Source organism: Streptomyces aurantiacus (genome assembly GCF_001418335.1).
Taxonomy (GTDB): Bacteria; Actinomycetota; Actinomycetes; order Streptomycetales; family Streptomycetaceae; genus Streptomyces; species Streptomyces aurantiacus.
In genome coordinates this window covers 1-56,697 of record NZ_LIPP01000071.1, presented here as the reverse complement: position 1 = coordinate 56,697, position 56,697 = coordinate 1, and the positions used below count along the sequence as shown (strand labels likewise).

General features: G+C 71.1%; 50 protein-coding genes and 1 pseudogene (1 of these 51 only partly in view). 22 read left to right on the top strand and 29 right to left on the bottom strand.

All coding sequences use genetic code 11. From position 1 onward, the window contains the following. The 3 genes from AOK01_RS10655 to AOK01_RS10645 form a co-directional block, all read left to right on the top strand. A protein-coding gene (locus tag AOK01_RS10655; protein WP_055510700.1) for an aspartate aminotransferase family protein crosses the window boundary here: on the top strand, window positions 1-128 show its 3' portion. Its footprint begins 1,144 nt before the window's first position; only the last 128 of its 1,272 coding nucleotides appear in the window; its start codon lies beyond the left edge, outside the window; it ends in the stop codon at window positions 126-128. Between the two features lie 78 nt (window positions 129-206). After that, the gene (locus AOK01_RS10650; protein ID WP_055510699.1) at window positions 207-1,646 is read left to right on the top strand and encodes an NAD-dependent succinate-semialdehyde dehydrogenase; all 1,440 of its coding nucleotides are present in this window, start codon (window positions 207-209) and stop codon (window positions 1,644-1,646) included. A 197-nt stretch (window positions 1,647-1,843) separates the two neighbouring features. After that, entirely contained in the window at window positions 1,844-2,305 is a 462-nt protein-coding gene (locus AOK01_RS10645; RefSeq protein WP_055510698.1) for a DUF5990 family protein, read from the top strand. 46 nt (window positions 2,306-2,351) lie between these two features. Here the strand turns inward: AOK01_RS10645 and AOK01_RS10640 are convergent, their stop codons facing one another. Together AOK01_RS10640 and AOK01_RS10635 are read right to left on the bottom strand one after the other, a co-directional pair. Then, window positions 2,352-3,857, bottom strand: coding sequence for a hypothetical protein (locus AOK01_RS10640; protein ID WP_055510697.1), 1,506 nt, complete (start codon window positions 3,855-3,857; stop codon window positions 2,352-2,354). 141 nt (window positions 3,858-3,998) lie between these two features. Next, complete coding sequence (locus tag AOK01_RS10635) at window positions 3,999-4,865, bottom strand: class I SAM-dependent methyltransferase (RefSeq protein ID WP_055510778.1); 867 nt, start codon at window positions 4,863-4,865, stop codon at window positions 3,999-4,001. A 96-nt stretch (window positions 4,866-4,961) separates the two neighbouring features. Here AOK01_RS10635 and AOK01_RS10630 point away from each other — a divergent pair, with 96 nt between their 5' ends. Then, the gene (locus AOK01_RS10630) at window positions 4,962-5,393 is read left to right on the top strand and encodes a helix-turn-helix domain-containing protein (RefSeq protein ID WP_055510696.1); all 432 of its coding nucleotides are present in this window, start codon (window positions 4,962-4,964) and stop codon (window positions 5,391-5,393) included. Between the two features lie 221 nt (window positions 5,394-5,614). Here AOK01_RS10630 and AOK01_RS10625 read toward each other — a convergent pair whose 3' ends face one another. Beyond that, window positions 5,615-7,084 (bottom strand): hypothetical protein, encoded by a 1,470-nt coding sequence (locus AOK01_RS10625; protein WP_425424731.1) that lies wholly within the window; start codon window positions 7,082-7,084, stop codon window positions 5,615-5,617. A gap of 112 nt (window positions 7,085-7,196) precedes the next feature. Here AOK01_RS10625 and AOK01_RS10620 point away from each other — a divergent pair, with 112 nt between their 5' ends. Beyond that, window positions 7,197-8,492 (top strand): molybdopterin-dependent oxidoreductase, encoded by a 1,296-nt coding sequence (locus AOK01_RS10620; protein ID WP_055510695.1) that lies wholly within the window; start codon window positions 7,197-7,199, stop codon window positions 8,490-8,492. 388 nt (window positions 8,493-8,880) lie between these two features. Here AOK01_RS10620 and AOK01_RS10615 read toward each other — a convergent pair whose 3' ends face one another. From AOK01_RS10615 to AOK01_RS10605, 3 genes are read right to left on the bottom strand one after another with little or no spacing between them, the layout of a single operon-like run. After that, window positions 8,881-9,690, bottom strand: a complete 810-nt coding sequence (locus AOK01_RS10615; protein ID WP_055510694.1) for a class I SAM-dependent methyltransferase — start codon at window positions 9,688-9,690, stop codon at window positions 8,881-8,883. An 8-nt stretch (window positions 9,691-9,698) separates the two neighbouring features. After that, entirely contained in the window at window positions 9,699-10,325 is a 627-nt protein-coding gene (locus AOK01_RS10610; protein ID WP_055510693.1) for a TIGR04282 family arsenosugar biosynthesis glycosyltransferase, read from the bottom strand. Beyond that, on the bottom strand, window positions 10,322-11,077 hold the full coding sequence (locus AOK01_RS10605; RefSeq protein WP_169800116.1) for a glycosyltransferase family 2 protein: 756 nt from the start codon (window positions 11,075-11,077) through the stop codon (window positions 10,322-10,324). The genes AOK01_RS10610 and AOK01_RS10605 overlap by 4 nt, the downstream gene beginning before the upstream one ends. 103 nt (window positions 11,078-11,180) lie before the next feature. Here AOK01_RS10605 and AOK01_RS10600 point away from each other — a divergent pair, with 103 nt between their 5' ends. After that, a complete protein-coding gene (locus tag AOK01_RS10600; RefSeq protein ID WP_245702198.1) occupies window positions 11,181-12,029 on the top strand; it encodes a response regulator transcription factor in 849 nt (282 codons plus the stop codon). Next, complete coding sequence (locus tag AOK01_RS10595) at window positions 12,022-13,134, top strand: sensor histidine kinase (RefSeq protein ID WP_055510692.1); 1,113 nt, start codon at window positions 12,022-12,024, stop codon at window positions 13,132-13,134. The genes AOK01_RS10600 and AOK01_RS10595 overlap by 8 nt, the downstream gene beginning before the upstream one ends. A 50-nt stretch (window positions 13,135-13,184) precedes the next feature. Here AOK01_RS10595 and AOK01_RS10590 read toward each other — a convergent pair whose 3' ends face one another. Further along, window positions 13,185-14,186, bottom strand: a complete 1,002-nt coding sequence (locus AOK01_RS10590) for an NAD-dependent epimerase/dehydratase family protein (RefSeq protein WP_055510691.1) — start codon at window positions 14,184-14,186, stop codon at window positions 13,185-13,187. 54 nt (window positions 14,187-14,240) lie between these two features. Then, window positions 14,241-15,323: a helix-turn-helix transcriptional regulator gene (locus AOK01_RS10585; RefSeq protein ID WP_055510690.1), complete on the bottom strand. Its 1,083-nt coding sequence runs from the start codon at window positions 15,321-15,323 to the stop codon at window positions 14,241-14,243. 201 nt (window positions 15,324-15,524) lie between these two features. On the opposite strand from AOK01_RS10585, the gene AOK01_RS10580 reads away from it, so the two are divergent. Next, window positions 15,525-16,625: a winged helix DNA-binding domain-containing protein gene (locus tag AOK01_RS10580; RefSeq protein ID WP_055510775.1), complete on the top strand. Its 1,101-nt coding sequence runs from the start codon at window positions 15,525-15,527 to the stop codon at window positions 16,623-16,625. A 117-nt stretch (window positions 16,626-16,742) separates the two neighbouring features. Here the strand turns inward: AOK01_RS10580 and argG are convergent, their stop codons facing one another. Together argG and AOK01_RS10570 are read right to left on the bottom strand one after the other, a co-directional pair. After that, window positions 16,743-18,197, bottom strand: coding sequence for an argininosuccinate synthase (argG, locus tag AOK01_RS10575; RefSeq protein WP_055510689.1), 1,455 nt, complete (start codon window positions 18,195-18,197; stop codon window positions 16,743-16,745). A 77-nt stretch (window positions 18,198-18,274) separates the two neighbouring features. Next, entirely contained in the window at window positions 18,275-18,682 is a 408-nt protein-coding gene (locus AOK01_RS10570) for a RidA family protein (RefSeq protein WP_055510688.1), read from the bottom strand. Window positions 18,683-18,824: 142 nt separating this feature from the next. On the opposite strand from AOK01_RS10570, the gene AOK01_RS10565 reads away from it, so the two are divergent. After that, window positions 18,825-19,250, top strand: coding sequence for a winged helix-turn-helix transcriptional regulator (locus AOK01_RS10565; protein WP_079103316.1), 426 nt, complete (start codon window positions 18,825-18,827; stop codon window positions 19,248-19,250). A gap of 10 nt (window positions 19,251-19,260) precedes the next feature. Here AOK01_RS10565 and AOK01_RS10560 read toward each other — a convergent pair whose 3' ends face one another. The 4 genes from AOK01_RS10560 to AOK01_RS10545 form a co-directional block, all read right to left on the bottom strand. Then, window positions 19,261-20,388 (bottom strand): M23 family metallopeptidase, encoded by a 1,128-nt coding sequence (locus AOK01_RS10560; protein ID WP_055510687.1) that lies wholly within the window; start codon window positions 20,386-20,388, stop codon window positions 19,261-19,263. Between the two features lie 294 nt (window positions 20,389-20,682). After that, the gene (locus AOK01_RS10555) at window positions 20,683-21,816 is read right to left on the bottom strand and encodes an AI-2E family transporter (RefSeq protein ID WP_055510686.1); all 1,134 of its coding nucleotides are present in this window, start codon (window positions 21,814-21,816) and stop codon (window positions 20,683-20,685) included. 128 nt (window positions 21,817-21,944) lie between these two features. After that, on the bottom strand, window positions 21,945-25,163 hold the full coding sequence (locus tag AOK01_RS10550) for an alpha-L-rhamnosidase (RefSeq protein WP_055510685.1): 3,219 nt from the start codon (window positions 25,161-25,163) through the stop codon (window positions 21,945-21,947). Between the two features lie 274 nt (window positions 25,164-25,437). After that, window positions 25,438-25,956 (bottom strand): AAA family ATPase, encoded by a 519-nt coding sequence (locus AOK01_RS10545; RefSeq protein WP_055510684.1) that lies wholly within the window; start codon window positions 25,954-25,956, stop codon window positions 25,438-25,440. 711 nt (window positions 25,957-26,667) lie between these two features. Here AOK01_RS10545 and AOK01_RS10540 point away from each other — a divergent pair. Continuing rightward, window positions 26,668-26,895, top strand: a complete 228-nt coding sequence (locus AOK01_RS10540) for a hypothetical protein (RefSeq protein WP_055510683.1) — start codon at window positions 26,668-26,670, stop codon at window positions 26,893-26,895. Window positions 26,896-26,996: 101 nt separating this feature from the next. Here AOK01_RS10540 and AOK01_RS40935 read toward each other — a convergent pair. The 6 genes and pseudogenes from AOK01_RS40935 to AOK01_RS10515 all read right to left on the bottom strand — a co-directional run. Beyond that, a pseudogene (locus AOK01_RS40935) lies at window positions 26,997-27,130 on the bottom strand (zinc-binding dehydrogenase); the annotation flags it as partial. Between the two features lie 70 nt (window positions 27,131-27,200). Further along, the gene (locus AOK01_RS10535; RefSeq protein ID WP_055510682.1) at window positions 27,201-28,307 is read right to left on the bottom strand and encodes an ABC transporter ATP-binding protein; all 1,107 of its coding nucleotides are present in this window, start codon (window positions 28,305-28,307) and stop codon (window positions 27,201-27,203) included. Beyond that, on the bottom strand, window positions 28,304-29,185 hold the full coding sequence (modB, locus tag AOK01_RS10530; RefSeq protein ID WP_055510681.1) for a molybdate ABC transporter permease subunit: 882 nt from the start codon (window positions 29,183-29,185) through the stop codon (window positions 28,304-28,306). The genes AOK01_RS10535 and modB overlap by 4 nt, the downstream gene beginning before the upstream one ends. Beyond that, a complete protein-coding gene (modA, locus tag AOK01_RS10525) occupies window positions 29,182-30,015 on the bottom strand; it encodes a molybdate ABC transporter substrate-binding protein (RefSeq protein ID WP_055510680.1) in 834 nt (277 codons plus the stop codon). Before modA ends, modB begins: the two co-directional genes overlap by 4 nt. A gap of 251 nt (window positions 30,016-30,266) precedes the next feature. After that, window positions 30,267-30,662: a TOBE domain-containing protein gene (locus tag AOK01_RS10520; RefSeq protein WP_055510679.1), complete on the bottom strand. Its 396-nt coding sequence runs from the start codon at window positions 30,660-30,662 to the stop codon at window positions 30,267-30,269. Between the two features lie 125 nt (window positions 30,663-30,787). After that, window positions 30,788-31,192 (bottom strand): Dabb family protein, encoded by a 405-nt coding sequence (locus tag AOK01_RS10515; RefSeq protein ID WP_055510678.1) that lies wholly within the window; start codon window positions 31,190-31,192, stop codon window positions 30,788-30,790. Window positions 31,193-31,315: 123 nt separating this feature from the next. Here AOK01_RS10515 and AOK01_RS10510 point away from each other — a divergent pair, with 123 nt between their 5' ends. The 3 genes from AOK01_RS10510 (at window position 31,316) to AOK01_RS10500 (ending at window position 34,202) form a co-directional block, all read left to right on the top strand. After that, complete coding sequence (locus tag AOK01_RS10510) at window positions 31,316-31,906, top strand: TetR/AcrR family transcriptional regulator (protein WP_055510677.1); 591 nt, start codon at window positions 31,316-31,318, stop codon at window positions 31,904-31,906. A gap of 120 nt (window positions 31,907-32,026) precedes the next feature. Further along, window positions 32,027-32,500 carry an SRPBCC family protein gene (locus AOK01_RS10505; protein WP_055510676.1) on the top strand — a complete coding sequence of 158 codons (474 nt, stop codon included), beginning with the start codon at window positions 32,027-32,029 and terminating at the stop codon, window positions 32,498-32,500. Window positions 32,501-32,579: 79 nt separating this feature from the next. After that, window positions 32,580-34,202, top strand: coding sequence for a phytoene desaturase family protein (locus AOK01_RS10500; RefSeq protein WP_055510675.1), 1,623 nt, complete (start codon window positions 32,580-32,582; stop codon window positions 34,200-34,202). Here AOK01_RS10500 and AOK01_RS10495 read toward each other — a convergent pair. Beyond that, window positions 34,191-35,384 (bottom strand): PucR family transcriptional regulator, encoded by a 1,194-nt coding sequence (locus tag AOK01_RS10495; protein WP_055510674.1) that lies wholly within the window; start codon window positions 35,382-35,384, stop codon window positions 34,191-34,193. The genes AOK01_RS10500 and AOK01_RS10495 overlap by 12 nt on opposite strands. Before the next feature lie 272 nt (window positions 35,385-35,656). Between AOK01_RS10495 and AOK01_RS10490 the strand changes: the two genes are divergently transcribed. Beyond that, window positions 35,657-37,450, top strand: coding sequence for an FAD-binding dehydrogenase (locus tag AOK01_RS10490; RefSeq protein WP_055510673.1), 1,794 nt, complete (start codon window positions 35,657-35,659; stop codon window positions 37,448-37,450). Between the two features lie 59 nt (window positions 37,451-37,509). On the opposite strand, the gene AOK01_RS10485 is transcribed toward AOK01_RS10490, so the two are convergent. Further along, complete coding sequence (locus AOK01_RS10485) at window positions 37,510-38,238, bottom strand: FadR/GntR family transcriptional regulator (RefSeq protein WP_055510672.1); 729 nt, start codon at window positions 38,236-38,238, stop codon at window positions 37,510-37,512. Window positions 38,239-38,478: 240 nt separating this feature from the next. Between AOK01_RS10485 and AOK01_RS10480 the strand changes: the two genes are divergently transcribed. From AOK01_RS10480 to AOK01_RS10465, 4 genes are all read left to right on the top strand, one after another. Further along, window positions 38,479-39,720: an aminotransferase class V-fold PLP-dependent enzyme gene (locus AOK01_RS10480; RefSeq protein WP_055510671.1), complete on the top strand. Its 1,242-nt coding sequence runs from the start codon at window positions 38,479-38,481 to the stop codon at window positions 39,718-39,720. Window positions 39,721-39,801: 81 nt separating this feature from the next. Next, the gene (locus tag AOK01_RS10475) at window positions 39,802-41,106 is read left to right on the top strand and encodes an ABC transporter substrate-binding protein (protein ID WP_055510670.1); all 1,305 of its coding nucleotides are present in this window, start codon (window positions 39,802-39,804) and stop codon (window positions 41,104-41,106) included. Window positions 41,107-41,108: 2 nt separating this feature from the next. Next, entirely contained in the window at window positions 41,109-42,158 is a 1,050-nt protein-coding gene (locus AOK01_RS10470) for a carbohydrate ABC transporter permease (RefSeq protein WP_079103313.1), read from the top strand. Further along, window positions 42,155-42,991: a carbohydrate ABC transporter permease gene (locus tag AOK01_RS10465; protein ID WP_055510669.1), complete on the top strand. Its 837-nt coding sequence runs from the start codon at window positions 42,155-42,157 to the stop codon at window positions 42,989-42,991. Before AOK01_RS10470 ends, AOK01_RS10465 begins: the two co-directional genes overlap by 4 nt. A 121-nt stretch (window positions 42,992-43,112) precedes the next feature. On the opposite strand, the gene AOK01_RS10460 is transcribed toward AOK01_RS10465, so the two are convergent. Continuing rightward, window positions 43,113-44,618: a SulP family inorganic anion transporter gene (locus tag AOK01_RS10460; RefSeq protein ID WP_055510772.1), complete on the bottom strand. Its 1,506-nt coding sequence runs from the start codon at window positions 44,616-44,618 to the stop codon at window positions 43,113-43,115. Window positions 44,619-44,903: 285 nt separating this feature from the next. Between AOK01_RS10460 and AOK01_RS10455 the strand changes: the two genes are divergently transcribed. Then, window positions 44,904-45,314, top strand: coding sequence for a MerR family transcriptional regulator (locus tag AOK01_RS10455; protein WP_055510668.1), 411 nt, complete (start codon window positions 44,904-44,906; stop codon window positions 45,312-45,314). Window positions 45,315-45,796: 482 nt separating this feature from the next. Here the strand turns inward: AOK01_RS10455 and AOK01_RS10450 are convergent, their stop codons facing one another. The 4 genes from AOK01_RS10450 to AOK01_RS44050 all read right to left on the bottom strand — a co-directional run. Beyond that, a complete protein-coding gene (locus AOK01_RS10450; RefSeq protein ID WP_055510667.1) occupies window positions 45,797-46,576 on the bottom strand; it encodes an SDR family NAD(P)-dependent oxidoreductase in 780 nt (259 codons plus the stop codon). Between the two features lie 76 nt (window positions 46,577-46,652). Further along, window positions 46,653-47,306 carry a maleylpyruvate isomerase N-terminal domain-containing protein gene (locus tag AOK01_RS10445; RefSeq protein WP_055510771.1) on the bottom strand — a complete coding sequence of 218 codons (654 nt, stop codon included), beginning with the start codon at window positions 47,304-47,306 and terminating at the stop codon, window positions 46,653-46,655. 82 nt (window positions 47,307-47,388) lie between these two features. Further along, window positions 47,389-49,557: an RNA polymerase recycling motor ATPase HelR gene (gene helR / locus AOK01_RS10440; protein ID WP_055510770.1), complete on the bottom strand. Its 2,169-nt coding sequence runs from the start codon at window positions 49,555-49,557 to the stop codon at window positions 47,389-47,391. Window positions 49,558-49,818: 261 nt separating this feature from the next. Next, window positions 49,819-50,610 (bottom strand): alpha/beta hydrolase (locus tag AOK01_RS44050; RefSeq protein ID WP_169800117.1); only part of this gene is annotated, 792 nt, incomplete at its 3' end. Window positions 50,611-50,712: 102 nt separating this feature from the next. Between AOK01_RS44050 and AOK01_RS10435 the strand changes: the two genes are divergently transcribed. After that, on the top strand, window positions 50,713-51,132 hold the full coding sequence (locus AOK01_RS10435; protein WP_055510666.1) for a winged helix-turn-helix transcriptional regulator: 420 nt from the start codon (window positions 50,713-50,715) through the stop codon (window positions 51,130-51,132). A 14-nt stretch (window positions 51,133-51,146) separates the two neighbouring features. Here the strand turns inward: AOK01_RS10435 and AOK01_RS10430 are convergent, their stop codons facing one another. Further along, complete coding sequence (locus AOK01_RS10430) at window positions 51,147-52,724, bottom strand: glycoside hydrolase family 43 protein (protein WP_055510665.1); 1,578 nt, start codon at window positions 52,722-52,724, stop codon at window positions 51,147-51,149. Between the two features lie 133 nt (window positions 52,725-52,857). Here AOK01_RS10430 and AOK01_RS10425 point away from each other — a divergent pair, with 133 nt between their 5' ends. Further along, window positions 52,858-53,781 carry an SMP-30/gluconolactonase/LRE family protein gene (locus AOK01_RS10425; RefSeq protein WP_055510664.1) on the top strand — a complete coding sequence of 308 codons (924 nt, stop codon included), beginning with the start codon at window positions 52,858-52,860 and terminating at the stop codon, window positions 53,779-53,781. A 21-nt stretch (window positions 53,782-53,802) separates the two neighbouring features. Here AOK01_RS10425 and AOK01_RS10420 read toward each other — a convergent pair whose 3' ends face one another. Continuing rightward, window positions 53,803-55,221: a glycoside hydrolase family 76 protein gene (locus tag AOK01_RS10420; RefSeq protein ID WP_055510769.1), complete on the bottom strand. Its 1,419-nt coding sequence runs from the start codon at window positions 55,219-55,221 to the stop codon at window positions 53,803-53,805. Between the two features lie 317 nt (window positions 55,222-55,538). Here AOK01_RS10420 and AOK01_RS10415 point away from each other — a divergent pair, with 317 nt between their 5' ends. Beyond that, complete coding sequence (locus tag AOK01_RS10415; protein WP_079103311.1) at window positions 55,539-56,639, top strand: LacI family DNA-binding transcriptional regulator; 1,101 nt, start codon at window positions 55,539-55,541, stop codon at window positions 56,637-56,639. Window positions 56,640-56,697: the final 58 nt, after the last annotated feature.

Genomic DNA, 56,697 nt, shown 5'->3' with positions numbered 1-56,697 from the left:
GGGCCTGGAACCAGGTCGTGCGCATGATTCCGGCGCTCGTGATCGACGAGCCGGCGGTGGACGAGGGCCTCCGGGCATGGGCGGCGGCGGTGGAGGCCGGCACATCGGCGGCCTCGGCGGACCGATGACGCACCCGCTCCCGCCGGCGCCCGTGCCCGCACGGTCGCCCGGTTCGACCCCGCCGCCGATCAACCAGGAGTGACACCATGACCGACACACCGACCCGGTTGTTCATCGGTGGCGCCTGGGTGGACGCCGCGGACGGCGCCACCATGCCCGTCGACGATCCGGCGACCGGGGAGATCCTCTGCCAGGTCGCCGACGCGGGCCTCAAGGAAGCCAAGCTCGCGGAGGACGCGGCCGTACGGGCACAGCAGGCGTGGGCCCGTACGGCGCCCCGGGCCCGCAGCGAGATCCTGCGCCGCGCCCATGAGATCGTCCTCGAACGGACCGACGAACTCGCCCGTCTGATGACCTCCGAGATGGGCAAGCCGCTCGCCGAGGCCAGGGGAGAGGTGGCGTACGCCGCCGAGTTCTTCCGGTGGTTCTCCGAGGAGGCCGTACGAATCGACGGGGGTTACGGCACGCTGCCCGACGGGCGCAACCGCATGCTGCTCTCCCGCCGCCCGGTCGGCCCGTGCCTGCTCATCACGCCGTGGAACTTCCCGCTCGCCATGGGCGCCCGCAAGATCGGCCCGGCGGTCGCGGCCGGCTGCACGATGGTGCTCAAGCCGGCCCCGCAGACACCACTGTCCAGCCTCGCCCTGGCGGCGATCCTCAAGGAGGCCGGGCTGCCGGACGGCGTCCTGAACGTCGTCACCACCTCGCGCGCCCAAGAGGTCTGCGAACCCCTGCTGCGCGGCGGGCGCATCCGCAAACTGTCCTTCACCGGCTCCACGCAGGTCGGGCGGCTGCTGCTCGCGCAGTGCGCCGACGCTGTGGTCCGCACCTCGATGGAGCTGGGCGGCAACGCGCCCTTCATCGTCTTCGACGACGCCGACCTGGAGACGGCCGTCGACGGCGCGATGACCGCCAAGATGCGCAACATGGGGGAGGCGTGCACCGCCGCCAACCGCTTCTTCGTGCACCGGTCGGTGGCGGAGGAGTTCGGGCAGCGGCTCGCCCGCCGGATGGGTTCGCTCGTCGTGGGTCCCGGCACCCGGGACGGAGTCGACGTGGGCCCGCTGATCGACGCCGAGGGCCGCGCCAAGGTCGAGGACCTCGTCGCCGACGCGGTAGGGCGCGGCGCCCGGGTACTCGTCGGCGGCCGTACGCCCGAGGGCCCGGGGTGCTTCTACCCGCCGACCGTGCTCGCCGATGTCGACGCGGGCAGCCGTCTGATGGACACGGAGATCTTCGGCCCGGTGGCCGCGATCCTCACCTTCGACGACGAGGACGAGGTCGTCCGCCGCGCCAACGACACCCCCTGGGGGCTCGTCGGCTACGTCTTCACCGAGGGCCTGAACCGCGCCCTCCGTGTCAGCGAACGCCTGGAGGTGGGCATGGTCGGCCTCAACACCGGCCTCGTCTCGAACCCGGCGGCCCCCTTCGGCGGCGTCAAACAGTCCGGCCTCGGCCGCGAGGGAGGCCGAGTGGGAATCGACGAGTTCCTGGACTACCAGTACCTGGCAATCCCAGCGACCTGACACAGAGCGCTCCAAGGGGGCCGCGCCCCGAAGCGGGCGCGCCCCCGAAGGGGCGCGGGGAACTGCGCGACAAGCCACGACGCTCCCGCAGCTCCCCACTCACCTTGCGCCCCCCGGCCCTCCGGGCCCCCGGGCCCCGGGCCCGGCCAAGCCGTACCGGGTCATCATGCCGCCGTGCCCGGCGGCATGATGACCCCATGCGCATCCGTATCGACGCCGTCGACCTGCCCGGTCCGACCCACACCGCAAGCAACGGTACGAAGGAGTACCGCAACCTCCACGTCGCCGTACAACGCCGCGACCGCCCGGGCGAGTTGCTCGAACCCCACCCGGGGGACGCCAAGTCCGCGACCTGGACCCTGGAGTGCACCGCGACGGTGACGCCGGCCGGCACCGACGTGCAGGGCCCCTACGTACAGGACCGGCTGGGCCGGCGGTTCGTCTATCTGTCCTGGGGCACGGTCGACGAGGCGGGTGTCTTCACGATGTTCCGCCGCGCCAAGCTCATGCTCGACATGGTCCCCGCCGAAGTGCTCGCAGAGGCCGCCCGCACGGGCCTTCTGGTGGCACGCCTCGGGCTGACCGACGCGCAGGGCGGCCCGCTGTGCGCACGGATCGTACCGCCGCACGTCACCTGGACCGCCGAACGCGACACCTGAGCGAGCGCCGCCCGCCCTTACCTCTGCTACCTCTGCTTGCCCACTCCTACGAGGTCTCGGCTCCGAAGCCCGTCGTCGCGAAGGACGCCCGATCGCGGGAGGTGGTGCCGTCGGTGATCCACCAGTGCGTGGGGTTCTCGCCGTAGAGGCCGAATACCGTGCCGGACGCCCAGTTGAGGACCAGTTCGTCCTTGCCGTCGCCGTCGAAGTCCGCGGCGCCGGCGGGCCGGGCGTGCCGCCACTTCGCGGGCGTCTTCTTGCCGTCCGCCTTCGCGGGCCCCTGGCGCAGTACGGCGGTGCGCCGGTCGCCGTCGATGAGCGTGGCCCCCTCGTACGTGGCGACGAGGACGCCGTCGCGGCCGTCGCCGTCCGGATCGGCCGCGGCGAAACCACCGGGCCCGTAGTAGGTGCTCACCTTCTTGGGCACCTCGGGCAGTCGGTGCGTGACAGGGGCGTCACCGCTGCCCGGGTACACCGCGAGCGATCCGTTCACCTCGGGTGCCTCGGTGTCGGAGCCCGGTTCGTCGTTGCGGCTGCGGTCGTCTCCGATGGCCACATCACGCTGTCCGTCACCGTCGAAGTCACCGAACGCGTGCGCGTTGCCGAGCCTCAGCTCCTTTCCCTTCCCGGCGAGTGGGGTGCCGCGGCGGGCCGAGTAGAGGATGTTGCCGGCCTGCTCACCGTCGCTCAGGCCGTGGAGCAGCAGGGACGTCGCGCGTGGCGTGCCGGACGGATCGATGTCGTCCGCGACGAGGTCGCCCTCCTGCCATGGCAGGCCGGTATCGGTACGTGTCGGTGCGCCGGCCCGCGTGAAGGGGCCGTACAGCAGCACCAGGGACGACTGGTTGTACGCGAGCGCGGCGAGGTCGTGGTGCCCGTCGCCGTCGAAGTCTCCGCGTACGACCGACTGCACGCCCAGTTTCGTCACGCTCTGCGGCAGGCGCACCTCGGTCGCTTCGGACTTCGCCCCGGACTTGGTTCCGGACTTGGTTCCGGGTCCGGCAGGTCCGCCCCAGGTCACGTACGGGACGGTGCGCGAAGCGGTTATCTGCCCGCCGCTCGTGTCGTCGGTGGCGTCCTCGCCTGCGACGGAGTTGACGAAGTCAGGGAAGCCGTCGCCGTCCAGATCGGCGGTGACCAGCGCCTCCTCGGTGACACTGTCGGCCCCGGCCTGGCTCTGGGGGGATGCGGGCAGGCCCAGGTTCTGGCGCCCGTAGACCGTGCGTGTCGCGGGGTCGAGCCCCTTGGCCGATCCGTAGACCACGGCGACGCGTTGGTCACCGCCGGGGTCGTCCGGGTCGTCGCCGACGGACACCGGCACGACGAGGTCGGTGAACCCGTCTCCGTTGATGTCGTCGGGGTCCTTCGCCCCCTTCCCGGACACCGGTGCCCGGCTCTCCGTGGGCGCTCTGGGCACCCCGGAGGCCGAGGTCCCACCACCGGAAGGTGACGGCTTCCTGCCTGCCGTGTCGCTGCCGCATCCGGTGAGCGGGGCGAGTACGACACAGACGGCGGTGACAGCGATGGCGGGGAACGCGGTACGAGGTTTCATGCGCTTCAGCCTCACACTCCCCACCGGCTCGACTCCACCTCAACTCCGTTGGGCGGGACGACTGTTGCCCAGTTGTAGACCTCACTGGAACTACTCGTGACGTTCACGGCAGGGCCACGTGCCCGTGCCCGATGACGGGCCTTACGTGGCGGACGCGCGGGCGCCGACCGTCCAGCAGGCCGCGGTGAAGCGGACTTCCGCACCCCGCGTGTACGGGTCGAACGCGGCGCGGACCGTTTCGATGATGTGCGTACGGGTCCGCTCGTCCGCCTCGCGCAGGACCAGGCCGAGTGGACCGAGCCGGGTGAAGTAACGGACCAGCTCCCTCTCGGGCAGGGCGCAGGTCACGTCGACCGGCCGGATGTCGATCCCGGCCCAGCCGCTCTCCTCCAGGACGCGCCGGACCCGGTCCGCGTCCGCGAAGGCGAACTGCCCCGGCTCGTCGGGGCGCCGGGCGGGCATGTCCGGCATGAACGGTGCCGCGGCGCGTTCGGCCGTGGTCATGAACGGATTCTCCGCGGGGCCGCGCCAGGCGATGAACCTGAGCGCGGCGTCCTCGCGGGCGGCACGCCGCAGGTTGGTGAAGGCCTTGACGGAGTCATTGAAGAACATGACGCCGAATCGCGAGATCACCATGTCGAAGGTGGCGGGTTCGAAGGCGTGCTCCTGTGCGTCGGCGAGGACGAACGAGGCCCGGCTGCCCTCCTGCTCGGCCCGCACCCGGGCGTCCATGACCATCGGCTCGGACAGGTCGACACCGACGGAGCGCCCTTGCGTATCCGACCCCTGCGCGCCGAGTCGTCGCGCGACGGCCAGCGTCGTCGCGCCGGTGCCGCAGCCGACGTCGAGTACGTGCTGCGCGTGTTCGGTGACGACCGCGTCGACGAGAAGCTTCTCGAAAGGCTTGAACAACTCGTCGAGCACTGCCCGGGTATCGACCCAGGCCTGGCCGGCGGCCCCGTTCCAACGGGCCGTCTGCTCGGCTTCGTCCCTCTGCGTGATGTCCATGCTCATCCCCTGTACCTGCCTCGACGCTTGTCCCGTCCGGGTGGAGATGACACCGTGCTACTTAAAGTCGACTTGAGGTCAAGAGAATGACGGAAAATGACGGAACTGGACATCGCCGAGGTGGCACACCGCGCCGGGGTTCCCGCCTCGACCCTGCGGTTCTACGAGGAGAAGGGCCTGATCGGCCCGACCGGCAGACGGGGCCTGCGCCGCCAGTACGATCCCGGCGTGCTGGAACGCCTGGCGCTGATCGCGCTGGGGCGCACCGCAGGTTTCTCGCTCGACGAGATCGCGGGCATGTTCGCGCCGGACGGGCGGCCAGACCTCGACCGGCGGCTGCTGGCTGCCAGAGCGGACGAGCTGGACAGGAAGATCAAGGAGCTCGGCGCCCTGCGTGACTCGCTGCGGCACGCCGCGGCCTGTCCCGCGCCGAGCCACTCGGAATGTCCGACCTTTCGCCGCCTCGTCAGGGCCGCGGCGACCGGCGCCGTAGGAACGCCCCGGAAGAGAGCTCCACGGCCACAGTGAGAAGGGCCACGGTGAGATTCCGGCCGATCCGAGCGCACGCAACACCGGACCCGCCACTACGGGGGGAAGTGACGGGTCCGGCTGAGGTACAACCTGCCACACCCGCGTGTGAAACACGCGGTTCTTTGCCCGGGAGGGAAGCAAAAGAATGGTGATGGTCGTCCACATGCCAGGTGCGAGCGCCCTCCGGTCCGGAACGGGCGAGGCCGGAAAGAGCGTGGTCACCATCCCGTCAGCAGCAGGTGGTTGAGGAGCAGGGCGAGAACGGCCTGGGCGCCGAGCCAGGCCCGAGGGCGGGTGAGGAGCGCGCACGCCGGGAGCAGCCACATCGCGAAGGGCAGCCAGATGCGTTCGGTCTCGGCCTTGCTCATCCCGGACAGGTCGGCCACGAGCAGGGCGAGCAGGCCGCACAGGACGAGCAGGGCGAGCCGGGTCTCGGCGGCCGGCCCCCGGGACTCGGTGGCCGGATTCGGGTGGTGGGCCGTCGGGCCCGGGGAAGGGGCTGCCGGGCCCTGGGGCGTGCGGCGGGGCAGGAGGTCGTGGCGTCCCCGCCCGAGCGCGCCGCCGACCCGCCCGAGCCCCGCCGCGGTGGCGAGGCCGGTGATGAGAACCGTGCACGCGAGGTTCGCCCACACCCAGTAGCTGTAGGGCCGGATGCCGCCCGCGCCGTCGTAGTAGCGCTCGACCAGGAGGTGGTACGCCTCCCACCAGTTGAAGCCGGCGAGGGTGAACACCGCGGGGACGACGGCGGCGCCGGCGGCGAGGAAGGGCAGCGCCCGGACGCGGTTCCGCCCGAGGAACAGCACGCCCGCCCCGATCACCACGATGAGCGTAAGACCGTAACTGAGATAGCAGGTCAGGCCGAACAGCAGACCGGAGCCGAAGGCGATGCACCTGGTGCGGGTTCCTGTCGGCGCGGTCACGGCGAGCGCGAGCACCGCCAGGGACCAGGCGGCGACCGCGGCGAAGTACGCGTCGGCCGACGTACCCATCCACACCGCCGCCGGTGCGAGCGCCAGGAACGGTGCCGCGCGCCGCGCCAACTCCTCGCCTGCGAGCCTGCGCACGGTCACCAGGACGGCGACACAGGCGGTGGATCCGACGGTGATGCACCAGGCCCCGGCCCAGCCGCCGCCGCCAAGGCCGATCCGGTCGAGGAGGACGAAGGTGAGCGGAGCGGCGGGCGGATGCCCGGCCACATGGGCGGGCCAGGGGTCCGGCGAGCCGAGCAGGATGTGGTGGGTGAAGTCCCGCAGGGTGGCCGGGATGTCGTGGAAGCGGTCGATGACCTGGAGGTACTCGTAGCGGGTGGTGAGCCGGACGGCGACGCCCCGGTGCCATCCGTCGACCAGGGCGAGCGACCATGTCCAGGCCATGGCGGTGGCCCAGGCCGCGCCGAGCAGCGCGCGCCAGGGCAGGCGCGCCGCGAGGACGGGGCCGTACGCCACGACGGCGAGCGCGACCGCCACCGCGGCCGGAGTACCCGGGCCGACGTGCGGATTCCAGTTCGACCACAGGGGAGGCCACCCCACGTGGAGGGTGTGGTCGGTCTTCTCGATGTGGCGGCCGATCAGCGCGGCGGCGAGCACGAGGAGCACGGCGGCCGACGCCGCGGCGAGGTCGAGGAGCGGGGAGCGGGTTCCACGGGAACGCGGGCAGGGGACCGCACGGGAACGGAAGGAAGGGATCACACGAGAACGCTAGGGCGGCGGAAGCCGTCCCGGGCCGTCGGCCGCAGGACGTCAGCGTTTCGTCATGGGTCGCGGGCCCTGCCAGGGGCTTTTCCCGGCCTACGGTCGGGCCATGCGCGACCACGCCTCACGACTCCCCACTTCTCCCGGTTTCTGGCGCAGCCCGCTGCGCGGTCCCGGGTTCACGTCGGTTCTCGGCCTCGTCCTGCTCGTCGGCATCACCGTGCTGTTCCTGACGGGCCTGCTCTCGTACGCCGCCTACAACCCCGGTCTCTCACCGGTGAACGACAAGACCCCGGACAAGGGGATCCTCGGTTTCTACCTCTTCGACTGGCCCACAGGACCGCACTGGCTGTACCGCCTCACGCAGGGCGTCCACGTCACGCTCGGCGTCACCCTGATCCCCGTCCTGCTGGCCAAGCTGTGGTCGGTGGTGCCGAAGCTGTTCGCCCTGCCACCGGCCCGCTCGCTCGCCCACGCACTGGAGCGGCTCTCGCTCCTGCTGCTGGTCGGGGGCGCGCTGTTCGAGTTCGTGACCGGTGTGCTCAACGTCCAGCTCGACTACCTCTTCCCGGGCTCCTTCTACCCCCTGCACTTCTACGGTGCCTGGGTGTTCTTCGCCGCGTTCCTCGCCCATGCCGCCCTGAAGACACCGGCCGCCGTACGGAACGTACGCCGCATGCGGGAGGAACGGGAGGCGCCCGCGAGGGGACTGGAAGGGGCGGAAGAGATGGACGGGGCAGAAGAGGCAGGGGGCGAGCTGATCTCTCCGCGGCCGGATCCCGCGAGCGTCTCCCGGCGCGGGGCACTGTGGTTCGTCGGCGGTGGCTCCCTGCTGCTGTTCGGGACGACGGCGGGGCGCAGCTTCGACGGGCCGCTGCGGCGCACGGCCGTCCTCGCGCCGCACGGCGGAGCCGACCCGGGCAGCGGCCCGAACGGCTTCCAGATCAACAAGACGGCCGCCTACGCGGGCATCGGCGCCGCGGAGACGGACGAGGACGCGTGGCGGCTCGTCGTCACGGGACGGACGGGCACGGTCCGGCTGGGCAGGAGTGAGCTGCTTCAACTGCCCTCGCACAGTGCGGCGTTGCCCATAGCGTGCGTCGAGGGCTGGTCGACCTCGGACCAGTGGTGGCGGGGCGTACGGCTGCGTGACCTCGCGGCGCTCGTCGGGTTCGACGCCGACCCGCCGGACGTCTTCGTCGAGTCCCTGCAGCGGCACGGCGCCTTCCGCCACGCGGCGCTGCGCGCCAACCAGGTGGCGGACCCGCGCTCCCTGCTCGCCCTGGCGGTCAACGGTGAGGACCTGAGCCCGGACCACGGTTACCCGGCACGGATCGTCGTGCCCGCCGCGCCCGGTGTGCTGAACACGAAATGGGTGGCCCGTATGACGTTCGGAGACCTGTGATGAGGACGCTGCTGAGCAGGGCGAGGACATGGCGGGCGACGACACGGCCGGCGAGGACACGGCGGGCAGAGAAACGACGGGCGGGGCCGCGACGGGCGGCGGCCGTGGTGGGAAGTCCCCTGCAACTCCTGCTGCTGGCCTGCTCGTTCGCGCTCGCCGGGTACGCGGGTGTGCGGCTGCTCGCCGATGACCGGTTCGGCGTGGCCCTGTGGTTCGTGGGTGCGGCCGTGCTGCACGATCTGGTGCTGCTGCCGCTGTACGCGGTGGTGGACCGCGGGGTCGTCCGGGCGTTCGGCGCGGCCGGCCACCGGGAGCGGACGATGTACGTCCGGGTCCCGGCGGCGCTCTCCGCGCTGCTCCTGCTGGTCTGGTTCCCGCTGATCAGCGGTCAGGTGGACCGGCGGTACCGGATGGCGACCGGCTTGCCGGCCGACGGCTTCCTGGCCCGCTGGCTGCTGATCACAGCCGTTCTCTTCGCCGGTTCGGCGCTCCTCTTCGTGCTGCGACTGCTGCGGGTGCTGCGGCTGCGCAGGGCGACGAAGGACCGTCCGCCGGTCGTCCACTGATCGACCGTGCTCCAGCCCGTGCCCGCCGCGTACCGGATGAGGGCGCGGGTCCCGGTACGGGCCCAGGGGAACGGCGTGCCGAGGGCGCCGTGCGCGTCCGTGATGTGGACACGGACGCGCTCGTCGATGTCCATCGGCAGGGTCTCGACGATGAGCAGCCCGCCTTGGACCAGCAGGTCGGCCAGCCTGGTGAGGAGAGCGCGCGGATCGCCGCCGATGCCGACGTTGCCGTCGACGAGCAGCGCGGTGTTCCACCGGCCCTCGGCGGGCAGCGGCTCGAAGACGGAACGGTGCAGGGCCGGACCGCCCAGCCGAGTGGTCCGGCTGACGGCCGCCGCGCTGACGTCGATGCCGAGGACTCGCCGGCCCTGCCCGGCGAGTTCCGCGACGAGCCGCCCCGGGCCGCAGCCGATGTCGAGCACGGCACCCTCGCACCGGCCCAGGATCTCCAGGTCCACAGCGTCGGCGCGGGCGCACCAGCGCTCCACCTCCAACGGCAGCAGCCAGCCGTCGGCCCGGCGCAGGTAGAGAGGCCCGTGGCCGGTACGCAGCGCGCGGGTGTAGGGGTCGGCGCCGGCCCACGCGGGGTGGGCCGGCGGTGGGGCGAGGTCGTCGACGGTGGGTTCGCTCATGGGTCGGTTCATCGGCCGGCGACCGCCGTGAGCCGGGTGAGGCGGGCGGCGAAGCGGCTGTGGGGCACCGCCGCGGCCACCGCCTCGGCGTCGGCGGCCGTGTCGACGTCCCGCAGCCGCGGCAGGTCGCGCACACGCAGCCCGGCGCCGACGAGCCGCTCGCGCTGCACCGCTCCGGTGGTGGGCGTCGACATGGGGACGCCGCGCAGCAGCCGTGGATCGGGCTCGGCCAGTCCCAGGGCCCAGAAACCGCCGTCCTCGGCCGGGCCGAAGACGGCGTCGCAGCCGGTGAAGTCCTCGGCGAGCAGGGCGGGTGTCACCTGGGGCGTGTCCATGCCGATGAGCAGGGCCGGCCCGTCGCAGCCGGCGAAGGCCGCGGCCAGCCGTTCGTCGAGGCCGCCGCCGCACTGCGGTACGACATCGAAGCCGGGCGGCAGCCACGGTCCCGGCGCCCCCTCCAGGACGAGGACCCGGCGGGTGGCGGGCGTGGCGGCCACGGCGAGCAGGGTGTCGGTGAGCGCCGCCTCGGCCAGGGCGGCGGCCTCCGCCGGGGTGAAGGGCGGCGTGAGCCGGGTCTTGACCCGCCCCGGCCGCGGCTCCTTGGCGATGACGAGCAGCGTGATCGGCGTAGTCATCGGGGGATGCCTCCTCGGGTGGCGCCGTGGGCGGCGCCTTGCGTGACGTGGGGAGCGGGTTCGCCCAGCACTCGGCTCATGTCCCGTACGGCCTGCCAGGTGCCGCGCCAGGTGCCGGTCACCTTGGAGGCGCCCGTACGGGGCAGGTAGGGCACGTCGTGCTCGGCGATCCGCCAGCCCTCGTCGGCGGCGCGCACGACCATCTGGAGCGGGTAACCGCTGCGCCGGTCGGTCAGCCCGAGGTCCAGCAGGGGCTCGCGGCGGGCGGCACGCAGCGGACCGAGGTCGTGCAGCCGCAGCCCGGTGCGGCGGCGCAGCAGCCGGGCCAGCGCGAGGTTGCCCGCCCGGGCGTGGGCCGGCCAGGCGGACCGGCCCTTCGGCCGGCGCCTGCCCAGCACCAAGTCGGCCTCGCCGTCCCGCACTTGACGTACGAAGGGGACGAGGAGCGACGGATCGAGGGACGCGTCGCAGTCGCAGAAGCAGACGATGTCGGCGGTGGCGGCGGCGAGCCCCGCGTGGCAGGCGGCCCCGAATCCGCGGCGCGACTCGTGGACGACGCTCGCGCCGAGTGCGCGGGCGATGTCGGCCGAACCGTCGGTGGAGCCGTTGTCCACGACGAGGGCCCGCCAGCCGGGCGGAATCCGGGCGAGGACCCAGGGCAGGGCCTCGGCCTCGTTCAGGCACGGGAGGACCACGTCGACACAGGGAGGGTCGGCACAGGGAGAGGTGGGAGGGGTTGTCACGTCCTTCACCCTACGAAGACGAAATTCGCATATCGGGCATCGGCTCCTTACGAAACACGGACGTCCGGGTCCGGGGTCGGCACGGCCGACAGCGCGGTGCGAGGCTTGGCGCATGCACCAGCCGTACGAACCGACACAGGACCCCCTGACCGACTCCCGCTCGGCCGGGGGCGCCCGGGTCCTGGTGGTCGACGACGACCCCACCGTCGCCGAGGTCGTCTCCGGATACCTCGACCGCGCCGGCTACCGCGTCGACCGGGCGGGCGACGGCCCCGACGCGCTCGCCCACGCCGCCGCGCACTGGCCCGACCTCGTGGTCCTCGACCTGATGCTGCCCGGCATGGACGGCTTGGAGGTGTGCCGACGGCTGCGCGAGCGTGGACCGGTGCCCGTCATCATGCTCACCGCCCGGGGCGACGAGGACGACCGCATCATGGGCTTGGAGGTGGGTGCGGATGACTACGTCACCAAGCCGTTCAGCCCGCGCGAACTGGTGCTGCGGGTGGAGTCGGTACTGCGCCGCACCCGGCCCGCCGCCACGGCCCGCCCGCTGAGCGCGGCCGGTCTGACCGTCGACCCCGCCGCCCGTCGCGCCACCAAACACGGCGCCGAACTGGCCCTCACCTTGCGGGAGTTCGACCTGCTCTCCTTCCTCCTGCGGCACCCGGGCCGCGCGTTCGGCCGGGAGGACCTCATGCACGAGGTGTGGGGGTGGGACTTCGGAGACCTGTCGACCGTGACCGTCCACGTCCGGCGGCTGCGCGGCAAGGTCGAGGACGACCCGGCACGGCCCCGGCTGATCCAGACCGTATGGGGCGTCGGCTACCGCTTCGACCCCACCGGCGACGACGACCTGGATGCCACCGAGGCCGATCGCGGCCCGACCGATGCTGACGACGCGGACTCCACCGACGCGGACGCCGGTCAGGACCAGGACCAGGGAGGGGCCGGCCGTGAATGACATGACACTCATCGCCCTGTACGCCTTCGCCGGCGCCGCGGCGGCAGGGTTGGCCGGAGCGGGTGTGCTGCGCCTGACCCGGCACCGTTCGCTCACCGTGTCGCTCGCCGTGGTGGTCGCCGTGGCGGTGACCGCGATGTTCGCCGGGACGCTCGCCGTGGCGCAGGCGATGTTCCTGTCCGCGCACGACCTGAGCGTCGTCACCACGGTCGTCGCCATGGCGGCCGTCGTCTCCATGATCACCGCGCTGCTGCTCGGCCGGTGGGTCGTCGCCCGCAGCCACGAACTCGCCGTGGCCGCCCGGTCCTTCGGCGACGGCGGCGACTTCACCGCCCCCGACGCCCCCGCGACCGCCGAACTCGCCGCGGTCAGCCGCGAACTGGCGGCCACCAGCGCCAGACTCGCCGAGTCCCGGATGCGTGAGCGCGCCCTGGAGTCCTCCCGGCGCGAACTCGTCGCCTGGATCTCGCACGACCTGCGTACCCCGCTCGCCGGGCTCCGCGCGATGTCGGAGGCCCTGGAGGACGGCGTGGCCACCGACCCGCAGCGCTATCTGCGCCAGATCCGTACCGAGGTCGACCACCTCAACGACATGGTGGGCGACCTCTTCGAACTCTCCCGCATCCACGCCGGGGCGCTCGCGCTGTCCCTGTCCCGCATGTCGCTGTACGACCTGGTCGGCGACGCCCTCGCCGGCGCGGACCCGCTCGCCCGCCAGCACGGCGTACGGCTTGTGGGCGACCTCGTCGAGCCGGTGCCGGTCGAGGTGGACGGCAAGGAGATGAGCCGGGTACTGGGCAACCTCCTGGTCAACGCGATCCGGCGGACCCCGGCCGACGGCACGGTCGCGGTGTCCGCCGAACGCTCGGGCGACGGTGTCGTCCTGTCCGTCACCGACGGCTGCGGCGGCATTCCCGAACAGGACCTGCCGCGCGTCTTCGACACGGGCTGGCGAGGCTCCGACGCGCGGACGCCGCCGGCCGGGGCCGGCCTGGGGCTCGCCATCGTCCAGGGCATCGTCGAGGCCCACCAGGGACGCGCCACCGTGCACAACATCGCCGGCGGCTGCCGCTTCGAGGTGACCCTGCCGGCGGCCCGCGTCTGACGAGGGTCCCCAACTCACCGCTTGCGGCGGTCACTTGCTGCTGTGCGGGCTCACTCGCCGCGCAGCCGCGCCGCCGCGAACTCCCGCATGCCCTCCTCGAACCCGACCTCGGGCTTCCAGCCCAGCTCGTTCCGCAGCCGGGACGAGTCCGCGGTGATATGGCGTACGTCCCCCAGGCGGAACTCGCCGGTCACCACGGGGTCAGGACCGCCGTGCGCGGTGGCCAGCGCCCGCGCCATCTCGCCGACCGTGTGCGGCTCCCCGCTCCCGGCGTTGTACGCCGTCAGCCCGCCGCCCGCCGTGTCCGCCTCCAGCGCCGCCACGTTGGCCGCCGCCACGTCCCGTACGTGGACGAAGTCCCGCCGCTGACCGCCGTCCTCGAAGACCCGGGGAGCCGCACCGCGGGCGAGCGCGGAACGGAAGAAGGACGCCACACCGGCGTACGGGGTGTCGCGCGGCATCCCGGGCCCGTAGACGTTGTGGTACCGCAACGACACGGCCGTACCGTCCGTCGACCGTGCCCACGCGGCGGCCAGGTGTTCCTGTGCGAGTTTGGTCGTCGCGTACACGTTGCGCGGGTCGGCCGGAGCGTCCTCTCCGACCAGCTCGGGCACCAGATCCGCGCCGCAGGACGGGCACCGCGGCTCGAACCGCCCCGCTGTCAGATCGGCGGCGGACCGTGGCCCGGGCCGCACCACACCGTGCCGCGCGCAGGAGTACCGGCCCTCCCCGTACACCACCATCGACCCGGCGAGGACGAGCCGCCGCACCCCTGCCTCGGCCATCGCCGCGAGCAGCACGGCGGTACCGAGGTCGTTGTGCGAGACGTAGTCCGCCGCGTCGGTGACTCCGTTGCCCAGACCGACCATCGCCGCCTGGTGGCAGACCGCGTCGACACCGGCGAGGGCCGGTGACACGGCGCCGCGATCGCGGACGTCCTGGCCCGCTTCTTCTCGTACGTCGAACACCACGGGCTCGTGACCGCCCGCTCGCAACGCCTCGACGACATGGGACCCGATGAACCCGGCACCGCCGGTGACCAGTACACGCATGTGCCGAACCCTAGGCCCGGTCCCGGGCCCCGCCGCAGGGTCGGGCGTGCCATGTCACCAGTCCGTAAGTTTCGTGGGCGCCGCGGGTCGGCCGGCTGCGGCGTCCGCGTAGCGGCCGGCCAGCTGTGCGCACGCGTCCTTCAGCTCCGCCGGGCCGACGACCTCGATGGCGGTGTCGAATCTGCCGATGCCGGCGGCCATGCCGACCCACGACCACGAGCCCAGAGTGAGCCGGCAACGGTCGGGGCCGAGTTCCTCGACGACCGCGTCCTGCGCGAAAGGGGCCACGGCGGAGGCCGGCAGGCCGAGGATCACCTCGCCGCGGCAGGGCCAGTCGCCGAAGTACGCGGAGGCCTCGGAGCTGCCTGAGCCGTCGGCGCCCCGGAACCTGGCGGCCACGAAAGCCGCCACATCACCTCCGGGCAGTTCACGCGGGGTGAAGCGGGGGCCTGTCGGAGTGCGCGGGGTGATCCGGTCGGCTCGGAAGGTGCGCCAGTCCTCGCGGTCCAGGTCCCAGGCGACGAGATACCAGCGCCTGCCCCACGTGATGAGGTGGTGGGGCTGGACCTTGCGCGGTGGTGTCATGGAAGGGGCGTCGTCGCCCGACCCCGCCCCCGACCCCGACCCCGTTCCCGTTCGCGATGGGGAGGCCGCGGCGTAGTCGAAGCGCAGCACCTCGCGGGCGTGGACGGCGCCGCTGAGCGCCAGGAGCACACTGCTGTCGAGCCGGGGCTCCGGTCGCGGCCCCGGCCGCTGGACGGCGGTGACCTGAAGGGTGTCGATCCGGTGGCGCAGTCGCGCGGGCATGACCTGCCGCACGGTGGTCAGCGCGCGCACCGCGGCCTCCCCGATGTCGGCGCCGGTGGTGGTGGCGATCTGGAGCGCGACGGCGAGGGCGACCGCCTGCTCGTCGTCGAACAGCAGCGGCGGCAACTGCGTACCCGCGTCGAGGCGGTAGCCGCCGTCGGGCCCCTTGAACGCCACGATGGGATAACCGAGTTCGCGCAGGCGGTCGACGTCACGGCGCACGGTGCGCTGACTGATGTCCAACCGCTCGGCCAACAGTGCTCCGGGCCAGTCCCGGCGCGCCTGGAGCAGCGAGAGCAGGGACAGCAGTCGAGCTGATGTCTTCGGCATGGCTCCATGGTGCCCTGAGAAGCGGACACACCCTGACCGCTTTCCCTGAGAGCGTCACCCTGTGCCCGACAACACCCACGCCGACAACACCCGCATCGACACCGGCACTGACACCGATCGGAAGGGCTCCCACACCGTGACCGCCATGACAACCACCGCGAGTCGCTCGCCGGTCGGAAATCGCCCCGAGCGGTGAGCGCACTGACCGTTCTCGACGCCCGGGCGCTCAACCGCGCGACCCTGGCCCGGCAGTTGCTGCTCGACCGTGCCGACGTACCGGTTCTGGACGCCGTCGCGCACCTCGGCGGGCTGCAGGCGCAGGAACCGCAGGAACCGTTCGTCGGGCTCTGGTCCCGGCTGCGCGCGTTCGACCCGTCGGCGCTGTCGGACCTGCTGACCGGGCGGAGTGTGGTGCGGACCCACCTCATGCGCCGCACCGTCCACCTGGTCACCGCCGACGACGCCCTGGCGTGGCGGGGCCGCCACACCGCGATGCTGCGGCAACGGGTGCTGGGGACCTACCGCCGCGAACTCGCCGGGGTGGACCTGGACGAACTCGCCGCGGCGGGCCGGACGGTCATGGCCGACGGCGAGCCCCGTTCGATGACCGAGCTCGCGCGGGCGGTCGCCGGGCGATGGCCGGACCCGGGACCGCGGCCACTCGGCGAGATGCTGATCGCCGCCCTCGTCCCGATGGCGCAGCTCCCACCGCGCGGGCTCTGGCGTACCAGAGGGGGAGTACGCAACGTCATGCTCTCCTCCTGGCTGGGGCGTGAGGTCGACCCGGCGGACCCGGACGGCTCCGACCCTGTGGGCCAGGCCCTGGTCCGGCGCTATCTGGCCGCGTTCGGTCCCGCCGCGTCGGCCGACCTGCGTGCCTGGTGCGGCCTCGCGGGTCTGCCGGCCGCGATCAGCGCGGTACGCGAGGAGCTCATCGCCTTCCGTGACGAGCGGGGCCGGGTGCTGCTCGACCTGCCCGAAGCGCCGCGCCCCGACCCGGACACACCAGCCCCGGTGCGCTTCCTGCCGGCGTTCGACAACGCGATCCTCGGCTACCACGACCGCGGCCGGATCATCGACGACGCCCACCGCGGTCTGTCGGTCGCCGGCGAGCGGGTCGTCCTGGTCGACGGCCGGGTCGCGGCGACCTGGACCGCCGGCAAGGACGGCACCGTGACCGTCACGCCGCTGGGCGGTTTCTCCCCGGCCGACCGTACGGCCGTGGCCGAGGAGGGACGCGCGGTGGCCTCATTCCTCTCCGACAAGGACAGCGACCACGTTCAGATCGTCTCGCCCCTCTGACGAACATGGCGAACGTGGCGAACGTGGCGAACGTGACGAACGGATGGGCGGGCCCGGCGCTTTCGGCGCCGGACCCGCCCATCCGGAGTTGGGTCCCCGGCGGCTGGACCTGATCGGTCAGTCCGTGCCGAACTCCATCGCGGCGCGGTCCAGCAGCTCGTCGTCCTCGGACACCTCGCCGCGGGAGGCGATCGCCTCGGCGCCGCCCTGCGGCATCTCCGGCATGCTGGCGATCAGCCCGGTCGAGGCCGCCTGGGCGGCACCGACGGCGGGGCTGCCGGTGCCGATCAGACCGAGCCCGGCGTACTGCTCCAGCTTGGCGCGCGAGTCGGCGATGTCGAGGTTGCGCATGGTGAGCTGGCCGATCCGGTCCACCGGGCCGAACGCCGAGTCCTCGGTGCGCTCCATGGACAGCTTGTCCGGGTGGTAGCTGAACGCCGGGCCGTTGGTGTCGAGGATCGAGTAGTCCTCGCCGCGCCGCAGCCGCAGCGTCACCTCGCCGGTGACGGCCGCGCCGACCCAGCGCTGCAGCGACTCGCGGACCATGAGGGCCTGCGGGTCCAGCCAGCGGCCCTCGTACATCAGCCGGCCGAGGCGTCGGCCCTCGTTGTAGTACTGGGCGAGGGTGTCCTCGTTGTGGATCGCGTTGACCAGGCGCTCGTACGCGATGTGCAGCAGCGCCATGCCGGGCGCCTCGTAGATGCCGCGGCTCTTGGCCTCGATGATCCGGTTCTCGATCTGGTCCGACATGCCCATGCCGTGACGGCCGCCGACGGCGTTGGCCTCCATCACCAGGTCTACGGCGGAGGCGAACTCCTTGCCGTTGATCGTGACCGGGCGGCCCTGGTCGAAGCCGATCGTCACGTCCTCGGTGGCGATCTCGACCTCGGGGTCCCAGAACCGGACGCCCATGATCGGCTCCACGGTCTCCACGCCCGTGTTCAGCTGTTCCAGGGTCTTGGCCTCGTGGGTGGCGCCCCAGATGTTGGCGTCGGTGGAGTACGCCTTCTCCGTGCTGTCGCGGTAGGGCAGGTCGTTGGCGACCAGCCACTCCGACATCTCCTTGCGGCCGCCGAGCTCGGTCACGAAGTCCGCGTCGAGCCAGGGCTTGTAGATCCGCAGGTGCGGGTTGGCGAGCAGCCCGTAGCGGTAGAACCGCTCGATGTCGTTGCCCTTGAAGGTCGAGCCGTCGCCCCAGATCTGTACGTCGTCCTCAAGCATCGCCCGGACCAGCAGGGTGCCCGTGACGGCGCGGCCGAGCGGGGTGGTGTTGAAGTAGGCACGCCCGCCCGAGCGGATGTGGAACGCCCCGCAGGTGAGCGCGGCAAGGCCCTCCTCGACCAGTGCCGCGCGGCAGTCGACCAGGCGCGCGAGCTCGGCACCGTAGGCCTTCGCGCGGCCGGGCACCGAGGCGATGTCGGGCTCGTCGTACTGGCCGATGTCGGCGGTGTAGGTGCACGGAACGGCGCCCTTGTCGCGCATCCACGCGACCGCGACCGAGGTGTCGAGTCCGCCGGAGAAGGCGATGCCGACGCGCTCGCCGGCGGGAAGGGAGGTGAGGACCTTAGACATAGGAAGAGTATGCACGACTTCGCATGATCATGCAAAGCTGGTTCAGTGGTCATGTACCGAAGACCCCGGTTTCTGGTTCAGTCGAGGACCGCGGTGGCCTCGACCTCGACCAGGTGGTCGGGTACGTCCAGTGCCGCCACGCCGATCAGGGTGCCCGGCGCCATGGGTGTGATGCCCAGCTTCGCGGCGGCCCGGGCGATGCCCTCCAGGAGCGCGGGCATCTTGTCGGGGGTCCAGTCGACGACGTAGAGGGTCAGCTTCGCCACGTCGTCGAAGGACCCGCCGACCTCGGCCAGGGCGGTGCCGACGTTGAGGTAGGCCCGCTCCGCCTGAGCGGCGAGGTCGCCCGCGCCGACCGTGACTCCGTCGGCGTCCCAGGACACCTGCCCGGCGATGAACACGAGCCGTGACCCGGTCGCGATCGACACCTGCCGGTACACATCGATCTCCGGCAGTCCCTCGGGGTTCACCAGGGTGATGGCCATGCCGCCCGCCTCCTTCTCGTACGAGTCCGTCGGCCCGCTTCCGCGGAACCGGGGCGCACTCGCTCTCTTGTGGTTACTGAAGAACCGTAGGAGAGTGACCGCTGACATGGAAGAACGCACTTTTCAGTGACTGGGGAACCTCATGGTGACCAAGCAGCTCAGGAATTCGGCCGACGAAGCCGACGAAGCCGACGACATCGACAGCATCGACGGCGTCGACGAGGCCGACCTGACCCGCGCGGACTCACTCGCGCGGGAACTCTTCTCGGACATCGCCAACAAGTGGGCCCTGCTGATCATCGAGATCCTGGGTGAACGCACCCTGCGCTTCAGCGAGTTGCGCAACGAGATCGAGGGCATCAGCCACAAGATGCTCACCCAGAACCTGCGCATGCTGGAGCGCAACGGTCTGGTCGAGCGGGACGTGTACCCCACCGTGCCGCCGCGGGTCGAATACACCCTCACCGGGCCGGGCCGGGCCCTGAAGAAGACGGTCGACGGAATGTGTGACTGGACGCACCAGTACATCGGTCACATCGAGGAGTCCCGCCGCCGCTTCGACGTCTGAACCACGCGGCTCACGTACTGGGGTTGAGCCACGGCATCGGGTCGGCGTAGTAGCCGTCGAAAATCACCTCGAAGTGCAGGTGGGGGCCGGTGGACAGACCGGTGGAGCCGACCAGTCCGACCGGCGTCCCGACGTCCACCGCCTGACCGACGGTGACCTGGAGGGACAACAGATGGCTGTACGTCGTCTGCAGCCGTTTGCCGTCGATGCTGCCGTGGTCGATCACCACGCGGTTGCCGTACGCCTTGGTCATCGCCGCGAACGTGACCTGGCCCTTCATCGCGGCGGAGACCTGGGACCCCTGGGGCGAGGCGAAGTCGACCCCGGTGTGGAGCTTCGTCACCCCGGTCAGGGGGTGCTCGCGCGATCCGTACGGGGAACTGACGACGGGGTTGGCCACGGGGGCGGCCAGTACTGCGCCCGGTGCCTGGTTCACGGTGCCACCGGAACTCTCCTCCCGGTCGACCGAACCGTAGCGCGAGGACAGCGACTTGACCTCGCTGATGTAGGCCTCCGCCTCGGTGGGTACGCGTCCTGCCTTCACCACGGCGTCCGTACCCGACGCGTACGCGGCGAGGGTGAGGTTCACCAGGTCGCCGTTGACGACTCCCTCGGTTCTGAGGTCGGTCACCTTCTTGGCGAGGGAGCAGTCCTGCCGTCCGAGCGCCATCAGGGCGTCCGCCGGATCGCTGGGCGAGGAGCGCCCGTTGTCGTCGGCGTCCTTGCCCCAGGTCCGCCACTGGGCGTCCGTGAACCCGGCGATGCCCTTCTCGCCCGACAGCGCTCCGGCGTCGTTGCTCCAGCCGGAGCGCCGGTCGATCTGGGCGGCCAGCACCGACGGCTTGATGACCGTGCAGTCCGAGACGGCCTTGCGGAGCCAGGGAACGTACGCGGCGTCGACGCGGGTCGTGGCGGTCGGGGCGGGGTCGGAGGATCCCTGGGGCCAGGCGGAGGACAGGCCGCCCGTCGCGGCCAGAAAGCCGGCCACTCCCATCAGGGCGACCAGGCCGGGCAGGACGAGCAGCGTGAACGGGCCCGGGCCGCGACGGGCGCGCTTCTTCGCGTTCTTTTTCGGCGGTTCGTCGTCCCGGCTCTCGCCGACCGGCGCCGGGCCTGTCCCGGTTCCAGCCGTGTCCATCGGTCCCGCCTCGGCCGTTCGAGGACCGGTTGCCCCCGCCTCGTTCCACCGGTCGTCGATCACCGGCGGACCCCTCGCGCACCGCATCTGGCGAGGGAGACGGCCGACGGTGGTTTCGCGGGGGTCATGGTGCTCACGAGCACGACGCTAGCGTGCCGCCCTTCGGGTATCACGAGACGCGAAGGCACAGGAGGGTGCCCGAACGGGCAGACCTCGCGTCCGCGTGGAACGAGTCGAATAAGTCGAACAAGGTGAAAAAGCGGCACAATACGGCGCACCGGGGCGGGAGTCGGCTCAGGAGGCACCGACGGCGTCGGCGGTGCCGGAGCCGCCGACCGGCGGCTCGCCGGTGTCCGGCTCCTGGAGCGGCTCGCTGAGCTGCTCGCGCAGGTAGTTCCAGAACACCGCGACCAGCGCCGCGACCGGGACGGCGAGCAGACTGCCCACGATGCCCGCCAGACTGCCGCCCAGCGTGACCGCCAGCAGGATCACCGCCGCGTGCAGCCCGAGCCCGCGGCTCTGGATCATGGGCTGGAAGACGTTGCCCTCCAGTTGCTGCACGACGATGATGATCGCCAGCACGATCAGCGCGTCCGTCAAACCGTTCGACACCAGGGCGATGAGCACCGCGACGAAGCCGGCGAACAGGGCGCCCACGATCGGCACGAACGCGGAGACGAAGGTCAGCACGGCCAGCGGGAGCACCAGGGGCACGTCCACGACCCACAGACCGACGCCGATGAACACGGCGTCGAGCAGACCGACGGCCGCCTGTGAACGTACGAACGACCCCAGCGTGTTCCAGCTGCGCTCCGCCACTATCGGCACATCGGTGGCGAGCCGGCCGGGCAGCTGACGGGCGAGCCACGGCAGGAACCGCGGCCCGTCCTTGAGGAAGAAGAACATCAGGAAGACCGCCAGGACGGCCGTGACCACACCGTTGACCACCGTGCTCACGCCCGCGAGGACCGTGGTGACCAGACTGCCGGCACTCTTCTGGATGCGTTCGGCCGCTGTGTCCAGGGCGCCCGAGACCTGGTCCTCGTCGATGTTCAGCGGCGGACCGGCAGCCCAGTCGCGCACCTTGTGGATGCCGTCCACGACCCCTTCGGTCAACTCGCCGGACTGGGAGGCCACCGGCACCGCGATCAGCGCCACCACGGCCGCGGCGACCGCGAGGAAGAGCACGGTCACGGAGGCGGCGGCCAGCGCGGGAGGCCACCCGTGCCGGCGCAGGAAGCGGGCCACGGGCCAGGTCAGCGTGGTGAGGAGCAGACCCACTATGAGCGGCCAGACCACGGACCACATCCGGCCGAGGAGCCAGAGGGCCACCGCGGTCATCACCAGAACCAGCAGTAGTTCGACGGAAACGCGCGCCGACACGCGCAACGCGGCGCGGGTTCTGGCGGTACTCAACGAGGCAGGCATGCGATCACCTTATGGGCACGTCACCGTCCCTACGTGCACCCCTCAACCCAATGGCACCCGGAGCGCGTTGGAGGCCGCCGTCCACCGGAAGGTCTCCGGTGGACGGATTCCCGGCCCGCCCTCCTTGTCTACGCGGTGAAGCGGTGGGTGCCCGAACCGACCCGGTACACCGCGCAGCCGTCCTCGCTGCGCAGGAACGCCGCGGTGGTGTGCTTGACCGCCTTGGGCTCGTCCGTGGGGATCCACACCTCGGCGGTGGTGTTGGGAGGCACGGAGCACGTCAGGGCGAATCCGCCGGACCGCTGCCGCCACTGCGTGGAGACGGGGCCGTGCACCGAGGCGAACGTGGCGCGGGCGGAGGTGACGCCGCCGCCCGGCCGGGGCCGGACGACGATCTCACGGTAGCCGGGCCGGCCCGCCGCGATGCCGGCGATGTTCGCGTACATCCACTCGCCCACCGAACCGTAGGCGTAGTGGTTGAAGGAGTTCATGCCCGCGTCCTGGAAGCTGCCGTCGGGCCGGATGGAGTCCCAGCGCTCCCACATCGTGGTGGAGCCCTTGTCGATCTGGTAGCCCCAGCTGGGGAAGGAGCGCTGCACGAGCAGCCGGTAGGCGACGTCGGTGTGCCCGGTGTCGGTGAGGACGGGCAACAGCCGGGGCGTGCCGAGGAAACCCGTCGAGAGATGCCAGTCCTTGGCCTCGATCAGCGCGACGAGCCGGTTCGCCGCCGCCTCCCGCAGTTCGTCCGGCAGCAGGTCCATCGACAGGGCGAGCACATAGGCCGTCTGCGTGTCACCCTTCACCCTGCCCTCGGCGGTGACATAGGCCTTCTGGAACGCCGCCCGTACGCGCCCGAAGAGGTCGGTGTAGGGGGCGGGGTCCTTGTCGAGTTCCTTGGCGATACGGGCCGCGAGGTCGGCGCTGTGGGCGAAGTACGCGGTGGCGATGACGTCCTTCGGTGTCTCGTCGGAGACGTTCAGCCAGTCGCCGTAGCCGCTGTCCGGCCGCAGCAGACCGCTGCTGTTCTTCTCCAGGTACTTCAGCCAGGCCTGGACGGAGGACCACGCGTCCGCCAGGACCTGCCGGTCGCCGTAGGCCTGGTACAGGGACCAGGGGACCGTGACGCCCGCGTCGCCCCAGCCCGCCACACCGTTGCCGACCGTGCCCACCATGGGTGCCACGTCGGTGAAGGCGCCCTCGGCGGTCTGCCCGTCGCGCAGGTCCACGAGCCACTTGGAGAGGAAGCGGGCGGACTCCATCGTGTACGCGGCCGTCGGCGCGAAGACGTTGATGTCGCCCGTCCAGCCCAGGCGCTCGTCGCGCGCCGGCGTGTCCGTCGGTATGGACAGGAAGTTGCCGCGCTGCCCCCAAGTGATGTTGCTGTGCAGCGTGTTGAGCATCGGGACATCGGTCTCGAAGTCGAAGGTGAAGGGCGCGGACGTATGCATGACGCGACCGGTCAGGTCCCCCGCCGACGGAGTACCGGGGAACCCGGTCACCTCGACGTAGCGGAAACCGTGGAAGGTGAAACGCGGCTCGTACGTCTCCCGGCCACCGCCCCTGAGGGTGTACGTGTCGGTCGCCGCGGCGGTCCGCAGGTTCGCCGTGTAGAGGGTGCCGTCCGGGTTGAGCACCTCGGCATGCCGCAGACGGACGGTCGTGCCGGCCGCTCCCGAGACCCGCAGCCGTACCGAACCGACCATGTTCTGGCCGAGGTCGAAGACGAAGACACCCGGTGCGGGCTCGGTCACCTTCTTGACGGGGAGTTCCTTGGCGATCCGGACCGGACCGTCCACCTGGGCCACGATGCGCGGCGGAGCGGCGTCGTCCGCGGCGCGCACCACGGCGAGCCAGGCCCGGTCGTCGAAGCCGGGTGAGGTCCAGCCGGAGGTCTCCTTGCGTGCGTCGTACGTCTCGCCGCTCAACAGGTCGGCGGAGACGATCGGTCCGGAGACGGCCCGCCAGCCGGTCCCCGACGTGATGCTCTCGCGCGTCCCGTCGGCGTACTCGACCTCCAACTGTGCCAGCAGTGCCGGGCGTTCACCGTACTGGTGGGGCCCGAACATGCCGACATTGCCCGCGTACCAGCCGGGCGCCACGTACGCACCGATGGCGTTGGCGCCGGGCTGTACGAGTTTGGTGACGTCGTAGGTCTGGTACTGGACGCGTTCGCGGTAGTCGGTCCAGCCCGGGGCGAGCTGGTCGCGGCCCACGCGGCGGCCGTTGAGGTGGGCTTCGTAGACGCCGAGGGCGGTGGCGTACAGACGGGCGCGCGACACCTTCTTGCGGGGGAGCTTGAACTCGTGCCGCAGCTGGTTGGCGGCGTACGACGCGGGGACGACCCTGCCCCACGGCCCGGCTCCCCACGCGGCTGCCTTCTTCGCGGCCGGCCAGGCGCTGTCGTCGAAGTCGGTCCCGCGCCAGTCGGCGGCGGGCTCCTTGTCCGTCGATCTCCAGGAGCCGTCGGTGACGACTCTCTGTTCGCCGGACGCCGTGTGGAGGCTGAGGGCGGCGACCAGCCCTGCGGGCCCCTCGGACCCGTTGGTTGCCGAGACCGCGACCACGTTCTTGCCCGTACGCAGCTGGGCGAGGATCTCGACGACGGCGGGGCGGCGCCAGCCCTCGAAGTCCGTGGCGAGGTCGGTGCGCGCCACTTCGGTGCCGTTCACGGAGACGGTGTAGACGTTGTCCGCGCTGAGGGCCAGGGTCGCCGCGGTGACCGCGTCCGGGAGATCGAGGACGCGGCGGAACCAACGGGTGCCCGCCGGGGCGCTGCTGGCCGGTTCGCCCTCGGGGAACCAGATCCAGGAACTGCCGTCGAGCGACGGCGCGTCGGTGAGCGCCGGGGGAGCGGAGACCCATTCCGCGGACCACTGCGCGGCATCCAGGAGCCCGGTCTCCCACCACGACGGCTCGCTCCAGGCCGAGACACCGCCGTCGGCGTCCCACACCCGCACGGACCAGAAGTAACGCGTACGCGGCTTGAGTTCGGGACCCGCGTAGGCGACGAGGACGGACTCGCCGGACGTGACCTTTCCGCTGTCCCAGACGTCGGGGCGCTCCAGACGGGAGGCGCTGGAGGCGACGCGGACCTGATACCCGGTCTGGCGCGCGCCCGGCTTGTCCGCGCTCATCGGCCAGCTCAGCCGAGGGCGTGGTGCGTCGATCCCCAGCGGGTGCCGAACGTACTCGACGGTCGGCGCGGTGACGCGCAGGGCGCTGCGACGGGTGGGTCCCTGGGCCGGCGTGGACGCGGGTGCGGCCACCGCGGTCCCGGCGGTGGTGGCCGTGGCCGTGACGGCCATCGCGGCGGCCGTACCCGCCAGAATGTTCCTCCTGCTGATCACTGCGGCTCCTCAGATAGCGTCAGGTAGCGAGGATGAATCGATTCACTCGGTGAACGTAGAGGCGCCAGTGGTGGGGGTCAATGAGCGTGCACCACATTCTTGACGGGACGTCGGACAGGACCCGTTGCTTCAGTGGGGCCTCGTGCGTCCGTGGCGCGAGCAATTGAACGGTTTCAATTCGCTCGGATCGTACGGGTGGTGCGGGCCGTTCGAGCTGTTCGGGCCGTCAGGGCTACCCGGGCTGTCCGGCCCGCCCCGGGTCGTCAGCGTCAGGTCACACGGACGCCAGCCAGGCCGCCGTGTCGCGGGGACGGGGAAACCTGAGCGTGTCGAGGGGAGCGAAGCGGGGATCGCGCGTCCGGTGCTCGATCTCCCGGCGCCGGCCCGCGTGTTGGGACCAGGCCCACCGGGCCGGGTGTTCCTTGCTCAGCCAGCCCGCCCAGGTCTCCCTGTTGCCGCCGAAGAGGCTCTCGCGGGTGACGGTGCGCCTGAGGGAGCGGCGCAGGACCCGGGGCATGACGACGCGCTTCCCGTAGTCGAGCCAGAGCACGGTGTCGGCCCGGTCCCAGAGCAGGTCACGGACTTCGGGATAGCCGAGCGAGTCGACGATCCAGCGGGGCTCGGCGGTGATCCGCGCGACGGTCTCGGTCAGCTTGTCATCGGTGGCCCAGTCGGGGCCCGTGAAGTACAGCGCGTCCATCTCGTGGTAGGGCATGCCCAGACGCTCGCTCACCGCCCGGGCGAGCGTGGATTTGCCGGCGCCCGTGACGCCCACCACCAAGATCCGCTCCACGGACGCACTTTACAGCGCCGACTGTCCGATCGAGCCGGCGGGCGGGGAGGTGAGTGGTTCCGGGCCGGCGGCGGGCGGTTCCGTGACGGCGAGCGGCCCCCTGTCGGCGGCGGGCGATCTCGGGATGGCGAGCGAGCGCTCCCGTGCCCTGGCGGAGGGCCTGGCGGAGGGCCTGGAGGGGAGCTTGGCGGCCCGCCGAGGACGGCTCCCGGCGGGCCGCGGCCTCCGCCGCGAACGGCCTCCCGGAAGAACGGATCACGCATCCGAACCACTTCGCGTACCGCGCCCTTTCGTCCTCCGGCCGCCGATAGGATCTAATGGGCAGTCGCGCGCGAGGTAGGCAGGTACCGATGGTCATCGGTCGACAGCTCCACCTCTGATCCGCGCGACTCCCGACTCCGGATGGTTTTGGATGCCTGCCTCTTCGCATCGCGACCCTGCACGTCCCGTTCAGGACACGGCCGCCTCGTCGGCCGTGCCGCAGCACCACGATCTGTTTCTCCAGCCGCAGTACACCGTGGAACTGCCGCCCCTGGACGATGAGGATGAGGACACCTTCTCGCCGCCTCCGCCCCCGCCGGCGCAGCGGCGACGGGGGGCACCCAGGGCTCGCTGACCGATACCGCCGCCCGTCCTGCCGTACCGCGGCCGGGGTCGTGTTCGCCGGGGCCGGGCAGCGTCGAACCGAGGGGGAGAGGCACTCTGGATGCCATGGAACACGCAATGATCGTTGTGCACAGGCCGTCCGCCGGCGGCGGTCGGCGAGTGAGCGTGCACCGTGACGGCCGGGCCGAGATCCTGGGGCTGGCTCACTCCGACCACGATCTGATCGTGTTCCTGGAGGCCGCGGGGCTGTCCTACCCGGCCGAGCTGCTCGACGATCCCAGCTGGGTGGAGTGGCGCGGCGGCGGCCCCCACGAGTGGGGCGCCACACCGTAGCGAGAATGTCCGGCATCGATCGGGGCGGGGACAAGGCTTCCACCCGTTCATCAGTGGGGCCTCGCTCACGTGACGCCTCACTGATGAACGGCGCGACGTGATCAGAGGGTGAGCACGAGCTTGCCCTGGAGGTGACCGCCGTCGAGCAGCCGGTGCGCGTCGGCGACGCGCTCGAACGGGAACGTCTCCTGCACGTGGACCCGGAGCCTGCCTGTTCGACGAGTTCGACGAGACCCCCGATCCACCAGCTGACCGTGTCGGTCACCCACGGCGACTGAGGCCCCCGCCAGGGCCTGGCGGGGGCCTCAGACCGGATAGGCGTGGGTCTGCGTCGCCTTCACCGTCGCCCAGACCGCCGCGCCCGGATGCAGATCCAGTTCGGCGGCGGCGACCGTGGTCAGGTCCGCGGCGAGCGGCAGCTCTCCGGCGAGGTCGGCGCGGATCTGGTCGCCGTGGGTCTCAAGGCCCGCGACCTCGCAGCGCCAGAGGTTGCGGGCGCTGGCCCCGGTGGGGCGGTCGCGGTAGAGGGTGACCGCGCTGGGCGGGAACGCCACGAAGACCGGGCCGGACAGCGCCTCCGTGGTGGTGATGGGCGGCCCGGCGTCGAGTCGGACCGCATGGCCGTCGGCCTCGCCCCGGTAGAGGTTCAGGCCGACCAGCTGGGCGATGTAATCGGTACGGGGACGGCGGGCGATGTCGGACGGGGCGCCCTCCTGGACGACCCGGCCGTCCTCGACGACGACCAGGCGGTCGGCCAGCACCATGGCGTCCAGCGGATCGTGCGTGACCAGGACGGCGACGGCCTCGAACTCGGCCAGATGGCGCCGGAGTTGGGAGCGCACCTCCAGGCGGGTGCGGGCGTCAAGGGCGGCGAGCGGCTCGTCGAGCAGCAGCAGCCGGGGGCGGGTGGCGAGCGCGCGGGCCAGGGCGACACGCTGGGCCTGTCCGCCGGAGAGCCGGCGGGGCTTGGCGCCGGCGTGGTCCGCGAGACCCAGGCGGTCCAGCCACTCGGCGGCCCGCGCCCGCGCCCGCTCCTTGGTCGCGCCCTGGCAGCGCGGTCCGAAAGCCACGTTGTCCAGGGCGGTCAGGTGGGGGAAGAGCAGGTAGTCCTGGAAGACGACACCGACCGGGCGGGACTCCGGCGGCGTACGCTCCAACGCCGTGCCGTCCAGCCGCAGCCGGCCGCCGCTGAGCGGTGTCAGGCCGGCGAGGGCGCGCAGGGCGGTGGTCTTGCCGGCGCCGTTCGGACCGAGCAGGGCGACGACCTCGCCGGGCGCGACGCTCAGCGCCACATCGAGCCGGAAGGTGCCGCGCTCGACGACGAGATGAGCGTCGAGGCCCTCCTCGGAGGCGTGGGCGTCGTGGGCACTGGGGGCGGAGGCGGCGGAGGCGGCCTCATGGGGCTCGGTCATCCTGTTGTCATCCAACGGTCGCGCAGGCCGGCCAGTACCGCGACGGACACGGCCAGCAGGACCAGACTGAGGGCGATGGCGGCTTCCGGGTCGCTCTGCAGGGCCAGGTACACGGACAGCGGCATGGTCTGCGTACGGCCGGGGAAGTTGCCCGCGAAGGTGATCGTCGCACCGAACTCGCCGAGCGCCCGGGCCCAGGCCAGGACCGCGCCGGCCGCGATGCCGGGCGCGATCAGCGGGAGGGTGACCCGGCGGAACGCGGTGAAACGGGACGCCCCGAGCGTGGCGGCGGCCTCCTCGAAGCGAGGGTCGGCGGCGCGCAGGGTGCCCTCGACGCTGATGACGAGGAACGGCATGGCGACGAACGCCTCGGCGACGACGACCCCCGCGGTGGTGAAGGGCAGCGTGATCCCGAACCAGGAGTCCAGCCACTTCCCGACGATGCCGTTGCGGCCGAGCGCCATCAGCAGCGCCACACCGCCGACGACCGGCGGCAGTACGAGCGGCAGGGTGACGAGGGCTCGTACGAGGCCGCGCCCGGGGAACTCGACACGGGCCAGCAGCCAGGCCAGCGGCACACCGATGACCAGGCTCACCGCGGTCGCCGCCGTGGCGCAGACCAGGGACAGCTGGAGCGCCTGCCACACCTCGGCGCTGGTCAGCAGGTCGGGCAGGCTGCGCCACGGGGCCCGTACGAGCAGGGCGACCAGCGGCACGACGAGGAACGCCAGGCCGAGCAGCGCGGGCACGAGCAGCGGAAGGGGCACGCCGCTGTTACCGCTGCCGCCGCCGGTCGTCCGGGCGCGCCGGCGCCGGCGCCGCGGGCCACCTCGGAGGGTGTCGGCCGCGGCGTCGGATGTGCCGGTCGGGGAGGTCACGGCTTGAGGAATCCGGCCTCGGTCAGGACCTGCTGGCCCTCGGCGGACCGCACCAGGGCGAGGAACGCCTCGGCGCCCTCGGTGTTCTGCGCGCTCTTGAGCCGGACGATCGGGTAGTCGTTGACGGCGTCGTCGGATTCGGGGAACTCCACACCCTCCACCTTGTCACCCGCCGCGTGCACGTCGGTCTTGTAGACGACGGCGGCGTCGGCCTCCTTCAGCTCGACCTTCGTCAGCGCCGCCTTCACGTCCTGCTCGTAGGAGACGGGGGTGAGCTTCAGCCGGCCGGCGTCGAGGGCCTTCTCGGCGGCGGCGCCGCAGGGCACCTCCTTGTCGCACAGCACGACCTTCAGGCCTGACCCGGTGAGGTCCTTGAGGGAGGAGATCTTGTGGGGATTGCCCGGCAGCGTGGCGATCTCCAGCTTGTTGCGGACGAAGGTGGCGGGCGTCCCCGACGCGTCACCGGCGTCGGTGACGATCTTCATCGTCTTGGGGCTCGCGGAGGCGAACACGTCCGCCGGGGCGCCGCCCGTGATGCTCGCGGCCAGCGAGTCGCTGCCGCCGAAACTGAAGGTGACCTTCGTGCCCGGGTGTTCCTTCTCGAACTTCTCGCCCAGCGTCGTGAAGCTCTCCTTGAGGGAGGCGGCGGCGAACACGGTCACCGTGCCGGACAGCTTGTCCGAGGAGCCGGACGCGGAGGAGTCCGACGTCGTCGACGAGGAGTCGTCGGACGACGAACAGGCGCTCAGCGCCAGCAGGGCGGCGGCGCCTGCACCGGCCACCTGGAGGGTGCGACGGGTGTGACGGATCCGGCGCGCGGTACGGGTCATGACGTGTCCACTCCCTCTGGCCCTGACGGACCGATCACCTGTGTGTCCTGACGCACCGTGCGCCGTGCACAGTCCCCGGTCTGCCGACGACCGGCATGCGCTGACGATACTGCGGCAGATGCGAGGGGAAAGTGTCTCATCACTTCGCATGAGCCGGAACATGGACCACCATTAGGCCGCATGTGCGTTTGGGTGGAACGTGCGTTCAGGTGTGACCGTCCGGGAGGGGACACGGCCCGTCCGTACCGCTCTCAGGCCCGGTCGATGTGCACGTTCGTCGACTTCACCCGGGCGGTGGCCTCCACCCCGACCTCCAGCCCCAACTCCTCCACGGCCTCGCGCGTCAGCAGCGACACCAGCCGGTGCGGGCCGGCCTGGATCTCCACCTGGGCGGCGACATCACCGAGCTTCACGGCCGTGACGATGCCGGGGAAGGCGTTGCGGACGGAGGTGTACGACGGGTCCTCCTCGCCGTCACCGCTCTTGGCCAGCTCGACGGAGAAGGCGGCCAGCTCCTTGCCGTCGATGAGGCGTCGCCCGCCCTCGTCCCGGTGGGTGATCATCCGGCCCGCGTCCGCCCACCGCCGCGCGGTGTCCGGGCTCACCCCGAGCAGACGCGCGGCCTGGCCGATCGTGTATGACTGCATACGCGCCAAGATAGGCGATCATCGTCGCGCCGTGCCCGAGCAGCCGACCGCCTCCCTCCACGCGCGCTCGCGGCCGTGGCCGGCACCGCGAACGCGCGCAGGGGTGGATCATCTGCGCGCCGTGATCAGTCGTCCACGCCGGCGCCACGGTAGGTGGGCACGTCGGCCAGCATCCCGGCCACCTCGGGGTTGAGCTCGTTGCGGCGCCGGTGCAACTCCTGGATCTTCGCGTTCAGCTCGGGGTCGTCGTCGTCGCTGACGTCGAAGATGGTGAGGTCCTCCACCAGGTTCAGCCCCAGGTCATCGGTCGCGTAGGTCGTCGGGTGCGTCAGGTACTCGAAGAGGCCGTCCAGGTCCTCGACGGCGAACACCGCGCTGTACTCGAAGTCGCCGCCGAGATCGCGGCCGATGATGAAGGACTTGACGGAGGGCACCGACCTGCCCTGTTCGCGCCAGCTCTCCAGCGCCGCCTCGATCTGGTCCGGTGTCGCGCTCGCCTTCATCTTGGCGCGATTGATGTGGTAGATCATTCCCTGCACCTCGTTTTCTAACGACGTTAGATTTTCTAACGTCGTTAACGTAAGGAGGTGGCGGCAGCGTTGTCAAGAAGAGCGGTTACTGTCCGGGAAGCCATCGAAGCGAAGTGACGGGACATGCCGAACAGCACACGACGGGCCCGCGAACGGGCGAGCACCCACGACCGGATCATCGAGGCCGCGCTGCGCGTCCTTGAGAGCGAGGGCGCCGCCGCGCTGACCGTCCGGCGCATCGCGGCCGACGTGGAGTACACGGCGCCGGTCGTCTATCAGCACTTCGCCAACAAGGACGCGCTCGTGCTGCGGCTGGTCGGGCACGGTCACGGCCTGTTGCTGGCCGAGCTCAGGCGGGTCGCCGAGGAGCCCGACATCGACCGGCGCATGCTGCGGGCCGCGTCCGCGTACGTGCGCTTCGCGGGCGAGCATCCTCATCTCTACGAGGCCATGAACGGCACCGTGGTCGACGCGGACGAGCGCAGGCGCGCCGCGGAACCGGCCATCGACGTCCTGAAGGAACTGCTCGCGACATGGTCGGACGCGCACGGCGTGGAGCTGGCCGACCACGACGAGGCCTGCGAGATCGTGTGGGGCACGCTGTACGGCATGGCCTCGCTCGGCCGTCTCGGCACGGTCGGGACCGAGCGCGCACAACGGCTCGCCGAGCAGGCCCTCGGCGCGATCCTCCGCGGCTGGCAGACCGAGGGATGACTGGACGCCTCGGTCGAATCGACTCCTCGGTTGGACCGATGCCTCGGTTGAACCTCGGATGCCGGGGGACTCGGGACCGATCACTCCTCTACCGGCGGGTGCGAGACCAGGGAGGCCGTCGTGGCCGTACGCCACAGACTGATCAAGAAGACCCCCCGCGAGGTGTGGGCCGTCATGGCCGACGGTACCCGGTACGCGGACTGGGTCGTCGGAACGTCGTCCTCGTACCCCGTGCGTGGTCAGTGGCCGCAGGTGGACTCGGCCATCGGCTACGAAGTGCGGCTCGGGAGCCTCTGCTTCACCAACGAGACGGTCGTACGGGCGTGTGACGAGGGACACGAGCTGGAACTGGAAGCACACGCGGGCCCCCTCGGCACGGCTCGCATCGCCATCGAACTGCGTCCCTGGGGCGAGTACACGCTGGTGGTCATCGACGAGCATCCGCTGCAGGGCGTCGGCGGCTTCCTGCACAACATGGGCGTGGAGGCACTCATCCAGCTGAGGCACCGGCCCATGCTCAAGCGGCTGGCCGACGTGTGCGAGAACGGCCGGGGCCGGCCTCAGCCCACCGGCGCGGAGCCGAGGCCGGTATGACCCGCGGTATTCCGGGGACAGGCCGGGAGACGACGATGCCCCCGGCCGTGCACCCCGTGCGGCGAGACGGGAGGCGGCCATGCCGGACGCGGTAGTGGTCGGGTCGGGCCCCAACGGGCTCGTCGCCGCCAATCTGCTGGCCGACGAGGGCTGGAGCGTCGAGGTGCTGGAGGCGCAGGACGAGCCGGGCGGCGGCGTACGGCACGACCACGGCGTCGACCCCGACTTCACGAACGACCTCTTCAGCTCGTTCTACCCGCTGGCCGCCGCCTCGCCCGTCCTCCGCGGACTGCGCCTGGAGCGGCACGGGCTGCGCTGGAGCCATGCGCCGCGCGTGCTGGCCCACCCGCTGACCGACGGCCGGTGCGCCGTGCTCGGACGGAACCTCGACGACACCGCCGCCTCCCTGGACGCCTTCGCCGACGGCGACGGCGACGCCTGGCGCGAGCTGCACCGGCTCTGGGAACGGCTGCGCCCCGACCTCCTGGAAGCGCTGTTCACACCCTTCCCGCCGGTACGCGCGGGTGCCCGGATGGCCCTGCGCCTGCGGACCGCCGGAGGGCTGCGCACCGCACGCTCGCTGGTGTTGCCGGTGCGGCGGCTGGGGGAGGAGGAGTTCCGCGGCGAGGGCGGCAGGCTGCTGCTGGCAGGCAACGCGCTGCACGCCGACCTCGCCCCCGAGGCCGCGGGAAGCGGCGGTTTCGGCTGGCTGATGTCGATGCTCGGCCAGACCTACGGATTCCCCGTCCCGGTCGGTGGTTCGGGCGCCCTCGTCGAGGCGCTGACGCGGCGGCTGCGGGAGCGCGATGGTGTGCTGCGCTGCGGGGAACGGGTGAGCCGCGTCGTCGTCCGGCAGGGCAGGGCCGTGGCGGTGCGTACGGCCGGCGGCGAGACGGTGTCCGCCCGTCGGGCTGTACTCGCGGACGTGTCCGCGCCCGCCCTGTACGGCAAGTTGGTCGACAGCGCCGACCTCCCCCCGCAGCTGCTGGCCGATCTGCGCCGCTTCCAGTGGGACTTCGCCACCTTCAAGGTCGACTGGGCCCTCGACGGGTCCGTCCCGTGGCAGGCACCCGGGGCGGCGGACGCGGGCACGGTGCATCTGGCGGACGGCGTCGACGAGTTGACCCGATTCGCGGCACAGGTCGCCATGGGGCGGGTACCGGACCGGCCGTTCGCGCTGTTCGGGCAGATGACGACCGCCGATTCCACCCGGTCGCCCGAGGGCACCGAGTCCGCGTGGGCCTACACCCACGTCCCGCAGACGATCACCGGTGACGCCGGCGACGACGGACTGACCGGCACCTGGGACGCGAAGGAACAGGAGCTCATGGCCGACCGGGTCGAGCGGCAGGTCGAGCGGTTCGCGCCGGGGTTCCGTGCCCTGATCCGGGCCCGGCGCATCCTGGCCCCGCCCACCCTCCAGGCCCTGAACGCCAATCTGCACGGTGGTGCCATCAACGGCGGCACCACGGCCCTGCACCAGCAGCTCGTCTTCCGCCCCGTCCCGGGCACGGGACGCCCGGAGACGCCGGTCAGGAACCTCTACCTGGCGTCGGCCTCCGCACATCCGGGCGGCGGTGTGCACGGGGCCCCGGGCTCCAACGCCGCCCGGGCCGCGCTGCGCAGGAACCTGCCCACCGGCCTGTCCCGCGCCCAGCGCCTGCTGGCCCGCCGCGACCGTCAGGGAGAACTACGGCGGTGAGAGCGCATCCCGGCCCGGGTCCTCGCCCTGTCCCAGCCAGGTGGTCAGGGCCCACCACCAGTGCAGGGTGCTCAGCGGTTCGGGGAGAGGCCCGGACGCGAGGTCGGTCAGTGGGTGCCCGGTGATCTGCTGGAGGCGGCCGAGCCGGTAGCGGACGGTGTTGGGGTGGGTGAACAGGGCCGTCGCGGTCTGGTCCAGGCGCCGGCCGTGGTCGAGGAACGTCCGTGCGGTGAGCGCGAGCTGCCGGTGGAAGCCGTCCGACCGGTCGAGGGCTCCCAGGAGCCGGGCGCTCAGCTGAGAGCCGAGGAGCGGCTGGTCGGCGAGGGCGATCTCGGCGGCGAAGTCGGTCAGTTCGTACAGACCCCGACGCCCTTGCCGTACGCCGGTGTCCATGGCCCGTACGCAGAGCCGGTACAGGGGCCGGATCTCCTCCAGTCGAGCGGCGGGCGAGACCACGACCAGAGCCGACGCCGCCGCTTCCCCGAGGCCGGGCATCCGCCGGCACAGACCGGCCGGCCGGCCCTCGACGAGGCCGAAGACCGCGTCGGGTCCGCAGAGCCGGTCCGTGAGGAGGCGGGCCGCCGCGGGGTCGCCGGTGTCGGCGACGACGCAGTGGTGCGGTCCGCCGTCCGGCCGCAGGCCGGCCCCGGTCAGCTCCACGGGGGACGGCACGACTCCGCCGACCAGCAGCCTGCGGAGCACGTTCGTGCGGATCTCGGCGGTCTCGTGCGGGGTGGCGCGCTCCGCGGCCCGGTACCCGCTGATCACATGGCGCTCGATGGCGTCGCCGTACTCGTTCAGCCGCAGCACGACGCCGAGCAGGGTGCTGTCCGGCACCCCGGCCGTTCGACAGCGGTCGACGGTGATCTCCACGGCGCGGTGCAGGCCGGCCTGGACCCCTCGCAGGACCGCGGTCATCGCGACGCCCTGACGCGCCCGGTCGGCCCCCAGTAACAAGGCGGCGGTGAAGTCCTGTTGCTCGACCCGGTCGAAGGTGGCGAACCACGCGCCGGCGGCCCGGATCATGGCGGTGACGTGGGAGAGGCTCTCCGCCTCGGTGAGCCGGGCGACCTCGGGGGAGTGGGCACGGGCCGCGCGGACGAGTTCGCCGCACACGTCGCCGTCGACGGCCATCGTCCGCAGGATCTCCGTGACCGGCTCGCGTTCCTGGACGACCGCCATGAGTCGATTCTCCGTCCGCTCTCCGTCCGCGCTGTCGCCGGGACACAACGCGGCCGCCCTCACGTTGGTGTCCGGCCACTACCACGGTGATGTGACGACCTGATTCCCTGTGAGCTACCGACGGTAACAGCGCCGACGGCAACAGTGCAGCCGTCCCAGGGACATCCCCGGTGTCTCCCGCACCCTTCCCCGCAGCGTGCCTCGCAACGCCCCCACACCCTCCTCCCCGCAACGTGCCCCGCACCCTCCGCCTCTTCTCCGGAAGGCAGCCCATGGAGAACTCCCCGGTCCCAGCCGCGATCACACGGCGCCGCGCGCTGACGGTGGCGGGCGGCGCGCTCGCCGGCACCGCCCTCGCCCAGGCGACGGCACCGGCGTTCGCCGCCTCGGCCTCGTCGTCGGACGCGGACGCGATCGTCGTCGGAGGCGGGCTCGCCGGCCTGGTCGCCACGGCGGAGCTGGCCGCCGCGGGCCGCAAGGTCCTGCTGCTCGACCAGGAACCCGCCACGAACCTCGGCGGGCAGGCGTTCTGGTCCTTCGGCGGCCTGTTCCTCGTCGACTCCGCCGAGCAGCGGCTGATGGGCATCAAGGACTCCCAGGAGCTGGCCTGGCAGGACTGGCTGGGCACGGCCGGCTTCGACCGCGGCATCGACGACCCGGCGGGCCAGGACCACTGGGCCCACAAGTGGGCCGAGGCGTACGTCGACTTCGCGTCCGGGGAGAAGCGTTCCTGGCTCGCCGGCCTGGGCGTGCAGTGGTTCCCGATCGTCGGCTGGGCGGAGCGCGGCGGCGGCCTCGCGGACGGACACGGCAACTCGGTGCCCCGCTTCCACGTCACCTGGGGCACCGGACCGGCGGTCGTCGAACCGTTCGAGAAGAAGGTGCGCGCGGCGGTCGCGGACGGGAAGGTCACCTTCAGATTTCGGCACCGCGTCGACGGACTCGTGACGGCCGGCGGAGCCGTCACCGGCGTCCGCGGTGCCGTTCTGGAGCCGAGCAACGCGGCCCGGGGCAAGCCCAGTTCGCGCACGGTCGTCGGTGACTTCGAGCTGCGGGCCCCGGTCGTGATCGTCACCTCCGGCGGCATCGGCGCCAACCACGATCTCGTACGGCAGAACTGGCCGGCCCGCCTCGGCACCCCGCCCAAGACGATGATCACCGGAGTGCCGGCCCATGTGGACGGCCGCATGCTGGCGATCACCGAGAAGGCGGGCGGCCGGATTGTCAACCCCGACCGGATGTGGCACTACACCGAGGGGCTCAGGAACTACGACCCCATCTGGCCGGACCACGGCATCCGCATCCTGCCGGGCCCGTCGTCCATGTGGTTCGACGCCACCGGCAAACGCTTCAGCGCGCCCGACATGCCCGGTTACGACACCCTCCACACGCTCAAGTCGATCACCGCGTCCGGGCACGACTACTCGTGGTTCGTCACCACCCAGAAGATCCTCGCCAAGGAGTTCGCGCTCTCCGGCTCCGAGCAGAACCCGGACCTCACCGAGAAGAACATCTGGATGCTGCTCTCACGCATCTGGCAGACCCCCGAACCGATCGAGAAGTTCAAGAAGAACGGCGTGGACTTCGTCGTGGCCACGACCCTGTCCGAACTCGTCCGCGGCATGAACAAACTGACCGGCGACGGTCTGATCGACCTGGCCGACCTCACCCGCCAGATCACCGCACGCGACCGGGAGATGGACAACCCGTACACCAAGGACGCCCAGGTCATGGGCATCCGCAACGCCCTCGCCTATCCCGGGGACACCCTCAGCCGCACGGCCGCCGCCCACAAGATCATGGATTCGAGCGCCGGGCCGCTCATCGCCGTGCGCCTCAACATCCTCACCCGCAAGACCCTCGGCGGCCTCCAGACCGATCTGTCCGGCCGGGTCCTGGACGCGAGCGGCACGCCGGTTCCCGGACTGTACGCGGCCGGCGAGGTATCCGGCTTCGGCGGTGGCGGAGTGCACGGATACCGCTCCCTGGAGGGCACGTTCCTCGGCGGCTGCCTCTTCTCGGGCCGCGCGGCGGGGCGGGCGGCGGCGGAGGCGACCGGCACCTGAGCCCCGCCATTTGAGCCACGTCACCGGAGCCGCAGACGGACCGTCGGTTCGCGGGGGCGTCACGCCGGGGTGGCGTCGGCTCCGTCGTTGTCCACTTCCTGCACTTCCTCCACGGGCGGCATGAAGGCCCGCAGCCAGCGCTCCGTCTGGGCGACATGGGCCTCGGCCGCGCCGGCGGCGGCGCCGGGGTCGCGGTCGGCGATCGCGGTGGCCAGCACGCGGTGGTCCGCGTCGCTCTTGCGCCGCAGCTCCGGACCCTCGGGGAGGGTGAAGATCTGGTACTTGCGGGAGCGGGCGCGGAAGACCGCGAGCAGGGAAGCGAGAGTGGGGTTCTCGGCGGCCCGGGCGATCTCGGCGTGGAAGCGGTGGTCGAGGTCCGAGGCCTCGGCCGGGTCGTCGGTGGCCTCCATGGCCTCGATGAGGGAGAAGAGCGACTTCACCGTCTCGGGCGTCCGTCGCGCGGCGGCCTTGGCCGCGACGTGCGCCTCCAGCACCCGCCGGATCTCGTACACCTCCAACAGGCCGGGCAGCGGCAGGAGTTCGAGGGTCAGCGAGAGGCTTCCGATGATGTCTTCCGGCCTGAGCTGGGAGACGTAGGTTCCCGAGCCGTGCCGCGGCTCGACCACGCCCAGGGCCGCGAGCATCCGTACGGCCTCGCGCAACGGGCCCCGTGAGACGCCGAGTTCCTCGCCGAGGTCGGCCTCCGGCGGAATACGGTCCCCCGGACCGAGACGCCCCGTCGCGATCATGTGACGCAGGCCGTGGAACGCCCTGTCGACTGCGGACATCCGATTTTCCTCCCCTGACGGTCCGGCGGCAGCACCGAACCCCTCGGGCACTCTACGGCCAGACAGACCCTGCCGAGTCATCAGATGTCTCCGATGTATCGACCGAAAGTCATCTGATGACTATCGCCGCACAACCCTTGCGTGGCGCAAAAATGCCGTGCAGGATGCCGAGTCATCATACGTGTCCCGCTGACGGTCTGACGTCTCGCGGACATTCGGGTTCGGTAGATGTGGAGTGATGTGAGCGAGACCGAGGTCACCACCGCCCCGCGCCCCCTGCTGCTGGCGGACGGCAGTCCAGCCGCCCGCGCGTGGTCGCTCGACCCCGTCATGAAGCACCTCAACCACGGCTCGTTCGGGGCGGTCCCGCGGGTGGCCCAGGAGCGGCAGAACGAGTTCCGCGCCGAGATGGACAGCTCGCCGGTGGTGTGGTTTCCGGCCCTGCCGCAGCGGCTCGCCGCCACCCGGGTCGACCTCGCGGCCTTCCTGCGGGTCGCCCCCGACGACCTGGCCCTGGTGCCCAACGCGAGCGCCGGCATCAGCGTCGTGTTCGCCTCGCTCCCGCGCCGCCGCGGTGGCGGGATCGTCGTCACCGACCACGGCTACGGAGCCGTGACCATGGGCGCCGAACGCCTCGCCCGACGCTGGGGCGGCGAGGTGCGCACTGCCCGGGTGCCGCTGGACGCGCGCGAGGAGCAGGCGTACGAGGCCGTGGTCTCCGTGCTCGACGACGCCACGGACCTGATCGTCCTCGACCAGATCACCTCCGCGACCGCACGCCGGCTGCCGGTGGAGCGGATCGGCGCCGAGGCCCGGCGGCGCGGCATCCCGCTCCTGGTCGACGCCGCGCACGCCCCCGGCCTGATCGAGGCCCCGCTGGACGGCCTGACCTGCGACTTCTGGGTCGGCAACCTGCACAAGTGGGGCTGCACACCACGCGGTACCGCCACGCTGGTCGCACGCGGCGACCTGCGCGACGACCTCTACCCCCTGATCGACTCGTGGGGCGCCGCCGACCCCTACCCCGACCGCTTCGACCAGCAGGGCACGGTGGACGCCACCGGCTATCTCGCCGCGCCCACGGCCCTGGACTTCGTCGAGACCACCTGGGGCTGGGACACGGCCCGCCGCTACATGGACGACCTGGCCGGCTATGCCGAGCACGTCATAGGCGACGCCTTCGCCGAACTGACCGGCACCGCCGGCACCGTCGACGTGGGCATGCCGGTGCCCGGCATGCGGCTGGTACGGCTGCCGGCGGGCCTGGCGGGCAGCCGCGTCGAGGCCGACGCGCTGCGCGACCGGGCGGCCCGCGAGCTGGGCGTGGAGGCGGCCTTCACCAGCTTCGGCGGCATCGGCTACCTGCGGCTGTCGGCGCACGTCTACAACACGGCCGCCGACTACGAGTACTTCGCCGAGGACTGCGTCCCCCTCCTCGGCCGGTGGGCCCGCGCGGCCCGTGAACGCCCCGAGGTGTCGTAGGCGCACCCCGCGCCCCGCGACGCCCTGTCCGAAGCCGCGGTCGACGCGGCCGTATCAGCATCAAAGAAAGAGGACGGCACGATGAGAAGAAGGACGGCAGCTCTCGCCCTCGGCACAGCCGCCACGATGGTCCTGACCGGCTGCTCCAGCATGAGCGGCTCGGGGGCCGACGGCACGGTCACCCTCAACATGGTCGAGAGCCTGACGAACCCGGCCCGCACGGACCTGTTGAAGGGCCTCATAGCGGACTTCGAGAAGCAGAACCCCAAGATCGATGTCAACCTCGTCTCGCCGCCCACCGAGCAGGCGGACCAGAAGATCCAGCAGATGCTCCAGTCCGGCAGCGGCGTGGACACCCTCGAAGTGCGCGACACGACGGTGGGGCCCTGGTCGAACAACGGCTGGATCTACGACATGAAGACCGACCTCAAGTCCTGGAAGGGCTGGGAGGCGATGACGGAGAACGCCGTCAAGGCCTCCGAGGACGCCGACGGCAAGACGTACTTCGTCCCGTACGGCTTCTACGGTCTGAGCGTCTTCTACCGCAAGGACCTGATCGAGGAGGCCGGCTTCAGCAAGCCGCCGGCCACCTGGGACGAACTGCTGGAACAGGCCTCCGCCATCCACGACCCGGGCAAGCGTAAGTACGGATACGCCTTCCGCGGCGGAGCCAACGCCCAGGGCAACGCCACCGCGGTCATCGAGGCGTACGTGGCCGACGAGATCGACACCGCCGACGGCTTCAAGCTGAAGAACGGCAAGACGATCTTCTCGGCGCCCGAGGCGCTCGACGCCATGCAGACCTACCTCAAGCTCTTCAAGGACGCGTCCCCGAAGTCGTCCGTCTCCTGGGGCTACCCGGAGATGGTCGAGGGATTCTCCAACGGCTCCACTGCCTTCCTGCTCCAGGACCCCGAAGTGATCGCCACCGTCTCGGAGTCCAAGTCCATCAAGAAGGACCAGTGGAGCACCGCCCCGCTGGTGGCAGGCCCCAGCGGCAAGACCGTACAGCCGCTGGCCACCGCCGGGTGGGGCGTCGCGGACGGCAGCAAGCACAAGGCCGAGGCCGTCAAGCTGGTCGAGTTCCTCTCCGAGGGCGAGGCGTCGACGAGCTTCACCAAGAAGAACAGCCTGGTGCCGATCCTCAAGTCGGCCGCCGAGGACCCGTTCTACAAGACCGGCCCGTGGTCCAGCTACGTCACCATGACGGAGAACCCGGACACCTACCTCAACGTCAGCCAGCCGCGCGGTGTCGCCTGGTGGACCGAGTGGCAGCAGAAGGCCGACGCCGACATCCAGAAGATGGTGCTCGGCAAGACGACGCCCAAGGCGCTGCTGGCCGGCTGGGACACGTACTGGACCGAGAAGCGGCAGCAGGAGAACTAGCCATGTCCACCGCGTCCGAAGCGACGGACCCGACGAACCCGACGGACCCGACGGGACCGAAGAAGGCGGCGAAGGACACGAAGGCCACGACGGCGACGAAGACGGGGGCCGCCGGCAACGGGGGCGCCCCGCCCGTCCGCAAGGTCCAACAGGGCCGCCGCAAACCGGAGTTCACCGCTCGGCGCGGTTTCCTCATCGCCGTCTTCATGGCCCCGGCCGCGATCTTCGTGGCGGTCTTCACGTACTACCCGATGATCGCCGGCAGCCAGATGGCCTTCCGCCACTGGAACCTGTCCGACCTGACCGACACCTCCTGGGTGGGCCTGCAGAACTTCCACGACGTCTTCGCCGACCCGGCCTGGGGCACCGTGCTGGGCAACACCGGCATCTGGGTGATCGGCTCGATCGTGCCCCAGCTGGTGATCGGCTTCGCCCTCGCCCTGTGGCTGCGACGCAGGTTCCCCTTCCGGGGCCTCTACCAGGCGCTGGTCTTCTTCCCCTGGGCGATCTCCGGATTCCTCATCGGCATCCTGTTCCGCTGGATGTTCAACAGCGAGTTCGGCGTCGTCAACGACCTGCTCCAGAAGGCCGGTCTCATCAATGAGCCGGTCGCCTGGCTGGCCGATCCGGACACGGCGATGTTCGCCGTCCTGGTCGCCAACGTCTGGTACGGGGTCACCTTCTTCACGATCATGATCCTCGCCGCGCTGCAGTCGATCCCCGAGGAGCTGTACGAGGCGTCGGCGCTCGACGGCGCCGGCAAGGTGCGCACGCTCTTCCAGATCACCATTCCGTACATCAGGGTCACGCTCGCGCTGACCGTGCTGCTGCGCATCATCTGGATCTTCAACTTCCCCGACCTGATCTTCGGGATGACCGGCGGCGGGCCGAACAACGAGACGCACATCGTGACCACCTGGATGATCAAGATCACTCAGCAGGGCGACTACGGCAGGGCCTCCGCGCTCGGCCTCGTCATCGTCGCCGGCCTGCTGCTGTTCGCGGTCTTCTTCCTGCTGGCCACGCGCGAGAAACGAGAGGTGAGGTCGTGATCGGCAAGGAGTCCACGGCCGGCCGGGCCGCGAAGTTCACCTTCCTGGGGCTGTGGCTGGTCTTCACCGTCTTCCCCCTCTACTGGATCACCATCACGTCGCTCAAGGCGCCCGGCGACATCTTCGCCTTCCCGATCGCCTACTGGCCGGAGAACTTTTCGCTGGAGAACTACAGCGGGCTGTTCGGCAAGGCCGACTTCGGCGTCTACCTCACCAACAGCCTCATCATCGCCACCGTCGCGGGCGCGGTCGCCACCGTCATCTCGATGCTGTCGGCGTACGTGCTGGCCCGCTTCGAGTTCCGTACGAAGTCCGCGCTGCTGATGGCCGCCCTGGTGACCCAGATGATCCCGACGTTCATCGCGCTGGGGCCGCTGTACCTGCTCATGACCGACCTCAAGATGGTCGACAACCGGCTCGGGCTCATCCTCGTCTACATCGCGGTCTGCATCCCGTTCTGCACGGTGATGCTGCGCGGCTTCTTCGAGAACATCCCGGACGCGCTGGAGGAGGCCGCCATGATCGACGGCCTGTCGCGGTTCGGGGCGCTGTTCCGGGTGCTGCTGCCGGTGATGCGTCCCGGGATCGTGGCCGCGTTCATCTTCAACTTCGTCAACTGCTGGAACGAGCTGTTCCTGTCGGTGACCCTGATGAACAGCGACAGCAACAAGACGGTCCCCACGGCTCTGAACGGGTTCATCTCCAGCTTCAACATCGACTGGGGCTCGATGTCCGCGGCGGCGGTCCTCACCATCCTCCCCACCATGCTGCTGTTCGCCTTCGCCAGCCGCCACATAGTCCAGGGCCTCACGGCAGGAGCGGTAAAGGGCTGACACCGCGGCCTGCGGGGCCGCCCCTTCAGGGGCGCGGGGAACTGCGCGACCAGCCACGACCGACCCGCAGCCGACGACGAACCGGACCACCCCCACCCCCCCCCGGAGGGCAGGGCACCAGTCAGTGCCCGCCGCTCAACTCCCCGCTGAGCCTCTCGTGGATCCGCGCACTGGGCGCGTTCAGCCCGACGATCTCCACCGTCTTCCCCCGCTGCGCGTACTTCGTCTCGATGGCGTCCAGGGCCGCGACGGACGAGGCGTCCCAGATGTGCGTGGCGGTCAGGTCGATGACGACCTTGTCGGGGTCGCCGGCGTAACCGAACTGGCCGACGAGGTCGTTGGAGGAGGCGAAGAACAGCTCGCCGGTGACGGAGTAGACGACCCGGCCACCGTCCGGGTCGGTGACCGAGGTGACCTCGGCGAAGTGGGCGACCCGCCTGGCGAAGACGACCATGGCTGTGACGGAGCCGACGACGACGCCGATGGCGAGGTTCTCGGTGGCGACCACACAGACGACGGTGATGACCATGACGGCGATCTCGCCGAGCGGCATCCGCTTGAGGGTCTTCGGGGCGATGGAGTGCCAGTCGAAGGTCGCGAGGGACACCATGACCATCACCGCGACCAGGGCCGCCATGGGGATGTCGGAGACGACCGGCCCGAAGACGATGCACAGCACCATCAGGAACGCGCCGGCGAGGAAGGTGGACAGCCGGGTACGCGCACCGGAGACCTTCACGTTGATCATGGTCTGGCCGATCATGGCGCAGCCGCCCATACCGCCGAAGAAGCCGGTGACGATGTTGGCGATGCCCTGCCCGATCGACTCCCGGGTCTTGGAGGAGTGGGTGTCGGTGATGTCGTCGACCAGCTTGGCCGTCATCAGCGACTCCATCAGGCCGACCAGCGCCATGGCGAGCGCGTAGGGCGCGACGGTGGTCAGGGTGTCCATCGTGAACGGCACGTCGGGCAGGCCCGGCACCGGCAGTGAGGACGGCAGGTCACCCTTGTCCCCGACCGTCGGCACCGCGATCGCGGCGGCGAGGGTGATGGCGGTGAGGACGACGATGGACACGAGTGGGGCCGGCACCACGGTGGTGATCCTCGGGAAGAACACCATGAGAAGGAGGCCGCCGGCGATCAGTGGGTAGACCGGCCAGGGCACGTCGTGCATCTCGGGGACCTGGGCCATGAAGATCAGGATGGCGAGGGAGTTGACGAAGCCGACCATCACGCTGCGGGGCACGAAGCGCATCAGCTTCGCGACGCCGAGCGCACCGAGGACGATCTGGAAGACGCCGGCCAGGATGACGGCGGCGATCAGGTAGCCCAGGCCGTGCTCGCGGTTGAGCGGGGCGATGACGAGGGCGACGGCGCCGGTGGCGGCGGAGATCATCGCACGGCGTCCGCCGACGACGGAGATGGTCACCGCCATGGTGAAGGACGCGAACAGGCCGATCGCCGGGTCGACCCCGGCGATGATCGAGAACGAGATCGCCTCGGGGATCAGCGCGAGCGCGACCACCAGACCGGCCAGGACCTCGGTACGCCAGGCCTTCGGGTCGGACAGCCAGTCGGGACGCAGGCCGCGCAGTCGCGCGACAGGGGACAGTGCGGACGTGGACAAGGAGAAAAAGTACCTGTCGTGCTCGGGCACACCTGGTATCACCCTGGCGTGGCAGGAAGGGGGCAGAGGGCGTCGTCGCCTCCGACACGGTCGTCGGCCGGGGGAACAAATCTTCCGCACCTCGGAGTGGGAACGACGGAGAGCCGACCAGATGATCACATACTACCTTGGTCGGCCTCCCACGGCCCGGGCGACGGACGCGGACGAGACAGGTAAGACATACGCGATAGACACGACAGACGTGACAGAAGAGACGCACGAGACAGACGAGGTAGGGCGCCCCGAATGAGCAGCGAGCACATGCAGATCGGCGAGGTCGGCGCGCGGACGGAGCTGGCGCTGCGCACGATTCGGCATTACGAGACGACGGGTCTGGTCACCCCCTCCGCCCGTTCCCAGGGCGGCTTCCGCCTCTACACCAGGGAAGACGTCGCCCGGCTGAAAGCGATCCGCCGCATGCAGCCACTCGACTTCACCCTGGACCAGATGCGGGACCTGCTGGACATCACCGACCGTCTCGACGCCGAGGACGACCTGACGGCGTACGAACGGCAGTCCCTGCTGAGGCGCGTCCGCGAGTACGAGCAGCAGGCCGCCTGGCAGGTGGAGAAGCTCCGCACCCAGCTGGTGGAAGCGGAGGAGTTCGCCCGGACGCTGCGCAAGCGCCTGAACCGTGACCGCGTGGCGACGGCCTGAGCGCGCGACCGGGCGGCTGACGGCCACGTCGCCCTGACTGCCGGGCCGCGCTTCAGCGGTTGCCGGGGTCCACGGGAACCGTCGCTCCCGCCACGCGAGCAACGTCGTGTGCATCGAGTGGAGTGCGGTCTTGACGGCGTTGGCTGCCTGTTCCACCGGCTCGGGTCCTTCGGCCTCCACATCGCCGATCAGGGCCCGAGCGGCCTGCTTCAGAGCGTTGCGCGTCTCGTTGGCGGGAGCGAGAAAGGCACTGTAGGCATCGCGCCTGGACCCCGATCTGCCGGCGGCTCGACCACCCGGAGACGGCCGACGCGGAGACGGTGCCGACGACACCCACCGTTGCTCCCAGCAGTGCTGCGATTCCCTGATCCACACGGAGATTGTGCACCTGTCGGTCCACCGGGCCGCCCGCAACCCTGCCGGAAAGCACGGCACTTGACGGCGCAACGGAGTTGTCGGGGTGGTCGGGGTGATCTGGGTGGTCAGTGGACGGAGAAGCCGCCGTCGACGTGGATCGACTGCCCGGTGACGTACGCCGAGGCGGTGCTCGCCAGGAAGACCGCCGCGCCCGCGAAGTCCGCCGCCAGCCCGTTGCGTCCGGTCAGGGTGCGTGCCGCCAGGGCCGCCACCTTGTCGGGGTCGGACGACAGGCGCTGGTTCAGCGGCGTCATCACGAAGCCCGGCACCAGCGTGTTGACGGTGACGCCGTGCGGCGACCAGGCCTCCGCCTGCGAGCGGGCCAGTGACTCCAGTGCTCCCTTGGAGACGCCGTAGGCACCGCTCTGGACGAAGGCACGGTGCGCCTGCTGCGAGGTGATGTGGATGATCCGCCCGAAGCCCCGCTCGGCCATGGCCGGGCCGAACCGCTGGCCCAGCAGGAAGGGCGCGTCCAGGTTCAGCGCCATGGTGCTGTCCCAGACCTCTTCGCTCAGCTTGCTCATCGGGGGCCGCAGATTGACTCCGGCGCAGTTGACGAGGATGTCGGGCTCGCCGAAGACCCCGGCTGCCTGCTCGGCGGCCTCGCGTACGCCCGTACGGGTACTCAGATCCGCGCTGACCCGGGCCGCACGGCAGCCGAGGGCGCTCAACTCCCCGACCGTCGCGGCCAGTTCGGCCTCCTTGCGGGCCACGATCACCACGCGGGCCCCGGCGCGGGCCAGGGCCTCGGAGATGCCACGGCCGATACCGGAGCTGCCACCGGTCACCAGGGCGATGCGGCCTTCCAGGGAGAACAGTTCTGAGAGGTAGTGCTGCGAGTCCATGGAGGCACCCTAGAAGGGNNGCCCTTCTAGGGTGCCTCCATTCAGTGCGTAGACCCAGGTCAGGCGCTTGGACCGCTCAGCCCAGGACGAGTGGGAGCCGTGCGGCGAAAGCGCCCAGGGCGGCCTTCTCCGCGTCGGTCGGTGGTCGCCGTCCGGTGCCGACCAGCAGCGCGGCCCTGTCGGAGAACGAGGCGGGAAACGGGGTTCCGGCGATCTCCTCCAGCGACGCACGAGCCGCCGCGAGGGTCTCGGCGGGCGGCCCGGCGGCCGAGGGCAGGCACGCGATCAGGTCCAGGTGGTGCAGGGTCCATTCGAGTACGTACACGGACAGGTAGTCGCCGACCGTCAGCACCTCGTCGCGGGTGCTGACGCGGGCGGCGGGATCGGCGAGCCGGGCGGCGCGGCCCGCGGCGGAACCGACGTCGTCGAAGTGGAACTTGAGCCACCGTGGCTCGCCGTACGCGGCGGCCAGCCGGGGGATCAGGGCGTCGAGCGGGTCCTCGCCGGTCGGCGGTTCGACGAGGTGCCAGTAGGTGACCGCGTCCACGGTCGGTTCGGTGTCGGCGGGTGTGACCAGGGTGATCAGCACGTCCTGGGCGTCGATGACCAGGTGGCACACCAGGTCCCGTACGAGCCATCCGGTACAGCCGGACGGCCGCTCGAAGTCCGCGTCCGGAACTTCGGCGACCGCCGTGCGCAACGCCGTCCAGGAGTGCGAGAAGAGATCCACCGCGGCACGGTAATGCCGGACCGCCGCGGCGGACAAGCGCAGTGCTGGCGCCCGCGCTCCAGGACCCGGTCGGCGGCCGGCGTCAGGTGCTCGTGAGGACGACCAGTTGCTGGGTCGCCCGCGTCATCGCGACGTAGCGGTCGACCGCTCCCTCGATGCCTGTGCCGAACGTCTCCGGGTCGACGAGGACCACCAGGTCGAATTCAAGGCCCTTCGACAGCTCCGGGGTCAGCGACCGGACGCGGGACGTCGCCCGGAACGTCGGATCGCCGATGACGCAGGCGATCCCGTCGGCATGCGCGCCGAGCCAGGTGTCGAGGACCGAGTCCAGATCCGTCACCGATCCGTGTACGACCGGGATGCCGTTGCTGCGGATCGACGTCGGCACGTTGGCGTCCGGGAGCGCGGCGCGGATGACCGGCTCGGCTTCCGTCATGACCTCTTCCGGCGTCCGGTAGTTGATGGTGAGGGAGGCCACGTCGATCCGGTCGAGTCCGATCCGCTCAAGCCGTTCCCGCCACGACTCGGTGAATCCGTGCCTGGCCTGGGCGCGGTCCCCGACGATGGTGAAGCTCCGGGACGGGCAGCGGAGCAGCAGCATCTGCCACTGCGCGTCGGTCAGTTCCTGGGCCTCGTCCACGACGACGTGCGCGAACGGGCCTGCGAGCAGGTCCGGTTCGGCGGTGGGCAGTTCGGACTCGTCGACCATGCTGACCTTGGCGTCCTCGCCGCGCAACATCCTCACCAGGCCCTCGCCGTCGTCACCGTCGGCGCCGGAGTCGGCCGCGGCGTCGATCAGGTTGTCGACGACCTGTGCCATGCGCTCGCGCTGCGCGGCGAGAGTGGCCTCGTGCCGGCGTCTGCGCCGAGCCGTCTCCGGGTCGCCGAGCCGCTGCCGTGCCGCGTCCAGGATCGGCAGATCGGACACCGTCCAGGCCTGGGCGTCCGCGCGCTGCAGCTTCCTCACGTCCTCGGGGCCGAGCCAGGGAGCGCACATCCGCAGGTAGGCGGGCACGGACCACAGGTCCCCGACGAGGTCGGCCGCTTCGAGCAGCGGCCATGCGCGGTTGAGGGTCCCGGTCAGCTCCTCGTCGTGCAGCAGTGCCCGCCGGAACAGGTCGGGCGGGACGTCGCCGTCGTGCTTGTCCAGCAGGATGGTGAGCAGGGTCTCCCAGATCTGGTCGCGTGCCTCGTTGTGCGCGGTGCCGGGGCCCGGCGTCTCGAACGCCTCGGCCCAGTCGGCGGCACTCAGCCAGACGTCCGACCACGGGGTCGAGACCGCCATGCCCTCGGTGGGCGGCGCCTCGTAGAACCTGGCGGCCGTCTCGACCGCCTGCACCATGCGCGCGGAGGACTTCAGAGCGGCCACGTCCGGGTCGGTCTCGTCCGCCGCCGTGGCTCCCTCGGCGACGAGGTCCCGCAGGGTGCACGTCTGCACACCTTCCTCTCCGAGGCTGGGGAGGACGTCGGCGACGTACGCCAGATACGGCTGGTGCGGACCGACGAACAGCACGCCGCCCCGCCGCTGACCGAGCCGGGGGTCGGAGTAGAGGAGGTAGGCGGACCGGTGCAGCGCGACGACGGTCTTGCCCGTACCCGGACCGCCGTCGACGACGAGGGCGCCGCGGGATCCCGCGCGGATGACGGCGTCCTGGTCGGCCTGGATGGTGGTGAGCACGTCCCGCATCCGGGACGACCGGGTACTGCCCAGGCTTGCGACGAAGGCCGAGTGGTCGTCGAGCGCGGCGTGCCCTTCGAGTCCCTCGGCGGTGAACACCTCGTCCCAGTAGTCGCTGATCCGGCCGCGGGTCCAGCGGTACCTGCGGCGGCTTGCCAGGCCCATCGGGTTGGCGTGGGTCGCCGCGAAGAACGGCTCGGCTGCGGGGGAGCGCCAGTCGATCAGCAGCCGGCGCCCGCCGCTGTCGGTGAGGCCGAGCCGTCCGACGTACAGGGGCTCGGTCGCGTCCGCGCCGACGACGTGTCCCAGGCACAGGTCGAGGCCGAAGCGGCGCAGGGCACGCAGCCGGCTCGTCAGCCGGTGGATCTCCGCGTCCCGCTCCATCGCCTCCCGGCCGATGCCGCCCGGCGCCCTGCGCTCGGCTTCCAGACGGCCGGACAACTCGGCGATCGCCTGCTCCAGGCTCTCCGCGATGGCCGCGAAGTGCCGCTCGTCGCCGCCGATCAGCAGCGGGTCCGCCTTGGGGGAGAGATGGTCTGGAAGGTCGAACGCACTGGTGGTCAGGGAGTCCATGACACCGACTCCGATCCATGGACCGACAACAACACACGCACTCGTGAATCTCCCGTTTCCGCAGGTACTGGCCTTCGGCGAGTGATTCTGCGGCACGACGGGGGCCTTGCCGCAAGCCCCCCGGTGCGCTATAAGTTGAGAGTGGCAAGGAGAGGGTGTTCCTCCTTGCCTCTTGTTTTTTCGCCTCCTATTTCTGCCCGGCCGTCGCCGCGGCCCTTGCCTCAGTCCCCGCCCCCGCCCCCGCCTTCGTCCCGGTCGTNNGGCGGGGCGGTGCAGCGGGATGATGTGGCCGCAGTCCTCGATGATGTGGCCGACGACATGGTCCGCCACCGGCCGTAGCTGCCGTTCGAGCGCTCCGCCCACCGGCCGGGCACCGATGGCCATGGTGGGCACGGTCAGCCGGGCTGTACGGACCGCTTCCTGGATCTGCCGGGCGCTCGACGGCAGTGCGCGGTAGTACGAGAAGGCGCAGCGCAGTGACTCGGTCCCGGTGTACGCGTCGACGAAGGCGTCACGGATGGCGGGCTCCACGCCCTGCCCGAGAGTGCCGGCATCGAGGAACCAGTCGATGTACTCGGCTTCGTGCCCGGTGAGTACGGATTCCGCGAGGCCGGGTTCCGAGTGGAAGCCGAACCACCACGGTGCCCCGTGGGCGAGGAACTCCTCGGCGCCCGGCAGCCCGCCGAGGAGCGACTCCATGACCACGAGTTGTCGGACGAGGTCGGGGCGGCGCATGGCGAGCAGAAAGGCCGGCGGGGTGCCCGCGTCGATGCCGATCACGGCCGCGGAACTCACCCCGAGAGCGTCGAGCACGGCTTCGGCGTCCGCCGCGAGTGTGCCGGCGTCGAGGTCGCTCGCCACTCGTGCGCTCGCGCCCAGTCCTCGCAGGTCCGGTGCGATCACCCGGTACCGGTCGGCGAGCCCGTCCATGACGTGGGTCCACAGTTCCCAGGTGTGCGGGAAGCCGTGGAGCAGCAGGACGGCCGGGCCCTCACCGGCCAGGGCCACGTTGAGGTCGACGCCGTCGACCGTGACTCGCCGAAGTTCCACGATGACCTCCAGGTCAGTTGCTGTTACCAATGGTGACAACAGAACGATAGGTAAGTACGGTGGGGGAGCCAAGACCGCACTTCTGACACAGGTGGTGAGCCCGAGGTGACCCCCTCGACCGTTGGACGTCCTTCACGCGGAAGTCGCGGAAATCGTGGAGATCTTTTCGATCCGGAGTGTCCGACCCGGCGTCTGCTCGACCGGATCGGCACGAAGTGGATGTCGATGGCGGTCAAGGTGCTGGCGGAGGCGTCCCCGGAAGAGGTGCGCTTCGCGGAACTGCAGCGCAGGATGGCCGGCGTCTCGCAGAAGATGCTCTCCGTCACCCTTCAGGCGATGACCCGGGACGGCCTGGTCGGCCGCCGGGTGGAGCCGACGGTGCCGCCCCGGGTGTACTACCGGCTCACCCCGCTCGGCCTGTCGCTCGAAGGGCCGCTGGCCATGGTCCGTGCCTGGGCCGAGGAACACATGGCCGAGATCGACGGCGCCAACCGGAGAAGCCAGGACGAGGCCGCCACCGACTGACACGGCACCACCGGTCAGGCGGGTCCCAACTCGAACCAGTCGAAGGCCGCGCTGCCCCGCGTGGCGTACATGCCGAGGACGCGGCCGGTGAAGCCGCCTGCGACCTCGGTGGTGAGGTAGCGGCCGTCGAGCTCGGCGAGGATCTCGAAGGCACCGTCATCGGCACCGCCGTTGTCGCCGTCGCCGTCGCCGTCGCCGGTGCCGGCCGTCTCGTAACCCAGGCGGAGGGTGTCGGGGCCGCCGCCGCGCAGGCCGGGCGGGGGAGCCGTCTTTGGGTCGCGGGAGGTGATCGTGGGCGGCAGGACGTCGGAGGTCGTGACGTCGATCCGCAGCCTCACCGGTCCTGCGGGCACGGCCCGTTCGGCGACGGTGTGGCGCAGCGGGCCGATCCTGGCGATCGCGCGGACCATGCCGTCGCTCACCTCCACCTCGTAGTGATGCGCCTCGTCCAGGCGCACCGCAAGGCCGCCCCGGCCGCCGTCGGATACGTCGATCAGCGTGCGCGCGGTGCAGTCGGGGTCACGCTGCCGCCGTCCGACGAACAGCGCGCCCGGTGTGTCGAGGCTGTCCGCGCGGGCGTGCAGCACCAGGTGGCCCGGCCGTTCGTCGAGACGTACCGCCTCCGGGTCGCCGCGCCGCAGCGTCACCCAGCGCGGCGCGAGCGCGGGGGAGTCGAAGTCGTCCAGGTCCGGCTCCCGCGGCCAGGGGTGCGGTGCGAGCGCCGGAGCCTGCGCACGCGATTCCAACGGTCCGGGCAGCGGCCACTCGTCCTCCCACCGCACCGGTGCCAGGAACGTCTCCCGGCCCATGCCGTGGTACATCGGTGTGTCGCCACGGGGCCTGGTGCCCAGCAGCACCATCCACCAGCTGTCGTCGTGTGCCCGCACCAGGTCACCGTGGCCGGTGTTCTGCACCGGGTGGCCGGTACTGCGGTGGGACAGCACGGGGTTGGCCGGATACGGCTCGAACGGCCCCGGCAGCGTACGGGCCCTGGCCACCGACAGGGCGTGCCCGCGTTCGGTGCCACCCTCCGACAGCAGCAGGTACCACCAGTCGCCGATCCGGTACAGGTGCGGGCCCTCGGGATACTGCAGTCCGCTTCCCGACCACATCGGAACCGGCTCACCCAGCGGTTCGCCGGACTCGGGGTCGATGCGGACCCCGTGGATGCCGTCGGCCGAGAACACGCACCAGCAGGTCCCGTCCTCCTCCCAGGCCAGATCCGGGTCGATGCCCGGAATGCCGACCGGTACCGGATCCGACCAGGGACCCGCCGGGTCCTCGGCGGTCACCAGGATGTTGCCCGCCCCGGCGACCACGGTCGTGATCAGCCAGAAGAGGCCGTCGTGGTGGCGCAGCGTGGGCGCGTACACCCCCGTGGACGCGGCTGCCGTGTCCGGCAGCGCCAGCTGGGAGGGCCGGTCCAGGGCATGCCCGATCAGCCGCCAGTGCACCAGGTCGCGGCTGTGCCACAGGGGCACGCCCGGTACGTACTCGAAACTGGACGTCGCCAGGTAGTAGTCGTCGCCGACCCGGCAGATGCTCGGGTCCGGGCTGAACCCGGGTATGACGGGGTTGTCGAAGAGCTCCATGTCGGAACGCTACCCCCCGCCGAACGGCGGAGCTTCGGACGTCCGACCTGGCAGGATGCCGTTCAGGAGACATGCCTCGGAAAACGCGCCTCGGAAGACGCGCCTACGAACGGCTGAAGGAGAGAACAGAGACATGGACACCGATCGCCCCGCACTGTACGAAGTACTCGACGACAGGTTCCGTACGGAGAAGTGCACCGCGGGTGATCTGCAACTGGAGACACTCCACGTCGGCTCGCGCTGGGCGGAGGGGCCGCTGTACGTACCGGCGTGGCGCCAGTTGATCTGGAGCGACATCCCCAACGACCGGCTGCTGCGCTGGGACGAGGCGACCGGTGCGGTCGGTGTCTTCCGCTCGCCCGCGGGGCACCCCAACGGCAACACCCTGGACCGTGCGGGCCGGCTGGTCAGCTGCGAGCAGGGCAACCGCCGGGTCACCCGGACCGAGCACGACGGCTCGGTCACGGTGCTCGCCGACCGCTACCGGGGCAAGCGGCTCAACAGCCCGAACGACGCGGCCGTGAAGTCCGACGGTTCGATCTGGTTCTCGGACCCGGACTTCGGCATCACCAGCGACTACGAGGGCGTGCGCGGCGAGAGCGAGATCGGCGCCAACAACGTCTACCGGATCGACCCGGCCACCGGCGAGGTGCGACTCGCCGCCGAAGGCTTCGGCGCGCCCAACGGGCTGGTCTTCTCGCTGGACGAGAGCGAGTTGTACGTCTCCGACACCGGGGCCGGCCAGATCCGCGTCTTCGCGGTGCACGCGGACGGCACCCTTTCCGACGGCAAGGTCTTCGCCGAGATCCGGGAGGCGGACGGCGGCCGCTTCGACAACATCCGCTTCGACGACCAGGACCACCTCTGGGTTGCCGCCATGGACGACGGAGTGCACTGCTACGCCCCGGACGGCACCCTCATCGGCCGCCTCCTGGTGCCCAACACGGTCGCCAACATCCGCTTCGGCGGACCGCGGCGCAACCGCCTCTTCATCACGGCGAACGACACGCTCTACTCGCTGGTCATGGGGGTCACGGCGGCGCCGACGGCGCTGTGACCCCCGGCGGCCCGGCGGGACTCAGGACGCGGCGTTCATCAGGTCCAGGGCGCTCTGCTGGCGAGCGGCGTCCGTCCTGTCCACGGGGCCGTACCAGCGCAGGCCGTACTGGTCGAGGGCGTTGCGGTCGGCGGCGTAGGCCTGTGCGGCCTGCTTGTTGAGGTACGCCGTGTAGGGGCGGTCGGACAGGGCCGCGTTGAGCTTCGCCAGGCCGCGTACGTCCGCGCCCTTGAAGGAGGGCCCGTCGCCGCCGCAGTCACCCGACTCGCACGGGTCCCTGAGGATGCCGGCCGAGGTGTTGAGCTTGCTGGAGACGGTGTTGGCGTCGGCGATCCGGCGGGCGGCGGCGAGCACGGAGGCGTCACCCGTGGCCTTGTGCAACTCGGTGAGTCCCCCGACGAGTTGGCCCTGGTTGTACGACCACACCGTGCTGTCGCCGACCTTGCAGGTGCTCAGACTGAGACCGTCACTCACCGTCCCGTCGGAGTTGATCATGCCGGTGCCCTGGAACCAGCTCCAGTCCGCCTTCGCGCGCTGGAGGTAGGTGGTGTCGCCCGGGATGCGGTTGTGCAGCGCGGCGTTGAGCTCGATGTAGAGGGAGTTGGGAATGGCGTTCTTGTACGTCTTCGCCGTGCTCCACCACACCCCGCCGCCGCAGGTGTTGTCCCAGTAGGAGGCCATGTGGTCCGCGTCGGCCCGGGCCGTGGCCAGATAGCGGGGGTCGCCGGTGAGGTCGTAGGCCGCGATCCAGGTCAGGCCCCACCACCCGGTGTCGTCGATGTACTCGTTGCGGAACTGCCCGTCGGCGGCGTTGCGTTGGAGGTCGTAGGTCCGCCCGATGGCGTACGTGTAGCTCTGCATGCCGGTGACCCTGGCGTTGTCGATGACGGAGTGCAGCGCGTTGGCGGAGTTCCACCAGCCGGTGGTGTCGAACAGGCCGGTGCCGTAGTTGTAGAACTGCATCTGCGCAGTGGCCGCCGCGGTGCGCCGGTCGGCGGCGTTCCAGGTGGACCGGGCCCACGGCGTGCAGACGATGTCGGTACGGTCGGCGGCCTTGCCGCAGGCGCGCAGGGCGCCGACGCCGTGGTTCGCCCAGTCGTCGACGTTGTACATCAACGTCCGCCAGCCCGTCTGGCCCGTCGGGGTCTTGGTGGCACCGAGCCTGCTGTTCGCCGACCAGGTGCGACCGCCGTCGAACGAGCGGTCCATCCACACCTCGTCACCGGGACTGCCGTTGCCCACGGACGCCCAGCCCATGGCGTCGGCGTCGTCGAAGTGCAGCGTGAACGTGCGCGAGAAGAGCGTGGCGGTGACGGGTCTGCGGTCCTGGCCGCTGAGGGCCGGATCCCGGGCGTCGCAGTACTTGTTGCAGATCGTCGCGGCGGCTGCGGAAGGGGCTGCCGCAGTAGGCGGAGCCGCCTGGACCAGTAGGGCCGACATCGTTGTCAGCGAGAGTGCGAGTGCGGCGAGGGACGATCGCATGGCGCGCATGGATGAACTCCCGAGGCTTGCCGAACGCTGCGGTGGGGGGCACAGGGGCTGGTCCTTGGAAAGGCTCGGCGTGGACGTTAACGGCAAGCCCCGGGCAGGTCAATGGTCCGGACGAATGTCCCGTCCGGCGCGGAGGACGTCCACCCCCGTTCCTGTCCCGTTCGTGCGAAGAAGTTCTGTCGCACCCCTTGACCGTTCCCGTGCGAGCGCAGCACAGTTCTGGTTATGCGCATTACTTATACGTATTAGTGGAGCGAGTGAGGAGCATGGTGGAGCAGCCCAGCAAGCGACCCAGGCGAGGGCGGACCCCCGCGGCGACCGGACGTACCTCCCGGCCGCGGCAGGCGGAGGTCGCCCGGCTGGCCGGAGTGTCCCAGGCCACGGTGTCGCTCGTGCTGTCGGACAAGGCGCAGGGGTCGGCGATATCGGACGAGACACGGCAGCGGGTGCTCGACGCGGCCCGCAGCCTCGGCTACGTACCGGACCCGGCCGCACAGCGTCTGGCGGCGGTTCGCAACAACCTGCTCGGCGTCTACAGCTTCACGGCCACCTTCCCGACGGACGTGGAGCACTCGTACTATCCGTTCCTCGTCGGCGTGGAGCGAGAGGCCGCCGCGCGTGGCTACGACCTGGTGCTGTTCACGGGGTCGAGTTCCGGCGGCGCCGGGGCGGCCGGGCCCGAGGCGCTGAACCGGGTCCGGCTCGCGGACGGATGCCTGTTCCTGGGCCGCCATGTGCCGAGCGCCGAGTTGAAGCGGATGGTCGCCGACGGGTTCCCGGTCGTGCACCTGGGCCGCCGCGAGGAACTGGAAGGACTGTCCTGGGTCGGCGCCGACTACGTGAGCGCCAGCAGCGAAGTGGTCCGGCATCTGGCGTCCTTGGGGCACCGCCGGATCGTGCTGATCCGCGAGGACGACGACGCGCCTGCCTCGACGGACCGCCAACAGGGCTTCCTGGCCGGGCTGGAGGCCGCCGGACTGGCCGGCGGGCCCGACGCCGTCTTCCGCAGCGCCGACCCCGGGCGCGACGTCACCCCCGACCGGCTGCGCCGTTGGATCGCCGAAGGGGTCACCGCGTTCGTCGCGGAGGAGACCGACACCGGGAACGCCTGGCGGGCCGTGCACGCGGCAGCGGCCGAGGCGGGCCTCACCTGCCCCGGCGACCTCTCCCTCGCACTGCTCGGCAGCCCTCCGCCCGACCTCGCCGGTGCCGCGGAGCCCACCGGATTCGATGTGCCCCGGCACCAGTTGGGCGCCGCCGCGGTCCGGATGCTGGCCTCGCTCGTGGCGGGGGAGACGGCCGACGAACCCCTGGTCGCCTGTGCCTTCAGGCCCGGGGCGACCACCGGCAGCCCGCCGGAGCGATGACGGTACCGGCGCGCGCCAGGCATCGAGAACCACCCGCTACAAGCCCGCCCCCACAGGC

Coding starts and splice junctions, on each gene's coding strand:
- helR (WP_055510770.1), bottom strand. CDS start 49,557: ATGGACTCCCTGACCACCAGTGCGTTCGACCTTCCAGACCATCTCTCC.
- AOK01_RS10455 (WP_055510668.1), top strand. CDS start 44,904: ATGAGCAGCGAGCACATGCAGATCGGCGAGGTCGGCGCGCGGACGGAG.
- AOK01_RS10450 (WP_055510667.1), bottom strand. CDS start 46,576: ATGGACTCGCAGCACTACCTCTCAGAACTGTTCTCCCTGGAAGGCCGC.
- AOK01_RS10420 (WP_055510769.1), bottom strand. CDS start 55,221: ATGTCGGCCCTACTGGTCCAGGCGGCTCCGCCTACTGCGGCAGCCCCT.
- AOK01_RS10475 (WP_055510670.1), top strand. CDS start 39,802: ATGAGAAGAAGGACGGCAGCTCTCGCCCTCGGCACAGCCGCCACGATG.
- AOK01_RS10425 (WP_055510664.1), top strand. CDS start 52,858: ATGGACACCGATCGCCCCGCACTGTACGAAGTACTCGACGACAGGTTC.
- AOK01_RS10540 (WP_055510683.1), top strand. CDS start 26,668: ATGGAACACGCAATGATCGTTGTGCACAGGCCGTCCGCCGGCGGCGGT.
- AOK01_RS10590 (WP_055510691.1), bottom strand. CDS start 14,186: ATGCGTGTACTGGTCACCGGCGGTGCCGGGTTCATCGGGTCCCATGTC.
- AOK01_RS10415 (WP_079103311.1), top strand. CDS start 55,539: ATGGTGGAGCAGCCCAGCAAGCGACCCAGGCGAGGGCGGACCCCCGCG.
- AOK01_RS10610 (WP_055510693.1), bottom strand. CDS start 10,325: ATGACTACGCCGATCACGCTGCTCGTCATCGCCAAGGAGCCGCGGCCG.
- AOK01_RS10495 (WP_055510674.1), bottom strand. CDS start 35,384: ATGGCGGTCGTCCAGGAACGCGAGCCGGTCACGGAGATCCTGCGGACG.
- AOK01_RS10650 (WP_055510699.1), top strand. CDS start 207: ATGACCGACACACCGACCCGGTTGTTCATCGGTGGCGCCTGGGTGGAC.
- AOK01_RS10645 (WP_055510698.1), top strand. CDS start 1,844: ATGCGCATCCGTATCGACGCCGTCGACCTGCCCGGTCCGACCCACACC.
- modA (WP_055510680.1), bottom strand. CDS start 30,015: ATGACCCGTACCGCGCGCCGGATCCGTCACACCCGTCGCACCCTCCAG.
- AOK01_RS10585 (WP_055510690.1), bottom strand. CDS start 15,323: ATGCCGAAGACATCAGCTCGACTGCTGTCCCTGCTCTCGCTGCTCCAG.
- AOK01_RS10565 (WP_079103316.1), top strand. CDS start 18,825: ATGGTGACCAAGCAGCTCAGGAATTCGGCCGACGAAGCCGACGAAGCC.
- AOK01_RS10430 (WP_055510665.1), bottom strand. CDS start 52,724: ATGGAGCTCTTCGACAACCCCGTCATACCCGGGTTCAGCCCGGACCCG.
- AOK01_RS10615 (WP_055510694.1), bottom strand. CDS start 9,690: ATGAGCGAACCCACCGTCGACGACCTCGCCCCACCGCCGGCCCACCCC.
- AOK01_RS10630 (WP_055510696.1), top strand. CDS start 4,962: ATGACGGAACTGGACATCGCCGAGGTGGCACACCGCGCCGGGGTTCCC.
- AOK01_RS10490 (WP_055510673.1), top strand. CDS start 35,657: ATGGAGAACTCCCCGGTCCCAGCCGCGATCACACGGCGCCGCGCGCTG.
- argG (WP_055510689.1), bottom strand. CDS start 18,197: ATGTCTAAGGTCCTCACCTCCCTTCCCGCCGGCGAGCGCGTCGGCATC.
- AOK01_RS10520 (WP_055510679.1), bottom strand. CDS start 30,662: ATGCAGTCATACACGATCGGCCAGGCCGCGCGTCTGCTCGGGGTGAGC.
- AOK01_RS10470 (WP_079103313.1), top strand. CDS start 41,109: ATGTCCACCGCGTCCGAAGCGACGGACCCGACGAACCCGACGGACCCG.
- AOK01_RS10515 (WP_055510678.1), bottom strand. CDS start 31,192: ATGATCTACCACATCAATCGCGCCAAGATGAAGGCGAGCGCGACACCG.
- AOK01_RS10570 (WP_055510688.1), bottom strand. CDS start 18,682: ATGGCCATCACCCTGGTGAACCCCGAGGGACTGCCGGAGATCGATGTG.
- AOK01_RS10640 (WP_055510697.1), bottom strand. CDS start 3,857: ATGAAACCTCGTACCGCGTTCCCCGCCATCGCTGTCACCGCCGTCTGT.
- AOK01_RS10510 (WP_055510677.1), top strand. CDS start 31,316: ATGCCGAACAGCACACGACGGGCCCGCGAACGGGCGAGCACCCACGAC.
- AOK01_RS10555 (WP_055510686.1), bottom strand. CDS start 21,816: ATGCCTGCCTCGTTGAGTACCGCCAGAACCCGCGCCGCGTTGCGCGTG.
- AOK01_RS10485 (WP_055510672.1), bottom strand. CDS start 38,238: ATGTCCGCAGTCGACAGGGCGTTCCACGGCCTGCGTCACATGATCGCG.
- AOK01_RS10600 (WP_245702198.1), top strand. CDS start 11,181: ATGCACCAGCCGTACGAACCGACACAGGACCCCCTGACCGACTCCCGC.
- AOK01_RS10535 (WP_055510682.1), bottom strand. CDS start 28,307: ATGACCGAGCCCCATGAGGCCGCCTCCGCCGCCTCCGCCCCCAGTGCC.
- AOK01_RS10635 (WP_055510778.1), bottom strand. CDS start 4,865: ATGGACATCACGCAGAGGGACGAAGCCGAGCAGACGGCCCGTTGGAAC.
- AOK01_RS10500 (WP_055510675.1), top strand. CDS start 32,580: ATGCCGGACGCGGTAGTGGTCGGGTCGGGCCCCAACGGGCTCGTCGCC.
- AOK01_RS10560 (WP_055510687.1), bottom strand. CDS start 20,388: ATGGACACGGCTGGAACCGGGACAGGCCCGGCGCCGGTCGGCGAGAGC.
- AOK01_RS10620 (WP_055510695.1), top strand. CDS start 7,197: ATGCGCGACCACGCCTCACGACTCCCCACTTCTCCCGGTTTCTGGCGC.